The sequence below is a fragment of the Streptomyces sp. CB02959 genome (assembly GCF_002803155.1).
GTDB lineage: Bacteria > Actinomycetota > Actinomycetes > Streptomycetales > Streptomycetaceae > Streptomyces.
The window spans coordinates 1-57,671 of sequence record NZ_NNBP01000012.1 but is presented as its reverse complement, the minus strand read 5'-3'; the positions used below and the strand labels follow the sequence as shown (position 1 = coordinate 57,671).

The 57,671-nt window shown below is 71.6% G+C and carries 46 protein-coding genes, 2 tRNA genes and 1 pseudogene; 34 read left to right on the top strand and 15 right to left on the bottom strand.

Translation table 11 applies throughout. The annotated features are described in order from the left end of the window. The first annotated feature begins 24 nt into the window (after positions 1 to 24). The 7 genes from CG747_RS20320 (at position 25) to alc (ending at position 7,403) form a co-directional block, all read left to right on the top strand. The gene (locus CG747_RS20320) at positions 25 to 285 is read left to right on the top strand and encodes a hypothetical protein (RefSeq protein ID WP_100603202.1); all 261 of its coding nucleotides are present in this window, start codon (positions 25 to 27) and stop codon (positions 283 to 285) included. A gap of 6 nt (positions 286 to 291) precedes the next feature. Next, positions 292 to 2,457 carry a 4-alpha-glucanotransferase gene (gene malQ / locus CG747_RS20315; RefSeq protein WP_100603201.1) on the top strand — a complete coding sequence of 722 codons (2,166 nt, stop codon included), beginning with the start codon at positions 292 to 294 and terminating at the stop codon, positions 2,455 to 2,457. Positions 2,458 to 2,572: 115 nt separating this feature from the next. Continuing rightward, on the top strand, positions 2,573 to 2,821 hold the full coding sequence (locus tag CG747_RS20310) for a hypothetical protein (RefSeq protein WP_100603200.1): 249 nt from the start codon (positions 2,573 to 2,575) through the stop codon (positions 2,819 to 2,821). Positions 2,822 to 3,086: 265 nt separating this feature from the next. Then, complete coding sequence (locus CG747_RS20305; protein WP_100603199.1) at positions 3,087 to 4,061, top strand: acyl-ACP desaturase; 975 nt, start codon at positions 3,087 to 3,089, stop codon at positions 4,059 to 4,061. A gap of 118 nt (positions 4,062 to 4,179) precedes the next feature. After that, entirely contained in the window at positions 4,180 to 5,118 is a 939-nt protein-coding gene (locus CG747_RS20300) for a DMT family transporter (protein WP_257980562.1), read from the top strand. Positions 5,119 to 5,153: 35 nt separating this feature from the next. Further along, on the top strand, positions 5,154 to 6,101 hold the full coding sequence (locus tag CG747_RS20295; protein ID WP_100603197.1) for a LysR family transcriptional regulator: 948 nt from the start codon (positions 5,154 to 5,156) through the stop codon (positions 6,099 to 6,101). 156 nt (positions 6,102 to 6,257) lie between these two features. Beyond that, positions 6,258 to 7,403, top strand: coding sequence for an allantoicase (alc, locus tag CG747_RS20290; RefSeq protein ID WP_100603196.1), 1,146 nt, complete (start codon positions 6,258 to 6,260; stop codon positions 7,401 to 7,403). A gap of 222 nt (positions 7,404 to 7,625) precedes the next feature. On the opposite strand, the gene pepN (CG747_RS20285) is transcribed toward alc, so the two are convergent. Continuing rightward, positions 7,626 to 10,211, bottom strand: a complete 2,586-nt coding sequence (pepN, locus tag CG747_RS20285; protein ID WP_100603195.1) for an aminopeptidase N — start codon at positions 10,209 to 10,211, stop codon at positions 7,626 to 7,628. A gap of 128 nt (positions 10,212 to 10,339) precedes the next feature. On the opposite strand from pepN (CG747_RS20285), the gene CG747_RS20280 reads away from it, so the two are divergent. Continuing rightward, positions 10,340 to 10,861, top strand: a complete 522-nt coding sequence (locus tag CG747_RS20280) for a DUF1203 domain-containing protein (protein ID WP_100603194.1) — start codon at positions 10,340 to 10,342, stop codon at positions 10,859 to 10,861. A gap of 91 nt (positions 10,862 to 10,952) precedes the next feature. On the opposite strand, the gene CG747_RS20275 is transcribed toward CG747_RS20280, so the two are convergent. The 3 genes from CG747_RS20275 to pepN (CG747_RS20265) all read right to left on the bottom strand — a co-directional run bounded on the left by CG747_RS20275 (position 10,953) and on the right by pepN (CG747_RS20265) (position 15,953). Beyond that, positions 10,953 to 11,984 (bottom strand): aspartate-semialdehyde dehydrogenase, encoded by a 1,032-nt coding sequence (locus CG747_RS20275; protein WP_100603193.1) that lies wholly within the window; start codon positions 11,982 to 11,984, stop codon positions 10,953 to 10,955. A 203-nt stretch (positions 11,985 to 12,187) separates the two neighbouring features. Continuing rightward, entirely contained in the window at positions 12,188 to 13,213 is a 1,026-nt protein-coding gene (locus CG747_RS20270) for a hypothetical protein (RefSeq protein WP_100603192.1), read from the bottom strand. 124 nt (positions 13,214 to 13,337) lie between these two features. Further along, complete coding sequence (gene pepN, locus CG747_RS20265; protein ID WP_100603191.1) at positions 13,338 to 15,953, bottom strand: aminopeptidase N; 2,616 nt, start codon at positions 15,951 to 15,953, stop codon at positions 13,338 to 13,340. 93 nt (positions 15,954 to 16,046) lie between these two features. On the opposite strand from pepN (CG747_RS20265), the gene CG747_RS20260 reads away from it, so the two are divergent. After that, complete coding sequence (locus CG747_RS20260; protein ID WP_100603190.1) at positions 16,047 to 16,763, top strand: disulfide bond formation protein DsbA; 717 nt, start codon at positions 16,047 to 16,049, stop codon at positions 16,761 to 16,763. Between the two features lie 139 nt (positions 16,764 to 16,902). Here the strand turns inward: CG747_RS20260 and CG747_RS20255 are convergent, their stop codons facing one another. The 3 genes from CG747_RS20255 to CG747_RS20245 all read right to left on the bottom strand — a co-directional run bounded on the left by CG747_RS20255 (position 16,903) and on the right by CG747_RS20245 (position 20,819). Further along, positions 16,903 to 17,544, bottom strand: a complete 642-nt coding sequence (locus CG747_RS20255) for a superoxide dismutase (protein WP_100603189.1) — start codon at positions 17,542 to 17,544, stop codon at positions 16,903 to 16,905. A 176-nt stretch (positions 17,545 to 17,720) separates the two neighbouring features. Next, positions 17,721 to 19,142: an amino acid permease gene (locus CG747_RS20250; RefSeq protein ID WP_100603188.1), complete on the bottom strand. Its 1,422-nt coding sequence runs from the start codon at positions 19,140 to 19,142 to the stop codon at positions 17,721 to 17,723. 294 nt (positions 19,143 to 19,436) lie between these two features. After that, positions 19,437 to 20,819, bottom strand: coding sequence for an amino acid permease (locus CG747_RS20245; RefSeq protein ID WP_100603187.1), 1,383 nt, complete (start codon positions 20,817 to 20,819; stop codon positions 19,437 to 19,439). Between the two features lie 344 nt (positions 20,820 to 21,163). On the opposite strand from CG747_RS20245, the gene CG747_RS20240 reads away from it, so the two are divergent. Beyond that, a complete protein-coding gene (locus CG747_RS20240) occupies positions 21,164 to 21,799 on the top strand; it encodes a biotin transporter BioY (protein ID WP_257980560.1) in 636 nt (211 codons plus the stop codon). Between the two features lie 69 nt (positions 21,800 to 21,868). On the opposite strand, the gene CG747_RS20235 is transcribed toward CG747_RS20240, so the two are convergent. Beyond that, positions 21,869 to 23,326: an amino acid permease gene (locus CG747_RS20235; RefSeq protein ID WP_100603186.1), complete on the bottom strand. Its 1,458-nt coding sequence runs from the start codon at positions 23,324 to 23,326 to the stop codon at positions 21,869 to 21,871. Between the two features lie 187 nt (positions 23,327 to 23,513). Between CG747_RS20235 and CG747_RS20230 the strand changes: the two genes are divergently transcribed. Both CG747_RS20230 and CG747_RS20225 read left to right on the top strand, forming a co-directional pair. Further along, positions 23,514 to 24,002 (top strand): ribose-5-phosphate isomerase, encoded by a 489-nt coding sequence (locus tag CG747_RS20230; protein ID WP_100603352.1) that lies wholly within the window; start codon positions 23,514 to 23,516, stop codon positions 24,000 to 24,002. A gap of 75 nt (positions 24,003 to 24,077) precedes the next feature. Then, positions 24,078 to 24,899 carry an Fpg/Nei family DNA glycosylase gene (locus tag CG747_RS20225; RefSeq protein WP_100603185.1) on the top strand — a complete coding sequence of 274 codons (822 nt, stop codon included), beginning with the start codon at positions 24,078 to 24,080 and terminating at the stop codon, positions 24,897 to 24,899. Positions 24,900 to 24,927: 28 nt separating this feature from the next. On the opposite strand, the gene CG747_RS20220 is transcribed toward CG747_RS20225, so the two are convergent. Continuing rightward, on the bottom strand, positions 24,928 to 26,157 hold the full coding sequence (locus CG747_RS20220) for a GNAT family N-acetyltransferase (protein WP_100603184.1): 1,230 nt from the start codon (positions 26,155 to 26,157) through the stop codon (positions 24,928 to 24,930). A gap of 166 nt (positions 26,158 to 26,323) precedes the next feature. Here CG747_RS20220 and CG747_RS20215 point away from each other — a divergent pair, with 166 nt between their 5' ends. Next, positions 26,324 to 27,430: a PP2C family protein-serine/threonine phosphatase gene (locus CG747_RS20215; protein WP_257980559.1), complete on the top strand. Its 1,107-nt coding sequence runs from the start codon at positions 26,324 to 26,326 to the stop codon at positions 27,428 to 27,430. Here CG747_RS20215 and CG747_RS20210 read toward each other — a convergent pair. Next, positions 27,387 to 28,598 carry a cation:proton antiporter gene (locus CG747_RS20210; RefSeq protein ID WP_100603182.1) on the bottom strand — a complete coding sequence of 404 codons (1,212 nt, stop codon included), beginning with the start codon at positions 28,596 to 28,598 and terminating at the stop codon, positions 27,387 to 27,389. The genes CG747_RS20215 and CG747_RS20210 overlap by 44 nt on opposite strands. A gap of 381 nt (positions 28,599 to 28,979) precedes the next feature. On the opposite strand from CG747_RS20210, the gene CG747_RS20205 reads away from it, so the two are divergent. After that, positions 28,980 to 29,174, top strand: coding sequence for a hypothetical protein (locus tag CG747_RS20205; protein WP_037635111.1), 195 nt, complete (start codon positions 28,980 to 28,982; stop codon positions 29,172 to 29,174). 39 nt (positions 29,175 to 29,213) lie between these two features. On the opposite strand, the gene CG747_RS20200 is transcribed toward CG747_RS20205, so the two are convergent. Both CG747_RS20200 and CG747_RS20195 read right to left on the bottom strand, forming a co-directional pair. Next, the gene (locus CG747_RS20200; protein WP_100603351.1) at positions 29,214 to 29,594 is read right to left on the bottom strand and encodes an arsenate reductase family protein; all 381 of its coding nucleotides are present in this window, start codon (positions 29,592 to 29,594) and stop codon (positions 29,214 to 29,216) included. Between the two features lie 106 nt (positions 29,595 to 29,700). Beyond that, positions 29,701 to 29,771, bottom strand: a tRNA-Gly gene (locus CG747_RS20195). A gap of 136 nt (positions 29,772 to 29,907) precedes the next feature. Between CG747_RS20195 and CG747_RS20190 the strand changes: the two genes are divergently transcribed. The 5 genes from CG747_RS20190 (at position 29,908) to clpX (ending at position 34,646) form a co-directional block, all read left to right on the top strand. Then, positions 29,908 to 29,984 (top strand) — tRNA-Pro (locus CG747_RS20190). A gap of 201 nt (positions 29,985 to 30,185) precedes the next feature. Beyond that, positions 30,186 to 31,574: a trigger factor gene (tig, locus tag CG747_RS20185; protein WP_100603181.1), complete on the top strand. Its 1,389-nt coding sequence runs from the start codon at positions 30,186 to 30,188 to the stop codon at positions 31,572 to 31,574. A gap of 284 nt (positions 31,575 to 31,858) precedes the next feature. After that, the gene (locus CG747_RS20180) at positions 31,859 to 32,461 is read left to right on the top strand and encodes an ATP-dependent Clp protease proteolytic subunit (RefSeq protein WP_180985629.1); all 603 of its coding nucleotides are present in this window, start codon (positions 31,859 to 31,861) and stop codon (positions 32,459 to 32,461) included. 65 nt (positions 32,462 to 32,526) lie between these two features. Then, a complete protein-coding gene (locus CG747_RS20175) occupies positions 32,527 to 33,201 on the top strand; it encodes an ATP-dependent Clp protease proteolytic subunit (RefSeq protein WP_100603350.1) in 675 nt (224 codons plus the stop codon). 161 nt (positions 33,202 to 33,362) lie between these two features. Further along, positions 33,363 to 34,646 carry an ATP-dependent Clp protease ATP-binding subunit ClpX gene (gene clpX, locus CG747_RS20170; protein WP_100603179.1) on the top strand — a complete coding sequence of 428 codons (1,284 nt, stop codon included), beginning with the start codon at positions 33,363 to 33,365 and terminating at the stop codon, positions 34,644 to 34,646. Positions 34,647 to 34,891: 245 nt separating this feature from the next. Here the strand turns inward: clpX and CG747_RS20165 are convergent, their stop codons facing one another. Further along, positions 34,892 to 35,845 carry a hypothetical protein gene (locus CG747_RS20165; protein WP_100603178.1) on the bottom strand — a complete coding sequence of 318 codons (954 nt, stop codon included), beginning with the start codon at positions 35,843 to 35,845 and terminating at the stop codon, positions 34,892 to 34,894. 162 nt (positions 35,846 to 36,007) lie between these two features. Here CG747_RS20165 and CG747_RS20160 point away from each other — a divergent pair, with 162 nt between their 5' ends. Beyond that, positions 36,008 to 38,629 (top strand): valine--tRNA ligase, encoded by a 2,622-nt coding sequence (locus CG747_RS20160; RefSeq protein ID WP_100603349.1) that lies wholly within the window; start codon positions 36,008 to 36,010, stop codon positions 38,627 to 38,629. On the opposite strand, the gene CG747_RS20155 is transcribed toward CG747_RS20160, so the two are convergent. Continuing rightward, the gene (locus CG747_RS20155; RefSeq protein ID WP_100603177.1) at positions 38,595 to 39,803 is read right to left on the bottom strand and encodes a hypothetical protein; all 1,209 of its coding nucleotides are present in this window, start codon (positions 39,801 to 39,803) and stop codon (positions 38,595 to 38,597) included. The two genes, CG747_RS20160 and CG747_RS20155, sit on opposite strands and share 35 nt — an antisense overlap. A gap of 279 nt (positions 39,804 to 40,082) precedes the next feature. Here CG747_RS20155 and CG747_RS20150 point away from each other — a divergent pair, with 279 nt between their 5' ends. The 9 genes from CG747_RS20150 (at position 40,083) to CG747_RS20110 (ending at position 50,709) form a co-directional block, all read left to right on the top strand. Then, positions 40,083 to 41,531 (top strand): penicillin-binding protein 2, encoded by a 1,449-nt coding sequence (locus CG747_RS20150; protein ID WP_100603176.1) that lies wholly within the window; start codon positions 40,083 to 40,085, stop codon positions 41,529 to 41,531. Between the two features lie 102 nt (positions 41,532 to 41,633). Then, positions 41,634 to 43,160 carry a folylpolyglutamate synthase/dihydrofolate synthase family protein gene (locus CG747_RS20145; protein ID WP_100603175.1) on the top strand — a complete coding sequence of 509 codons (1,527 nt, stop codon included), beginning with the start codon at positions 41,634 to 41,636 and terminating at the stop codon, positions 43,158 to 43,160. 2 nt (positions 43,161 to 43,162) lie between these two features. Beyond that, positions 43,163 to 43,513: a DUF4233 domain-containing protein gene (locus CG747_RS20140; RefSeq protein ID WP_100603174.1), complete on the top strand. Its 351-nt coding sequence runs from the start codon at positions 43,163 to 43,165 to the stop codon at positions 43,511 to 43,513. Between the two features lie 245 nt (positions 43,514 to 43,758). Further along, complete coding sequence (ndk, locus tag CG747_RS20135; protein WP_100603173.1) at positions 43,759 to 44,172, top strand: nucleoside-diphosphate kinase; 414 nt, start codon at positions 43,759 to 43,761, stop codon at positions 44,170 to 44,172. Between the two features lie 296 nt (positions 44,173 to 44,468). Next, a complete protein-coding gene (locus CG747_RS20130; protein ID WP_003985182.1) occupies positions 44,469 to 45,488 on the top strand; it encodes a rod shape-determining protein in 1,020 nt (339 codons plus the stop codon). Positions 45,489 to 45,728: 240 nt separating this feature from the next. After that, entirely contained in the window at positions 45,729 to 46,658 is a 930-nt protein-coding gene (gene mreC, locus CG747_RS20125; RefSeq protein ID WP_100603172.1) for a rod shape-determining protein MreC, read from the top strand. Positions 46,659 to 46,661: 3 nt separating this feature from the next. Next, positions 46,662 to 47,360 carry a rod shape-determining protein MreD gene (mreD, locus tag CG747_RS20120; RefSeq protein WP_100603171.1) on the top strand — a complete coding sequence of 233 codons (699 nt, stop codon included), beginning with the start codon at positions 46,662 to 46,664 and terminating at the stop codon, positions 47,358 to 47,360. Then, the gene (mrdA, locus tag CG747_RS20115) at positions 47,357 to 49,498 is read left to right on the top strand and encodes a penicillin-binding protein 2 (RefSeq protein WP_100603170.1); all 2,142 of its coding nucleotides are present in this window, start codon (positions 47,357 to 47,359) and stop codon (positions 49,496 to 49,498) included. The genes mreD and mrdA overlap by 4 nt, the downstream gene beginning before the upstream one ends. Then, entirely contained in the window at positions 49,495 to 50,709 is a 1,215-nt protein-coding gene (locus CG747_RS20110; RefSeq protein ID WP_100603169.1) for an FtsW/RodA/SpoVE family cell cycle protein, read from the top strand. Before mrdA ends, CG747_RS20110 begins: the two co-directional genes overlap by 4 nt. A gap of 22 nt (positions 50,710 to 50,731) precedes the next feature. Here CG747_RS20110 and CG747_RS20105 read toward each other — a convergent pair whose 3' ends face one another. After that, positions 50,732 to 51,175 (bottom strand): ATP-binding protein, encoded by a 444-nt coding sequence (locus CG747_RS20105; RefSeq protein ID WP_100603168.1) that lies wholly within the window; start codon positions 51,173 to 51,175, stop codon positions 50,732 to 50,734. 156 nt (positions 51,176 to 51,331) lie between these two features. On the opposite strand from CG747_RS20105, the gene CG747_RS20100 reads away from it, so the two are divergent. From CG747_RS20100 to CG747_RS20080, 5 genes and pseudogenes are all read left to right on the top strand, one after another. Continuing rightward, the gene (locus CG747_RS20100; RefSeq protein ID WP_100603167.1) at positions 51,332 to 52,933 is read left to right on the top strand and encodes a CYTH and CHAD domain-containing protein; all 1,602 of its coding nucleotides are present in this window, start codon (positions 51,332 to 51,334) and stop codon (positions 52,931 to 52,933) included. 90 nt (positions 52,934 to 53,023) lie between these two features. Then, positions 53,024 to 54,946: a TIGR03960 family B12-binding radical SAM protein gene (locus CG747_RS20095; RefSeq protein WP_100603166.1), complete on the top strand. Its 1,923-nt coding sequence runs from the start codon at positions 53,024 to 53,026 to the stop codon at positions 54,944 to 54,946. Positions 54,947 to 55,039: 93 nt separating this feature from the next. Continuing rightward, positions 55,040 to 55,573 (top strand): GNAT family N-acetyltransferase, encoded by a 534-nt coding sequence (locus CG747_RS20090; RefSeq protein WP_100603165.1) that lies wholly within the window; start codon positions 55,040 to 55,042, stop codon positions 55,571 to 55,573. Positions 55,574 to 55,831: 258 nt separating this feature from the next. Continuing rightward, complete coding sequence (locus CG747_RS20085; RefSeq protein ID WP_100603348.1) at positions 55,832 to 56,629, top strand: TIGR03936 family radical SAM-associated protein; 798 nt, start codon at positions 55,832 to 55,834, stop codon at positions 56,627 to 56,629. 215 nt (positions 56,630 to 56,844) lie between these two features. Next, positions 56,845 to 57,671: pseudogene (locus tag CG747_RS20080) on the top strand (ribonuclease E/G); the annotation flags it as partial.

Below are 57,671 nucleotides of genomic sequence, written 5' to 3'. Positions count from 1 at the left end.
CTACCGATGAACGGGAGGCCCGTCGTGGCCGCATCCGCTCAACTCCTCCTCGACGCGCTCGCCGCGAAACCCTGCGGCGAGCCCGGGCTCTTCGACGGGGTGTCCGGCCCCGACTCCGGCCTGGAGGGCTCCGGCTCGTTCAGCTTCACCGAGCCGCCGCTCACCAGCGAGCCCCCGCTCGCCGACAGCGCCCCGCTCACCAGCGAGGTCCCCATCGCCGCCGAACTCCCGCTGACCAGCGAACCGACGGCCGCCGGACTGGGCACGGAGTCGATGGAGGTCTGAGCGGCCATGGGCCGCGCCCGGCTCGCCCGGCTCCACGGCATCGCCACGTCCTACGAGCCCGCACCGGGCCGCACCGTCCACATCGCCGAGGAGACCGCCGTCGCGGTGCTTGCCGCACTCGGCGTCGACGCCTCCACCCCGCAGGCCGTCCGCACCGCCCTGGCCGCCCACGAGCAGACCGCCGGCCGCGCCCTGCTGCCGCCGACCGTCACCGCCCGCACCGGCCGGCCCCCGCGCCTCCCGGACCTCCCCGACGGCACCGTCCTGAGCGTCCGCACCGAAGACGGCACGCTCATCGGCGCGGAAGTACGCGACGGCACCCCGCACGGCGGCACCCAGCACCCCGCGGCGCTCGCCGGGCTCCCGCTCGGCGTGCACGACCTCCGGGCCGACGCCCCCGACGGCCGCACCGCCCGCGCCCACCTGGTCGTCGCCCCCGACGCGGTGCCCGCCCCGTCCGGCCGCACCCACGGTTTCCTCGTCCAGCTCTACTCCCTGCTCTCCCGGCGCTCCTGGGGCATGGGCGACCTCGGCGACCTCGCCGACCTCGCCGCCTGGTCCGGACGCGCCCTGGGCACCGGCTTCGTCCAGCTCAACCCGCTGCACGCGGCGGTCCCCGGGCCCCCCACCGACCCGTCCCCCTACCGCCCCTCCTCCCGCCGCTTCCCCGACCCCGTCCACCTGCGCATCGAGCAGATCCCCGAGTACGCCCAGCTGGCCGGCGACGCGCGGGCCCGCGCCGACGAACTGGCCGCCCGGGCAGGGGAGTTGCGCGCCGATGTCCTCGACCGCGGCGCACTGATCGACCGGGACGCCGTCTGGGCCCTCAAGCGGGAGGCCCTGGAACTCCTCGGCACCGTCCCGCTCAGCCCCGGCCGGCGCGCCGCGTACTGCGACTTCCTCGCCGACCAGGGCAGCGCCCTGGACGACCACGCCACCTGGTGCGCGCTCGCCGAGCGGCACGGCCCCGACTGGCGCGGCTGGCCGGCCGGCCTGCGCGACCCCCGCTCACCGCAGACCGCCCGGATCCGCCACCGCCTGCTGGACCGGATCGACTTCCACTGCCGGCTCGCGTGGTTCACCGACCAGCAGCTGGCCGCCGCCCAACGGGCCGCCCGGGAGGCCGGCATGGCCGTCGGGCTCGTCCACGACCTCGCCGTCGGCGTCCACCCCTCCGGCGCGGACACCTGGGCCCAGCAGGACGCGTTCGCCGGCGGAATGTCGGTCGGGGCGCCACCGGACGCCTTCAACTCCCGCGGCCAGGACTGGGGTCTGCCGCCCTGGCGCCCGGACGCCCTGGCCGCCGCCGGCTACGCGCCCTACCGCGCCCTGCTGCGCGGCCTGCTCCGGCACGCGGGCGCGCTCCGCATCGACCACGTGATGGGCCTGTTCCGCCTGTGGTGGGTGCCCCAGGGCCGGCCGCCGACCGAGGGCGCCTACGTCCGCTACGACGGCGAGGCGATGCTCTCCGTGCTGGCCCTGGAGGCCCACCGGGCCGGCGCCGCGGTGATCGGCGAGGACCTGGGCACCGTCGAGCCGGGCGTCCGCGAGGCGCTCGCCGAGCGGGGCGTCCTGGGCACCTCCGTCCTGTGGTTCGAACGGTCCTACGCCGCCACCGCCACCGCCGCCGACGGCTCCCCACTCGACGGGGACGACCCGGCACCGGCATCGACACCGGAACCGGCCGCCGCCCCGGCCCGGATCCTGGCCCCCGGCGAATGGCGGGCCGGCTGCCTGGCCACCGTCACCACCCACGACCTGCCGCCCACCGCCGCCCGCCTCACCGGCGCCGACGTCGCCCTGCGCGAACGCCTCGGCCTGCTCGCCGGGCCGCCCGAGCAGGAACGCTCCCGGGCCGCCCACGAACTGCGCGAATGGCTCGGCGCGCTCACCCGCCACGGCCTGCTGCCCAAGGGCGTCCGCGACGAGGAGGCGGTGGTCCGGGCCGTCCACGGCTTCCTGCTGCGCACCCCGGCGCGGATGGTCGGCATCTGGCTCCCGGACGCGGTGGGCGACCGCCGCCCGCAGAACCTCCCCGGTACCTGGGACGAGTACCCCAACTGGCGCCTGCCCATCGCCGGCCCCGACGGCCGCCCGCACACCCTCGAAGAGCTGGCCGCCTCGCCCCGGCTGCACGCGCTGATGCGGGAGCTGTCGTCCTTCGCGGGCTGACCGCGACGGCCGCGGGCCCGGCCGGGGGCGCCGCGCCGGGCCGTCCCGCCTGCCGGGATGTCGCTTGCCCCACCCCGGACGCGCGGGGTGCAGTGCCGTCCGCTACGTTGAACGGGTGAGCAACAAGGTCAAGAACACCGCCCTGCGCGCCGGAACCATCACCGCCGGCACCGCGCTGATGCTGCTGATGTCGTCCCCCGCGTTTGCGCTCACCCGCGACGACGGTGACGACCCGGGTCCGGGCCTGAGCGTGATCCAGACGCTCGGCCTCTACGTGGTTGCCCCCATCGTGCTCTTCCTGATCATCGCCGGGCTGGTCATCGCGACCGACAAGTCCCGCAAGCAGGCCAAGTCCAAGGGCTGATCCGAGCCCCGCGCGGGCCGTCCGCCCGCGCCCATGACGCCTTCACAGGGGCGCCCACCGGTCCTTCCCGGACCGGTGGGCGCCCCTTTTCGCACACCAGGGTCGGTGATCACGAAAAACCCGACATAGGGCGTCAGTTGGGCAGCTTTGCGGGCGATTCGCCCTTGGGGAGGTGTTTAACCGGGGCGTACCTACGATGACGTAACCTACGGGGCCGTAAGTGCAAACCTACGGAGCCGTAGGTCCGTCGTCCCCAGGAGTTCCCGTGACCATCGCCCCCGACCGCCTCGACGGAGCGCGCGGCCAGGCCGCCTGGACCGACACCCGGCTGCTGTACGCCCTGGAGGAGGTCGTCGAGAAGGAGCTCAACCGGCATCTGGCGATCGCCAAGGAGTGGATGCCGCACGAGTACGTGCCGTGGAGCGACGGGCGGAACTTCGACGGGGTGATGGACGGCGAGCCCTGGGCCCTCGAGCAGTCCAAGGTCACCGCCATCGGCCGCACCGCGCTGGTGGTCAACCTCCTCACCGAGGACAACCTCCCCAGCTACCACCACGAGATCGCCACCCTCTTCGGCCGGGACGGCGCCTGGGGCACCTGGGTCCACCGTTGGACCGCGGAGGAGGGCCGGCACGGCATCGTGATGCGCGACTACCTCCTCACCAGCCGCGCCGTGGACCCGGTCGAGCTGGAGCGGTTCCGGATGGCCCACATGTCCGAGGGCTTCGAGTCCGACAACGCGCACAGCATGCTGCACTCGGTGGCGTACGTCGCCTTCCAGGAGCTGGCCACCCGGATCTCGCACCGCAACACCGGCCGGCACTCCGGCGACCCGGTGTGCGACCGGATGCTGGCCCGGATCGCCACCGACGAGAACCTCCACATGGTCTTCTACCGCAACCTCCTGGGTGCCTCCTTCGAGCTGGCCCCCGACCGGACGATGTGCGCCGTGCGGGACGTGGTCACCGGCTTCCGGATGCCCGGCCACGGCATGCCCGGCTTCGAGCGGGCCGCCGCCCGGATGGCCCTCGGTGGGATCTACAACCTGCGCATCCACCACGACGACGTGCTCCAGCCCGTGCTGCGCTACCTGAAGGTGCTGGAGATCGGCGGGCTGGGCCCGGAGGGGCTCGCCGCACAGGAGGAGCTGGGCGTGTTCCTGGACGGCCTGGACGGGCAGGCGCGCCGCTTCGACGAGCGGCAGGCCGCGATCCTGGCCCGCCGGGCGGCCCGAGGCTGACCCAGGCAGGTGATTCCTTTCACGTTTACTGAAAGGAATCGTCCGAAGTATTCGATGGACCTGATGGGTGATGGGCTGCCACGGTGGATTCGTATCCACTATCGAGGGAGAGGAAACCGTGGCAGTCCTGGAGCGGGCCCGCGCACGCCGCACACCGTCCACACAGGCCGTGGGGCTGACCCTGGCCCTGACGGCGACCGTCGTCTGGTCCGGCAACTTCGTCATCGCCCGCGCCCTGCACGAGACCGTGCCACCCGTCCAGACCGCGTTCTGGCGCTGGATCATCGCGCTGCTGGCGGTCGCCCCGTTCGCCCTGGGGCAGGTCCGCCGGGAGTGGGCGGTGATCCGCCGGCACCTCGGATTCCTGGCGCTGGCCGCCCTGTTGGGCGTCACCCTCTTCAACACCCTGATCTACACGGCCGGCAAGAGCACCTCGGCCACCAACATGGCGATGATCGCGGCCGCTTCGCCGATGATGATCGCCCTCTTCGACCTGGTCGGCGGCCGGCGCGGCGACCGTGAGCCGCTGGGCGCCCGCCGCACCGCGGGCATGGCGATCGCGCTGCTGGGCGTGCTCACGCTGGTCGGCAAGGGATCGCCGACCGCGGTGCTGCACCTGGACTTCGCCGTCGGCGACCTGTGGATGCTGGCCGCCACCGCCACCTTCGCCGGCTACAGCGCGCTGCTGCGCCGCCGCCCCGAAGGGATCGGCGGGCTGTCGTTCCTGTTCATGACCTTCGCGCTGGGCGCCGCGATGCTGGTGCCCGCCTACGCCGTCAGCCTCGGCGTCGAGGGCGGCTTCCCGCTCACCACCGGGACGGTCGGACCGCTGCTCTACATCGGGGTGTGCTCCTCCGCCGTCGCCTTCTTCACCTGGAACAAGGCGATCGCCCTGGTCGGCGCCGCCCGCGCCGGGGCGGTCTACTACCTCCAGCCGGTCTGCGTGGCGCTGCTCTCGCTGGTCGTCCTGGGCGAGGGCATCGGCGCGGTGCAGGTGCTCTGCATGGCGCTGATCGTCGCCGGGGTGGCCCTGGGGGCGGCGGGCAGCCCGCGGTGACCGGGCCGGCCGCGTCGGGTGCGTACGCTGCCCGCATGGCCGACTGGGACATCAAGAAGCTGCGTATCCTGCGCACCCTCCAGGAAGTGGGCACGGTCACCGCGACCGCCGAGGCGCTGCACATGACGCCCTCGGCGGTTTCGCAGCAGCTGACCGGGCTCGCCAAGTCCCTCGGGGTGACGCTCCTGGAGGCGCACGGCCGGCGGGTCCGGCTCACCGGTGCCGCCCAACTGGTGCTGCGGCACGCCGAGGCGGTCTTCGCGCAGCTGGAGCGGGCCGACGCGGACCTCCTCGGCTACCTCCAGGGGGAGGCCGGCACGGTGCGGGTCGGGGCCTTCTCCACCGCCATCCCGGCGCTGGTGGTCCCCGCCGTCCAGGAGCTGCGCCGCACCCACCCGGGCCTGGCCGTGACCGTGCGGGAGGCGGAGGCGGAGGCCGCGTACGAGCTGCTGGCCGAGGGCAGCGTCGATCTGGCGCTGTCGCTGGCCGCGCACGCGCCCACCCCGCGCGACCCCAAGTTCAGTCGGGTCTCGCTGCTCGCCGACCCGTTGGACGTGGCGCTGCCGGCCGGCCATCCGCTGGCCGCCGAGCCGGGGTTGCGGCTGGCCGACCTGGCCGGCGAACCGTGGATCTTCGGCAGCAGCGGCCCGTGGTCCCAGATCACCACCACCGCCTGCGAGAACGCCGGGTTCGTCCCGGAGCAGGCGCACTCCGCCGCCGACTGGAGCGCGATCTGGGCGATGGTCGCCGCCGGGATGGGCGTGGCGCTGGTGCCCCGGATGGCGATGGCGGGCGGCCTGCGGGCCCCCGGGCACGGCAGCGGGGTCGCGCTGCGGGTGCTCCACGCCGACCAGCCGCGCCGCCATGTGGTCGCCGCCGCCCGGCGCGGTTCCGAGGGGGCGCCGGGGCTCGCCCGGGTGCTGGCCGCGCTCCGCCAGGCGGCCGCCGCCCAGGCGACCGTGGGGCGCACCGGCGGCGAGTGAGTCCGGCGCCGTGCGCGGACCGCGGGCGTCCGCGCACCCGCCACCATTCAGCCCGGCTGAAGATATTCCTCACGAACTTTCGATGGACCTGTCGGGTGTTCTGCTGCGACGGTGGACCGGTCCCCAGCACCGCACACAGGAGCAGAAGGGAAACGCATGTCCGCCACCCCGGCCGCCGATTCCACCGATCCGCACGCCAACGACGCCCAGCCGTACGCCGGCGGCGACCCGTACGCCGACTACCGCGGCGGTGACTTCTCCTTCACCTCGCTCGTCGACCTGGCCGACCGCCGCTTCGGCGCCGGTGTGATCGCCGCCAACGACGAGTTCTTCGCCGAGCGGGAGAACCTGCTGAAGTCGAACCCGGCGGTCTTCGACCCCGAGCACTTCGGCCACAAGGGCAAGATCATGGACGGCTGGGAGACCCGGCGCCGCCGGGGCGCCGACGGCGACCATCCCTTCCCCACCGAGGACGAGCACGACTGGGCGCTGATCCGCCTCGCCGCCCCCGGCGTGATCCGCGGCGTCATCGTCGACACCGCCCACTTCCGCGGCAACTACCCGCAGCAGGTCACCGTCGAGGCCACCGCGCTGCCCGGCAGCCCCAGCCCCGAGGCCCTGCTCGCCGACGACGTGAAGTGGGAGGAGCTGGTCCCCCGCACCCCCGTACGCGGCCACGCCGCCAACGGCTTCGAGGTCACCGCCGAGCGCCGCTTCACCCACCTCCGCCTCAAGCAGCACCCCGACGGCGGCATAGCCCGCCTCCGGGTCTACGGCGAGGTGGTCCCCGACCCGGAGTGGCTGGACGTCCTGGGCACCCTCGACCTGGCCTCGGTGATGCACGGCGGCACCGTCGAGGACGCCTCGGACCGCTTCTACTCCTCGCCCACCCAGATCATCCAGCCCGACCTGTCGCGCAAGATGGACGACGGCTGGGAGAACCGCCGCCGCCGGGTGCGGGGCACCAACGACTGGGTGCGGTTCAAGCTCGCCGCGCAGGGCGAGGTCCGCGCCGTCGAGATCGACACCGCCTACCTCAAGGGCAACTCGGCCGGCTGGGCCCGGCTCTCGGGCTGCGACGGGAACCCGGACGACGCGTCCTCGTGGTTCGAGATCCTGCCCAAGACCAAGCTCCAGCCCGACACCCCGCACCGCTTCGTGCTGCCCCGCCGGGTCACCGCCACCCACGTCCGCCTGGACGTCTACCCCGACGGCGGCCTGGCCCGGATGCGGGTGCACGGCGACCTCACCGAGGCCGGCCGGGCCGAACTGGTCCGCCGCTTCGACGAGTTGAGCGGCTGACCCACCGGTCCCGCCGGGCCCCGTAGGAGGGGGACGGGGCCCGGCTGCGCTCCCGCAGGCTCGTGCAGAGCGGGGAGCCCCACGACCCGCCCGGCGGACGGCCACGCTCCTGACGCCCCGTCCGCCGGGCGACTCCACCCCGCGTCCGCACCCGCGGAACGGGGCGTGCCCCGGAACCGATTCGGTTCCGGGGCACGCCCGTGTCCGTACCGCGCGAGCCGGTCAGGCCTCGGCGGCCGCGTCCGCCGCGCGGGCCTTCAGGGCCCGCTCGACGCCGGCCCGGGACTCCGTCACCAGGCGGCGCAGGGCCGGGCTCGGGTCGGCCTGCGCCAGCCAGGCGTCGGTGGCGTCCAGGGTCTCCTGGGAGACCTGGAGGGCCGGGTAGTGGCCCACCACGACCTGCTGTGCCATCTCGTGGCTGCGGTTGTCCCAGACGTCCTTGACCGCCTCGAAGTACTTCGCGGTGTAGGGCGCCAGCAGCTCCCGCTGGTCGGGCTGGACGAAGCCGCCGATGACGGCCTCCTGCACGGCGTTGGGGAGCTCGTCGGACTCCACGACCGAGGCCCACGCCTCGGCCTTCGCCGCCGCGGTGGGCCGCGCCGCGCGTGCCGTCGCCGCGTGCCGCTCGCCCGCCGAGGTCGCGTCCCGCTTCAGCTCGGCGGCGATCGCCGGCTCGTCCGCCCGGCCGGTGGCCGCCAGCCGCTCCAGCAGCGCCCAGCGCAGCTCGGTGTCGACCGCCAGCCCGGGGATCTCCTCGGTGCCGTCCAGCAGGCCCTGGAGCAGGTCCAGCTGGTCGCCGGTGCGGGCCGAAGCGGCGAACGCCCGGGCCCACGCCAGCTGGTGGTCGCTGCCCGGCGCGGCCGCCCGCAGGTGCGCCAGCGCCGCCTCGGTCCAGGTGGCCAGGCCGCGTCCGCGCCACTCCGGCGCCGCGTACAGGTCCAGCGCCAGCTTCACCTGGCGGTGCAGCGACTGGACCACGCCGATGTCGGTCTCCTTGCCGATGCCGGAGAGCACCAGCGCGAGGTAGTCGCGGGCGGGCAGTTCGCCGTCCCGGGTCATGTCCCAGGCCGAGGCCCACGACAGCGCCCGCGGCAGCGACTCGGTGAAGTCCCCGAGGTGCTCGGTGACGACCTTCAGCGACTGCTCGTCCAGCCGCACCTTGGCGTACGACAGGTCGCCGTCGTTGAGCAGGATCACGTCCGGCCGGCGGAAGCCCGCCGGGAACGGCACCTCGGTCCGCTCGCCGTCCACGTCCAGTTCGACGCCGCCGGTGCGGACCAGCTTGCCGTCCTTCAGGTCGTAGTAGCCGATGCCGATCCGGTGCGGCCGCAGGACGGGCTCACCGGTCGCCCCGGCCGGCAGCGCCGGCGCTTCCTGGCGCACCGCGAACGCGGTGACGGTGCCGTCCTCCGCCACCTCGATCTCCGGCCGCAGGATGTTGATGCCGGCCGTCTGCAGCCACTTCTTCGACCAGGTCGCGAGGTCCCGGCCGCTGGTCTCCTCCAGCGCCCCGAGCAGGTCGCTCAGCCGGGTGTTGCCGAACGCGTGCGCCTTGAAGTACGCCTGCACGCCCTTGAAGAACTCGTCCATGCCGACGTACGCCACCAGCTGCTTGAGGACGCTGGCGCCCTTGGCGTAGGTGATGCCGTCGAAGTTGACCAGGACGTCGTCCAGGTCGCGGATCTCCGCCATGATCGGGTGGGTGGACGGCAGCTGGTCCTGCCGGTAGGCCCAGGTCTTCATGGAGTTGGCGAACGTGGTCCAGGAGTGCGGCCACTTGCTGCCCGGCGCGTACGCCTGGCAGGCGATCGAGGTGTAGGTCGCGAACGACTCGTTCAGCCAGAGGTCGTTCCACCACTCCATGGTGACCAGGTCGCCGAACCACATGTGCGCCAGCTCGTGCAGGATCGTCTCGGCACGCACCTCGTAGGCCGCGTCCGTCACCTTCGAGCGGAAGACGTACTGGTCGCGGATGGTGACCGCGCCGGCGTTCTCCATCGCCCCGGCGTTGAACTCCGGCACGAAGAGCTGGTCGTACTTGGCGAACGGGTAGGCGTAGTCGAACTTCTCCTGGAACCAGTCGAAGCCCTGCCGGGTGACCTCGAAGATCTCCTCGGCGTCCAGGTGCTCGGCCAGCGACGGCCGGCAGTAGATCCCCAGCGGCACCGACCGGCCGTCGGCGCCGTCCCAGGTGCTGTGCACGCTGTGGTACGGGCCGGCGATCAGCGCCGTGATGTACGTGGAGATCCGCGGCGTGGGCGCGAACTCCCACACCGTGCCGTCCGCGCCGCCCGGCTCCGGCGTCGGCGAGTTCGAGATCACCGTCCAGCCCCGGGGCGCCGTCACGGTGAACCGGAACGTGGCCTTCAGGTCCGGCTGCTCGAAACTGGCGAACACCCGCCGGGCGTCCGGCACCTCGAACTGCGTGTAGAGATAAGCCTGCTGGTCCACCGGGTCGACGAACCGGTGCAGCCCCTCGCCGCTGTTGGTGTACCCGCAGTCGGCTACCACCCGCAGCTCGTTGCGGCCCTGACGCAGCCCGGCCAGCGCGATCCGCGAGTCCTGGAACACCGCCGCCGCGTCGAGCGCCGTGCCGTTGAGCACCACCTCGTGCACGGTCGGCGCGACCAGGTCGATGAACGACTCCGCGCCGTCCTCGCCGGCGACGTCGAACCGGACCGTCGTCACCGACCGGAACGTGCCTCCGTCCTGCGCCCCGCTCAGGTCCAGCTCGATGTCGTACGCGTCCACGGTCAGCAGTCGCGCCCGCTCCTGGGCCTCTTCCCGGGTCAGATTCGTACCAGGCACCCGTCGCTCTCCTTATCCATCACAATCCGTCAGCGCATCGTCCGACCATCCTTCCACGGCACCGCCGCGCGCAGGACGACGTCCGGATCCCGCCAGCGGACCGGCCGCGGATCGCCCAGGCTGGCCGCATGACCACGTACGCACCGCTTCCCATTCCGGCCGCCACTCTCGAAGAGCTGCGCGGCACCGACGACGCCGGCCGGCCGATGGAGCCGTACCCCGCCCGCGCGGACGGAATACCGGTGGACTGCGTCGGCAGCCCGCTGCGCTGCTGCCTGCGGGCCATCGAGGAGGGCGAGCGGGTGGCCCTGGTGTCCTACGCGCCGCTGCGCCGCTGGGCGGCGGAGGCCGGCGCCGCCCCCGGGGCCTACGACGAGCAGGGGCCGGTGTTCATCCACGCCGACGCGTGCCCGGGACCGGACCCGGCGGCCGACGGCTACCCCCACGACCGCGCCGGGGCGCTGCGGACCCTGCGGCGCTACGACCGGCAGGGCCGGATCGCCGGCGGGCGGTGCTTCGAGATCCCCGAGGGCGCCACGGCCGGCTTCGAGGCGGCCTTCGACGAGGCGTTCGCCGACCCGGAGGTGGCGCTCGTCCACGTCCGGGCGGTGGAGTACGGCTGCTTCCTGTACGAGGTGCGGCGCCCCTGACGGGGGAAGGGGCGCCGAAAGCGCGCGGCCGGTGCCGGTACGGAGCGGATCCGTACCGGCACCGGCCGCGCTGCGCCGGGTGCGGGGCGGGTCAGCCGCGCAGCTCGGCGGCGACCAGCTCGGCGATCTGGACGGCGTTGAGCGCCGCGCCCTTGCGGAGGTTGTCGTTGGAGACGAACAGCGCCAGGCCGTTGTCGGCGGTCTCGTCGCGGCGGATCCGGCCCACGAAGGAGGCGTCCTGGCCGGCGGCCTGGAGCGGGGTGGGGACGTCGGAGAGCGCGACGCCGGGGGCGCCGGCCAGCAGCTCCTGGGCGCGCTCGGGGGAGAGGGGACGCGCGAAGCGGGCGTTGACCTGGAGGGAGTGGCCGGTGAAGACCGGGACGCGGACGCAGGTGCCGGACACCTTCAGCTCCGGGATGTCCAGGATCTTGCGGCTCTCGTTGCGGAGCTTCTGCTCCTCGTCGGTCTCGTTCAGCCCGTCGTCGACGATCGAGCCGGCCATCGGCAGGACGTTGAAGGCGATCGGGCGGACGTAGGTCTCCGGGTTCGGGAACTCCACCGCCGCGCCGTCGTGCGTCAGCTTGGTGGCGTCCTGCTCGATGACCTTGCGGGCCTGTCCGTCCAGCTCGGCGACGCCGGCCAGGCCGCTGCCGGATACCGCCTGGTAGGTGGCGACGACCAGGGAGACCAGTCCGGCCTCCTCGTGCAGCGGGCGCAGCACCGGCATGGCGGCCATGGTCGTGCAGTTCGGGTTGGCGATGATGCCCTTGGGCCGTTCGGTGATGGCCTGCGGGTTGACCTCGGCGACCACCAGCGGGACCTGCGGGTCACGGCGCCAGGCCGAGGAGTTGTCGATCACGACCGGGCCGGCGGCGGCGACCTTCTCCGCCAGCGCCTTGGAGGTGGCGCCACCGGCCGAGAAGAGCACGATGTCCAGACCGGAGTAGTCCGCGGTGGCCGCGTCCTCGATCGTGATCTCGGTGTCCTGCCAGGGCAGCGTCCGTCCGGCGGACCGGGCCGAAGCGAACAGCCGCAGCTGCTCGACCGGGAAGTTGCGCTCGGCGAGAATGCGCCGCATCACGCTGCCGACCTGTCCGGTCGCTCCGACGATACCGATCCTCATGGGACTCCTTCTTTCTGACCTGGCCCGCTGGCCCGGCTCCGGGTGTCTGCTGGAACACCTGCTCAGTGGCGCTCCCATCATGTGTGTGAGACCCGTCGCCTTGTCCAATCCATTCCAATAGATGGAGGTGCGGGCCGCATGGTTGCCCACGGAGCGTGTCCGCTGGTCGCGGACCGTCACGCCCGGTGCCGATACCGGTGCGGTCAGTGCGGGAGGATCACCACGTAGTGCGTCGGCTCCCGGTCCGCCGCCGCCATCAGCGCCGTCCGCACCACCGTGGCCTGCTGCTCCGGGGCCTCCCGCAGGGTCCGCGGCCGGCACCGGACGAGGGTGATGCCGAGCCGCTCCAGGTGCTCCCGGTGCTCGTCCCGGGGCGCGTCGGCACGGCCGTGGTCGGACGGGCGCGGGGTGCGGGTGTCGATCTCCACGGCCACGCCGTACTCCGGCCAGTACGCGTCCACCCCGCCCAGGTACGGGCCGCCCGGCAGCCGCAGGTCGACGTTCCACAGCGGGTCGGGCAGCCCGTAGGCGCGCACCATGTCGTAGAGCCGCTGCTCGGCCAGGGCTCGGCCCTCGGCCATCAGGGCGTCGACCGCGTCCACCACGTGCGGTCGGGTCAGCAGCCGGGCCCGGCTCAGCTCCCGCACCACCGCGGCCGCCTCGCAGTGCCCGCCGCGCACCGCCTCGGTCAGCAGCCGGCGCACCAGGGTCCCGTCCGTGAGGCCGGCCACCGCGTCCGCCAGTGCCCGCGGGACGGGGGCGGTGGGCACCCCGGTGACGTCCTGCGGGGCCGGCAGGTCGGCGCCCCGGACGATCCCCGCGAAGCCCGCCGGGCGCAGCCGCCGGGTGCGCGCCACCAGTACGTCGATGCGGTCCAGGGAGAGCAGCGGGGGAGCGGCGACGAAGCCGTGCAGGGCGAGCGCCGCCAGTCCGGTGACCATCGGTTCCCGGCCGGCTTCCGCGGTCCGGGGCTGGGTCGGCACGGCCGGACCGCGGTGGCGGGCGTAGAGCAGCGCGGCGTGCAGCCGCTCCTCGCTGGTGGGCGGCCCCTGGTGGAGCAGGTGGACGCCGGGCAGCAGCTGCTGCCAGGGGCCGCCCGGCCGGCAGCGCTCGGTGACCTCGGCGGGCGGCACACCGTACGCCCGCAGTTGATGGGTCGTCAGCACCGGGCACCGGCCGTCGGCGAGGTGGTGGAGGGGGAGCGGGGAGAGCGGGGTGTCGTGGTTCATGCCCGGCAGATTCCCGGCCCCGCTCCGCCCCCTAACCGCTGTTACCCGCCTGTGTCACAAGCGGGACAATCCCGCCCTCAAGTACGGGCGTTCGACGGCCGATGACTACTGGTCGCGGGCCGGGTTACGGCCTGGCGCCGGCCGCCTCGTCACAAGCCTGTGCGCGCAGCGCCCGCGCCAGGTCGTCCCGCTCCTCCCGCACCAGCCGGCGCAGTGCGGGCGCGGCCTCCGGGCGCTCCGCCAGCCAGGCGTCCGCCGCCTCCAGCGAGGCCCGGTCCACCTGCCAGGACGGGAACAGCCCGCGCACCACGGACATCCCGATCTCGATGGACCGCTCCCGCCAGATCCGCTCGATCACGGCGAAGTAGCGCGGCGCGTACGGCACCAGCAGCTCCCGCTGCGAGGGTTGCGCGAAGCCGCTGAGGGTCGCCTCGACCAGGGCGTTGGAGAGCGCGTCGGAGTCCACCACGTCCGCCCAGGCGGCCGCCTTGACCTCGGCCGAGGGGCGGGCGGCCAGGCAGCGCACCTGGTGGCGCTTGCCGGACGCGGTGTCGTCGCGGGCCAGTTCGGCGCCGATCGCCGCCTCGTCGGCGGCCCCGTGCGCGGCCAGCGGCAGCAGGAACGCCCAGCGCAGCTCCTGGTCCACCGCCAGCCCGTCGATCTTCGCGGTGCCGTCCAGCAGCCCCCGGAGCAGCTGGAGGTCGGCCGGGGTGGTGGCCACCGCCGCGAAGTGCCGGGCCCAGCTCAGCTGGTGGCCGCTGCCCGGCTCGGCCAGCCGCAGTTCGCGCAGCGCGCCCTCGGACAGCTCGCGGGTGGCCCGCTCGCGGTACTCCGGCGCGACGTAGTGCTCCAGCGCCGCCTCGGCCTGGCCGAGCACCGACTGGAGCACCCCGACGACGGTCTCCGCGCCGGCGAACCGCCGCACCAGCTCCAGGAAGTCGCGGGCCGGCATCAGCCCGTCCCGGGTCAGCCCCCACACCGCGGCCCAGCACAGCGCCCGCGCCATCGGGTCGGTCAGGTCGCCGAGCCGGGCCCGCAGGGTGGCCAGCGATCCCTCGTCGAACCGGGTCTTGCAGTACGTCAGGTCCTCGTCGTTGACCAGGATCAGCTCCGGCCGCTCGATCCCGGCCAGCTCCGGCACCGCGGTCCGCGGCCCGGCCACGTCCACCTCGGCGCGGGCGTAGCGGACCAGCGCCGAGTCGGCGTCCAGCCGGCGGTAGAGGCCCACCGCGACCCGGTGCGGCCGCAGCTCCGGCGTGCCCGTCGGCGGAGCCGGCTGATGAACGGGGAGCGCCGCCTCCTGGAGGATGCTCAGCTCGGTGATCCGGTCCTGCGCGTCATAGGTGACCTGCGGCGTGAGGGAGTTGACGCCGGCCGTCTCCAGCCAGGCGCGCGACCAGGCCGCCAGGTCCCGCCCCGAGGTCTCCTCCAGCACCGTCAGCAGGTCCGCCAGCCGGGTGTTGCCGTAGGCGTGCCGCTTGAAGTAGCGCCGGGCGCCCTCCAGGAACGCGTCCTGGCCGACGTACGCCACCAGCTGCTTGAGGACGCTGGCGCCCTTGGCGTAGGTGATGCCGTCGAAGTTGAGCTTGGCGTCCTCCAGGTCCCGGATGTCGGCGGTGATCGGGTGGGTGGAGGGCAGCTGGTCGGCGCGGTACGCCCAGGACTTGCGGCGGTTGGCGAAGGTGATCCAGCCGTCCGTGAAGCGGGTCGCGCCCACCTGCGCGAAGCTGCCCATGAAGTCCGCGTAGGACTCCTTCAGCCACAGGTCGTCCCACCAGTGCATGGTGACCAGGTCGCCGAACCACATGTGCGCCATCTCGTGCAGGATGACGTTGGCCCGGCGCTCGTAGGACGCCTCGGTGACCTTGCCGCGGAAGATGAACTCCTCGCGGAAGGTGACGCAGCCGGGGTTCTCCATCGCGCCGAGGTTGTACTCCGGCACGAACGCCTGGTCGTACTTCCCGAACGGGTACGGGAAGTCGAAGTGGTCGTGGAAGAAGTCCAGGCCCTGCTTGGTGACGGTGAAGACGTCGTCCGCGTCGAAGTGCCGGGCCAGCCCCTTGCGGCAGAGCGCGCCGAGGGGGACCGTCAGCTCGGTGCCGTCCTCGAAGGTGCGGCGGTAGGTGTCGGTGACGTAGTGGTACGGCCCGGCGACCACGGCGGTGATGTACGTCGAGATCGGCTTGGTGGTCGCGAAGCGGTGCCGGCCCGCCTCGGCGGGGCCCTCCTGGGCGCCGTTGCCGAGCACCAGCCAGCCCTCGGGCGCGGTCACCTCGAAGGTGAACGGGGCCTTCAGGTCCGGCTGTTCGAAGTTGGCGAAGACCCGGCGCGCGTCGGCGGGCTCGTACTGGGTGTAGAGGTAGACCGCGCCGTCCTCGGGGTCGACGAAGCGGTGCAGGCCCTCGCCGGTGCGGCTGTAGGCGCACTGCGCGTCGACGACCAGGGTGTTCTCGGCGGCCAGGTCGGCCAGCGCGATCCGGGTGCCGTCGAAGACCTCGGCCGGGTCCAGCTCCCGGCCGTTGAGGGTGACCGTGCCGACCGAGGGCGCCAGGAGGTCCGCGAAACTCGCCGCGCCGGGCTCGGCGCACCGGAAGCGGATCGTCGTCCGGGAGCGGAAGGTGGCCGCGTCCGCGCCCCGGGCGACCGCTGAGCGGACGTCCAGCGCCACGTCATAGCCGTCGACCGTCAGCAGTTGCCCCCGCTCACGTGCCTCTTCCCGGGACAGATTCTCACCTGGCACGGTGTGCCTCCCTCACCCTCGTCTCGGATATCGAACACGGGGAATCATGGCACGGGCGACGTCGGTTGAAGCGTGCACGGAACAACGCCGTTGATGCTCTCAAGAGGAGACCCCGTGTCCGAGACCGCGAAGACCCCGGCAGACTTCTGGTTCGACCCGCTCTGCCCTTGGGCGTGGCTGACCTCCCGCTGGATGCTGGAGGTGGAGAAGCTCCGCCCCGTCCAGGTCCGCTGGCACGTCATGAGCCTGGCCGTGCTGAACGAGGACAAGCTCGACGAACTGCCCGCCCAGTACGCGGAGAACATGCGCCCCGGCGGCAAGGCGTGGGGCCCGGTCCGCGTGGTGATCGCCGCCCAGCAGCTCTACGGCGACGAGGTCGTCGGCAAGCTCTACACCGCCCTCGGCAACCGCTTCCACACCGCCGGAGAGGGCATCAGCCGCGACTCCCTCGCGGCCGGCATCGCCGACGCCGGCCTGCCCGCCGACCTGATCGACTACGCCGACAAGGACACCTACGACGCCGAACTGCGCGCCTCCCACAAGGAGGGCATCGACCTGGTCGGCCAGGAGGTCGGCACTCCGGTGATCGCGGTGCCCGGGCCGGATTACGACAGCGCGAGCGAAGCGAGCTCTTCCGGGGGCGGAGGCCGGGCGACGGGTGGGCAGATCGCCTTCTTCGGTCCGGTCGTCACGCCTGCCCCCAAGGGCGAGCAGGCGGCCAGGCTGTGGGACGGCACGCTGCTGGTGGCGTCCACCCCCGGCTTCTTCGAGATCAAGCGGACCCGCACCCAGGCGCCGTCCTTCGAGTGAGCGGCGCCGCGCCGCCGTCCCTTCCGCACGCACGAAGCCCCCGCGAGTCACGTCCTCGCGGGGGCTTCGCTCTGTTCCGCCTGCCAAGTGAAAGGTGAGAAGACGATCACGAGGCAGGACGCCTCGGCCGGCTACCGGGTCACGGCGCCAGCAGCAGGTTGTTCGCGCGCTCCTTGGCGGAGGCGTACCGCTTGGCCACGTCCTGCCAGTTCACGACGTTCCACATGGCCTCGATGAAGTCGACCTTCTGGTTCTTGTACTGCAGGTAGAAGGCGTGCTCCCAGGCGTCGAAGACCAGGATCGGCACCGAGCCCTGGCCGACGTTGCCCTGGTGGTCGTAGATCTGCTCGACGATGAGGCGGCCGGTCACCGGCTCGTAGGCGAGCACGCCCCAGCCGGAGCCCTGCGTGGTCGCCGACGCCTTGGACAGCTGCGCCTTGAACTTGGCGAACGAGCCGAAGCTCTCGGAGATGGCGTCGGCGAGCTCGCCCACGCCGTCCTTGTCCAGCGGTTCGCCGCCGCCTTCGCCGGTCATGTTGTGCCAGTAGATGCTGTGCAGGATGTGGCCGGAGAGGTGGAACGCGAGGTTCTTCTCCAGGCCGTTGATGTTGCCCCACTGGTCCTTGTCGCGCGCCTCGGCGAGCTGCTCAAGGGTGTCGTTGGCGCCCTTCACGTACGCCGCGTGGTGCTTGTCGTGGTGCAGCTCGATGATCTCGGGGCTGATGACCGGTGCCAGCGCCGAGTAGTCGTAGGGGAGTTCCGGAAGTGTGTAGGTCGCCATGCCGACCCCGCCTCCAAGCTGCGTAAACGCCGTAGTTGCAAATGATGTGCAAGAGCACGCTATCAGCAGGCATGATCGCGAGCCCGTCATGGCGGGCGTCCTGGTTCCAAAGACGGAGGCGGGGCGGGACCTCGGAAGGAGGTCCCGCCCCGCCTGAAAGGGGTCCGGAAGGAGAACTACCGGTTGCTCAGCGCCCGCTGCCGGACGAGTCCGACCACCGCCAGCACCACACCGAAGCCACCGGTGAACAGCAGCTGGATCCGTTGGTTGTCGTCGCGCACCATCAGCACCAGCACCGCCACGATCCCGACCAGCGCCACCCACGTCAGGAACGGGAAGGCCCACATCCGCACGATCAGCTTCTCGGGCGCCTCGCGCTCCAACTGTCGCCGGGTGCGCAGCTGGGCGACGGCGATGAAGCCCCAGACCACCAGGACGGCGGCGCCGACCATGTTCAGCAGCCACTGGAAGACCGTGGTCGGCCACACGAAGCTCAGCAGCACCGCGACGAACCCGAACGCGGCGCACAGCAGCACCGTCCGGCGCGGCACCCCGCCGCTCACCTTGCCGAGGAAGGCCGGGCCCTGGCCGCGGGCGATCAGCGAGTAGGCCATCCGCGACGAGCCGTAGATGTTGGCGTTCACCGCGGAGAGCAGCGCGATCAGGATGACCACGTTCATGATCTGGCCGGCCGCCGGGATCTTGAGGTAGTCCAGCACCGCCACGTACGGGCCGCTCTTGGCGATCGACGGCGCGCTCCACGGGATGACGGTGACGATGATCGCCATCGAGCCGACGTAGAACAGCGCGATCCGCCACATCGCGGTGCGCACCGCGCGGGCCACGCCGCGGGCCGGGTCCTTCGACTCGGCCGCCGCGATGGTCACCGTCTCCAGGCCGCCGTACGCGAACACCGAGGCCAGCAGACCGACCATCAACCCGTCCACGCCCTTGGGCAGGAAGCCGCCGTCGCCGGTCAGGTGGGCGGTGCCGGGAGCCGAAGTGCCGGGCAGCAGGCCGAAGATGGCCAGCACGCCCAATATCAGGAAGAGGGCGATCGCCGCGACCTTCAGGGCGGCGAACCAGAACTCGAACTCACCGAAGTTGGCGACCGCGGTCAGGTTGGTCGCGGTGAAGACCACCATGATCAGCAGGACCCACATCCACGGCTCGGTGGAGGGGAACCACTGGTGCAGCACGTCCGCGGCGCCCAGCGCCTCGGCCGCCACCGCCACGCACAGCAGCGCGGTGAACATCCAGCCCACGGTGAAGCCGGCCCAGGACCCGATGGACCGCTCGGCGTGCACCGAGAAGGAACCGGAGGAGGGGTGGGCCGCGGACATCTCGCCGAGCATCCGCATGACCAGCATGACCAGCGCGCCGGAGACGGCGTACGCCAGCACGATCGACGGGCCGGCCGCCGCGATGCCCTCGCGGGAGCCGACGAACAGGCCCGCGCCGATCACCCCGCCGAGGGCGATCATCGAGAGGTGGCGCTGCTTGAGGCCGTGCGACAGTGCGCCGTCGTCCTGGCCGGTGCCCGGGGCCGCGGCGTTCCGCGCACCGGCGGACGCGGCGGACGAGGGTGTCCGATTCATGTCGTACCTGTCCCAGTAGGTGAGATGCGGGCGGGGCGATACTGCGTTCTCCCGGGGCCGCGGACGGCTCATCTCCGGGGTCCTCGGCAAAGCTGGCTCAGTCTGAGTGTCCGTGTCCGCTCAGGGCAACAGGCGTGCAGCGATTGTTCGGTATTCAGACGCGATCGTGACCGAGCGTGTCTGATACATCGTCGAATGCGATGAAGTGTGAGGTACATCTCAAATGTGGACCAGGCGCCCCGGCACCGCCCCGGCGCACCGGACCGCGCCCGCCCCTCCGGGCGGCAGCGGCCCTCAGCCCCGCACCCGGCGCGCCCGCAACTCCCGCAGCCCCGCGACCGCCAGCACCGCGGCGGTCGCACCGGCCGACCACAGCAACTGCGGCCGGGCCGTGTCGTCGGTCAGCATCAGCACGATCACCACGCCCATCGCCACCAGCGCCACCCACGTCAGATAGGGGAACGCCCACATCCGCAGCACCAGCCGCTCCGGCGCCTCCCGTTCGATCCGGGGCCGCAGCCGCAACTCGGAGACCGCGATCAGCCCCCAGACGAACAGCAGCACCGCGCCGACCGCGTTGAGCAGATAGAGGAAGACCGAATCCGGCCACTTCAGATTCAGCAGCACCGAGACGAAACCGAACGCCACCGACGCCAGCACCGCCCGCCGCGGCACCCCGCCGCCCGACACCTTCAGCAGGCCGCGCGGCGCCTCCCCGCGCTCGGCCAGTGAGAACACCATCCGTGACGAGCCGTAGAGATTGGCGTTCAGCGCCGACAGCAGCGCCACGAACACCACGATGTTCATGATCTGCCCGGCGCCCGGCACCCCGATGTGGTCCAGCACCATCACGTACGGACTCTTGCCCGGCTGCATCGCCGACCACGGCAGCACGGTGACGATGACCACCATCGAGCCCACGTAGAAGAGCAGGATCCGCCACACCGCGCTGCGCACCGCCCGGCCCACCGCCCGCGCCGGATCGTCCGACTCGGCCGCCGCGATGGTGACCACCTCCAGGCCACCGAAGGCGAACACCACGGCCAGCACCCCGGAGACCACCCCGGACCAGCCGTGCGGCAGCAGCCCGCCGTGTCCGGTGAGATTGGCCAGCCCCATCGGCGAGGTGTCCGGCAGCACCCCGAAGACCGCCAGCAGGCTCAACGCCAGGAACAGCACGATCGCGGTGACCTTCAGCGCCGCGAACCAGAACTCGAACTCGCCGAAGTTCTTCACCGCGGCCAGGTTGGCGACGGTGAACACGACCATGAAGAGCAGCACCCACCCCCACTGCGGCACCGCCGGCACCCAGCCGTGCGCGATCTGCGCCGCCCCGGTGGCCTCCACCGCCAGCACCACCACCAGCAGGAACCAGTACAGCCAGCCCACGCTGAACCCGGCCCAGCGCCCCAGCGCCCGCTCCGCGTGCACCGAGAACGCCCCCGACGCCGGCATCGCCGCCGACATCTCCCCGAGCATCCGCATGATCAGCATCGCCAGCGCCCCGGCGATCAGATAGGACAGCACGATCCCCGGCCCGGCCACCGCGATCCCCGCGCCGGAGCCCACGAACAGCCCGGCCCCGATCACCCCGCCCAGCCCCAGCATCGTCAGATGGCGCTGCTTGAGTCCCGCGGACAGCGGTTCTTTCTCTATCAGGGGCGGTGCGTCGTGCATCGGTTCGTACTCTCGCAAGGGGCGCAAGGGCGGGATCGCCGCCCGATTTGGGGGAACTCCACAGGTGGCCGCGGAGCCGTCCCAGTGTCCCCGCCCGCCCCTGGCTAGCACAAAACCGGCACCACGCCACCGTCCCGCCCGTGACGAGCATCACGTGACCTGCGAAGACGCCCCGCGCGCCGAGGGGCTCCGGCATTCTGGCGGTTGTCCGGATCTCCCCAAGCGGGCCGGTACGGCTTTGTCACCGCTCGCACATGATCGCCGCCGCCCCGCTGAACTAACGTCATCACGTCCCGCCGGACCGTCCATCCCGGACGGTCCCCTCACACCCGCGGAGTCCCCTGATGAGCACAGCCTCTCCCACCCTCCTCCCCCAGTCTCGACTCCGTTCGACCGGGGGGACCCCCATCGGAGCGGTCCTCGCCGACCTGCTGCCGGCCGCCACCGCCACCCGCGCCCGCGTCCGCGACGCCGCGCTGGTCGCCGGCGGCGCCGTGATCACCGGCATCGCGGCCCAGATCGCGATCCCGGTCCCCGGCTCCCCGGTCCCGGTCACCGGCCAGACCTTCGCCGCCCTCCTCGTGGGCGCCTCGCTCGGCGCCCGCCGCGGGCTGCTGTCGCTGGTGGTCTACGCACTGGCCGGCATGGCCGGCGTGCCGTGGTTCGCGGGCGGCGCCTCGGGCGCCGGCGGGGCCACCTTCGGCTACGTCCTCGGCATGCTGCTCGCCGCCACCGCCGTGGGCGCGCTGGCTCGCCGCGGCGGCGACCGCGGGGTGCTCCGCACCGCCGCCACGATGGCCGCCGGCAACGCCCTGATCTACGCGGTCGGCGTCCCCTACCTCGCGCTCAGCACGGGCATGTCCTTCGGCCAGGCCGTCGCCGTCGGCATGGTGCCGTTCCTGATCGGCGACGCCCTCAAGGTCGCCCTCGCGATGGGCGCGCTGCCCACCGCCTGGAAGCTGGCCGGCCGCCGCGGCTGAGCACCCGGAGGAACGCCGACGGGGCCCGCACCCTGGGAGGGTGCGGGCCCCGTCGGCGTTCCTGAGCGGTTACGCGTTCTCCGGCGCCTCCGCGGCCGCCGCCGGCACCTCACGGGGCCGCCGCTTCTGCAGGACCAGCCCGGCGACCAGCACGACCACGGCCGCCACCACCGACAGCACCATCTGCTCCCGGCCGTCCTTGTCGTAGAACATGTAGCCCACGACGAAGACGATCAGCGCGATGGTGGCGTAGGTCAGCCACGGGTACAGCCACATCCGCACCGTCAGCCGCTCCGGCGTCTCCCGCTCGATGATCCGGCGCATCCGCAGCTGCGAGACGCAGATCACCAGCCAGACGAAGAGCGCCACCGCGCCCGAGGAGTTCAGCAGGAACTGGAAGATGGTGTCCTTCGAGGTGTAGCTGAAGATCGTCGCGACGAAGCCGAAGGCCACCGACGCCCAGATCGCCACCGCCGGGACGCCGCCCTTGTTGACGGTCGCGAACGCCTTCGGCGCGTCGCCGCGCTCACCGAGCGAGAACGCCATCCGGGACGCCGTGTAGAGCCCGGAGTTCAGACAGGACAGCACCGCGGTCAGCACGACCACGTCCATCACGATGTCCGCGTACGGGATGTTCAGCGACTTCAGCACCGCCACGTACGGGCTCTTGGCCACCGCCGGGTCGTCCCACGGCAGCAGGGTCACGATCACCGCGATCGACCCGATGTAGAAGAGCGCGATCCGCCAGATCACGCTGTTCACGGCCTTGCGGACGGCCGTCACCGGGTTCGGCGACTCGCTCGCCGCCAGCGTGACGATCTCGCTGCCCATGAAGGAGAAGACCACCAGCAGCATCCCGGAGAGGATCGCGCCCGGTCCCTGCGGTAGGAATCCGCCGTGGTCCAACAGGTTCGCGGTGCCCACCGCGTGGTGCCCCGGCGGCAGTCCGAAGATCGCCAGCGCGCCGACCACGATGAAGATCACGATCGCCACGACCTTGATCCCGGCGAACCAGAACTCGAACTCGCCGAACGAGCCCACCGACACCAGGTTGGTACCGGTCAGCACGATCATCACCAGCAGCGCCCAGGCCCACTGCGGCACCGCCGGTATCCACCCGGTCAGGATCGACGCCGCCGCGGTCGCCTCGACCGCCAGCACCACCGACCAGAAGAACCAGTACAGCCAGCCGATGGTGAAGCCGGCCCAGCGGCCCAGGGCCCGGTCCGCGTACGCGGAGAACGAACCGGACGTGGGGGAGGCCGCGGCCATCTCGCCCAGCATCCGCATCACCAGCACGACCAGCAGACCGGTCAGCGCGTACGAGAGGAGGATCCCCGGGCCGGCGGCTTTGATGCCGGCCCCGGATCCGACGAAGAGGCCGGCGCCGATGACCCCGCCGATGGCGATCATGGACAGATGGCGGTTCTTGAGGCCGGCCTGGAGCCCGTCAGGCGACCGGTTCGCGGTGCCGCTGCCGGGTTCGGCAGCGGGGACCGCGGGGGAGGTAGGCGGGTGCGCGCCCATGTGCACCGTCCTTCGGTGGTTCTAGTGTCGAACCCAGGCATTAGAACGTTGTTAACGAGCGTTTGGAAGAGCCGAATCCGGATCGTGTCGTTACTGGCGAGTTGCCTGGAGTTGCGGGGCGCGGCCGGCGGACGGGCCGCTGCCCCGATGGCGTATTCCCCGGGAACGGCATGCCACACTCATGACCATGCGCGTGTACATCGGCTCCGACCATGCCGGCTTCGACCTCAAGAACCACCTCGTCGACTGGCTCAAGGCCAACGGCCACGAGCCCGTCGACTGCGGTCCGCACATCTACGACGCCCAGGACGACTACCCCCCGTTCTGCCTGCGCGCCGCGGAGAAGACCGCCGCCGACCCGGAGGGCCTGGGCATCGTGATCGGCGGCTCCGGCAACGGTGAGCAGATCGCCGCCAACAAGGTCAAGGGCGTCCGCGCCGCGCTGGCGTGGAGCGAGGAGACCGCCAAGCTCGGCCGCGAGCACAACAACGCCAACGTCGTCTCCGTCGGCGGCCGGATGCACACCGTCGAGGAGGCCACCCGCTTCGTCGAGGTCTTCCTCGCCACCCCGTACTCGGGTGAGGAGCGGCACACCCGCCGGATCGAGATGCTCTCCGCCTACGAGACCGCCGGTGAGCTCCCCCCGATCCCGGCCCACCACCCGCAGCAGGGCTGACCCCCTCGCACCCCGCCGTCGCCCGTTTCCCCGGTGGCCACCGGGGGAGCGGGCGCGCCCACTGGAGGACACCCGATGCCCGAGGGGCACACGATCCACCGCCTGGCCGCGGACCACCGCGACCGGTTCCAGGGGCGGAAGGTCCGGGTGACCAGCCCGCAGGGCAAGTTCGCCGAGGGCGCGGCGCTCATCGACGGCCAGGTCATGGAGACCGCCGAGGCCCACGGCAAGCACCTCTTCCTCGGCTTCGGCCTGGACCGCTGGGTCCACGTCCACCTCGGCCTCTTCGGCAAGCTCGGCTTCGGCACCGCCCCGGCCCCGCCGCCCACCGACACCGTCCGGCTGCGGCTGGTCGGCGCCGGCCACCACGCCGACCTGCGCGGCCCCACCGCCTGCGCGCTGATCACCGACGCCGAGAAGCAGGCGATACACGACCGGCTGGGCCCCGACCCGCTGCGGCCGGACGACGACGGCGACCGCGCCTGGCAGCGGATCGCCCGCAGCCGCACCACCCTCGCGGCGCTGCTGCTCGACCAGAAGGTGATCGCCGGCGTCGGCAACGTCTACCGCGCCGAGGTCCTCTTCCGGCACGGCATCGACCCCTACCTCCCGGGCCGCGCCCTCCGCCGGGACCAGTGGGACGCCGTCTGGGCCGACCTGGCCGCCCTGATGCGGGAGGGCGTGCGGAACAACCGGATCGACACCGTCCGCCCCGAGCACACCCCGGAGGCCATGGGCCGCCCGCCCCGGGTCGACGACCACGGCGGCGAGGTCTACGTCTACCGCCGCACCGGCGCCGCCTGCCACATCTGCGGCAGCGAGGTCCGCACCGCCGACCTCGCCGCCCGCAACCTCTTCTGGTGCCCCGGCTGCCAGCCCGCCGCCGCCCGCCCCTGAAGGACGCGGCGGGCCGTGCCCGCAACCGTCAGAAGCCGTGCGGCAGCCACGGCGCCGCGTCCGACCCGAACGCCACCGACGCCGCGGCCAGCGCCCCCGTCCGCAGCTCCCGCACCCGCCCGGCACCGGCCAGCGCCGACAGCGTGAACCCGCCCAGATAGGCCGAGCCCAACTCCCGTACGGACAGCGCGAGTTCGGCAGGATCGGTGGTCCGCTCGCAACTCGCGCCCTTCGCGTCGCCGGACAGCCGCCAGCGCCCCGCGTTCCACGGGCAGAAGTCGTCGGCGACCTCCAGCACCACGTCCACCGGCGCCTGGTACGTCCGGGCCGCCAGCGCCGCCCCGACGTCCACCGGCCGGACGAACAGCGACTCCCGCACCCCGATGTCGCACCGCCGCTGGTCGGCCACCAGGTGCAGCAGCGGGTCGTCCACCGGCCGGCCGCGCACCGCCACCGACGCCGTCAGGTCGATCCCGAACAGATAGCGCCACAGGGCGGCGTAGGCCACCGGGTCCAGCGCGTCGATATGGCGCACCAGCACCGTCCCGCGCGGCCCGGTGTGATCCCACTCGGGCTTGACGGCGTACCGCGCGTACCCCCGCACCTCGCCGTCCACCTCGGCCAGTACGCACTGCAGCGCACCGGCGCCGTTCCGCTCGCCCTCCGGGTCGAGCACCCCGCCCCGCCCCCAGTGCGGGCGGCGCGCCAGCATCCCGGGCCGGGTCGGCACCAGCCGCGCGTAGACCCGCTCGCACTCCTCCAGCGCGGCCGCCGGATCCACCAGCCGCAGCCGGACGTCGTCCACGCCCGGCAGGTCCGGGGCGGCCAGCCGCAGCGTGTCCACGGTCATCCGGAGCTCCTGGGTGGCCGGGCCGTACCCGAACCGCCCGTAGATCGCCGGCTCCGTGGCGGTCAGCACCGCCAGTGCCTCCCCGCGTTCGTGCACGTCCGTCAGCTGGTGCCGCATCATCGAGCGCAGCACCCCGCGCCGCCGGTGGGTCGGCTGCACGCTGATCAGGGTGACCCCGGCCACGGCCAGTTCCGCGCCGCCGGGCACCGTTAGTCCGAACGAGAACGATCCGCCGGTGCCGACGATCTCGTCACCGTCCCGGACCGCGAACGCCCGCTCGACCTCGGTGATCGCCCGCCACCACGCGCGCCTCTCCGGCCCGTCCGGGATCCCGCCGAACGCCACGTCCAGCTTGTCGTACCAGGCATCCCAGTCGGCATCCCGCAACGGCCGCAACTCTGTTGTCATGGGCCATCCCTAGCAGCCCGCCCTCCGGCCGCGCGACCGCATTTCGAACGCGAATTCCCCGCAATTCCCCGGGGTGACGTGCGGCGAATCGACGCGCCGCCGAACGGGTGGATAAGGTCCCAGAACAATGACACGCGGCGCGGGAGCGGAAAGCCTGAGGGCCCGGATGCGCAAACGGCTGCACCGGGCCCGGATCGGCATGCGCAAGGCCGGTGTCGACTACTTCCGCGGCGACGGCTCCGACTGGGTCGCGCTGGCCGCCCTGCTCGCCGCCGTCCCGGCCATCGCCGGCGGCACCCTCTGGCACCCGGAGTGGATCGCGCCGACCGCGCTCGTCCTCCCGATCATCGCCGGCGGCCTGCTGCTGCGGCCGGCCAACCTCCTCGCCCTGTACGCGGCCTCCGCCGCCGCACTGATCGTCGAGGCGGCCCTGTTCGGCCCGTACGACGAGGGCCGCGACCGGATCACCCCGGGCACCGTCCTGGTGGTCGCCGCGGTCGGCCTCTCCGGGCTGCTGGTCGCCCAGTTCCGCAGCCGGGTCGGCGTGCCCTGGCGGCGCGGCGGCACCATGCTCTTCGACCTGCGCGAACGGATCCGCGTCCAGAGCAAACTCCCCAAGCTCCCCAAGGGCTGGCACCACGAGATGGCGCTCCGCCCGGCCGGCGGCCAGTCCTTCTCCGGCGACTTCGTGGTGGCCTCCTGCACCCAGGGCGGCAACATCCTGGAGGTCGTGCTCACCGACGTCTCCGGCAAGGGCATGGACGCCGCGTCCCGGTCGCTGCTCCTCTCCGGCGCCTTCGGCGGCCTGCTCGGCTCCCTCCCGCCGCACGCCTTCCTGCCGGCCGCCAACGGCTACTTGCTGCGCCAGGACTGGGACGAGGGCTTCGCCACCTCCGTCCACCTCGTCCTCGACCTGGAGTCCGGCGACTACGAACTCTTCTCCGCGGGCCACCTCCCCGCCCTCCAGCTCAGCGCGGGCACCGGCCGCTGGGAGGAGAAGGCGGGGGAGGGGCCGCTGCTCGGGGTCTACGACGGCGCCCAGTTCGACCCGGTCAAGGGGACGCTGCGCCCCGGCGACGTCCTGATGCTGTTCACCGACGGCCTGGTGGAGGCCGCCGACCGCGACATCGCCGAGGGCATCGACCGCCTGACCGGCGAGGCCGAGCGCTATGTGCACGGCGGCTTGGCCGGCGCCGCCTGGCACCTGATCGAGGCCGTCGCCAAGGACGTCAACGACGACCGGGCACTGCTGCTGATCTGTCGGGACGGCTGACCGCCGCGGCGGGCTCGGCCGCCCGCCCCGCGCCACCACCCGGCAGCACCCGCGCCAGCAGCCCGGAGCGGCCGGCCGCCAGCGGTCCGAGGACCGCCAGGATCAGCACGTAACCGGCGATGAACGGGGCCAGCCGGTCGTCGAGTCCGGCCCCCGCCGCCATCGTCGCGAGGATCAGCGCGAACTCGCCGCGGGCCAGCAGCGCGGTGGCGATGTTCGCGGCCGGCCCGGGACCGAAGCCGTGGATCCGGGCCGCGGCCAGCCCCGCGAGGACGTTCATCGCCAGCGTCAGCGCCACCGCGATCAGCACCGGCCACACCACCGTCGGCAGGTCACCGGGGTCGATGGAGAGCCCGAACGCGAAGAAGAAGATCGCCCCGAACGCGTCCCGCAGCGGATGCACCAGCTTCCGGATCCGCGGCCCGGAACTCGTCCCGCCGAGCATCAGCCCCACCATGAACGCCCCGATGGCGTCGGCGACCCCGAACCACTCGGAGACCCCGGCGACCAGGACCGCGGCGCCGAGGAAGGAGATCACCAGCAGTTCGCTGTCCTTGGTGGCGATCAGCCGGCCGATGAGCCGGGTGCCCCAACGGGCCGCCGCGGCGAGCAGCAGCAGGAAGCCGAACGCCTTCCCCGCGGCCGGCGCCGCCGCCGCGAGCGAGTCGGCCCCGGAGAGCACCGGTTGCAGCGCGGCCAGGTAGAGGGCCAGGAAGATGTCCTCGACGACGATGATGCCGAGGATCGGCTTGGTCTCCGGATTTCCCAGCCGCCCGGTGTCGACCAGGACCTTGGTGACGATCGCGGACGACGAGATGCCGAGCACCCCGGCGAGCACCAGCGCCTCGGAGGCGCCCCAGCCGAGCGCGAAGCCGAAGCCGAGCCCGGCACCGACGTTCAGCGTCAGGTACGCGCCGCCGGCCAGCGCCATCCGCCGACCGCCCGCCTTGAGGTCGTCGACGTGGAATTCCAGGCCCAGGTAGAAGAGCAGCAGCACCAGGCCGAGGAGGGAGAGCATTTCCAGGTCGTGCGGATCGGCGACCAGCACGATGCCGGGCGTGTGCGGGCCGAGCAGGATTCCGGCCAGGATGAACAGCGGGATGGTGGGGAGTCCGATGCGGCCGCCGAGGCGGGCCAGGACGGCGGCGGCAAGAAAGGCGCCGCCCATGGCGATCAGGGTGTCTGCGTGTCCGATGGGCCCGTTCCTCCTGGTCGTCAGTGCGCCGTCGATGTGAGTCCGGGCACGTGCCGGTCGCACACGAGGTCAAGACAGCGTCAAGAACTAGTCAATACTTAGATTACCAAAGCATTAACCAGTGACCGTTGTGAGGCGGTGCGGGAGCTTTTGGGGGTCGGTCCGGCGGGGCAAGAGGGCCCGCCGGACCGACCGGAAGCGGCACGGGATGAACGATCGGGAACGAGCAAAGCGTTGGCCGATGATTCGTCACCCGCCTGCAATGGGCAGGGAGTTGATGGCACGATGGGTGCCGGGGTGTGCGCGGCATGCCCCAGGGCCGGTGAGGCGTTCCGACCGAGGGTGTGATCAGTTGTGGCTCTGTCGCTATCAGTTGTCCTGATGTTGGGAATCATCCTGGTCGTACTGATCAGACAGAAGGCGATCAAGGCCGGACCGGCGTTCGTCGCCATACTTTTCGGCTTCTTCCTTGCCTCCACGGGCATGGCGCCGTCGATCAACAGATTCTTGAACTCCATCGCGCAGACCATCAACCACATCACGTTCTAGGACGGGTTCCTGGAACGGGTCACGGTCCGCAGGCCGGGCTCAGGGGGTCCGTCCGCCCCCGGTCCGGGTCAGCGCGTCACGTACGGCATCCTCGCTGCGCCCCACCAGCGCCGATCCGTCGTCGGCGGTGATGATCGGCCGCTGGATCAACTTGGGGTGCGCCGCCAGCGCCTCGATCCATCGGTCCCGCTCGGCGTCGGTGCGCCCCCATGCCCCGACGCCCAGTTCCTTCGCCTCGGCCTCCTGGGTCCGGGTGATGTCCCAGGGCTCCAGGCCCAGGCGGTCCAGTACGGCGCGCAGCTCGCCGGCGGTCGGCGGCTCCTCCAGATACTTCCGTACGGTGTACTCGGCGCCCTCGGCGTCCAGAATCTCCACCGCTGCACGGCACTTCGAGCACGCGGGATTCAGCCAGATCTCCATGCCGGCCACCCTAGGGACTCCCGTTGCGGGAGAGAAGCAGGGGTGCACAGAAGCCCCGGGAACGCGGAAAGCCCCGGACCGAAGGGTCCGGGGCTTTCCTCTTGCGAGCGGGCGACGGGAATCGAACCCGCGTAGCCAGTTTGGAAGACTGGGGCTCTACCATTGAGCTACGCCCGCGAGCGCCGACGGTCGGTGAGACCTCGGCACGCAGAGCATCGTAGCGGGTGAAGGCGGTCGCGCGCACACCGCATCGCGCTCCCGAATAACGGGCAGCCACACCGTCCGCGGCCATGTACCCTACGTGTCGCACCGACGGGGTGTGGCGCAGCTTGGTAGCGCGTCCGCTTTGGGAGCGGAAGGTCGTCGGTTCGAATCCGGCCACCCCGACCAGTAGGTACGCGGCCCGCGTGACGGAAAGCGGGCATAAGCGACCGTTGAAGATCGCGTTGTGGGTGCCCTCCTCCTTGCGGTTACTATGCAAGCTGCGTGCCCGTATGTCTCTGTACCGGGCGCGATCGGCCGGGCCGGGACATGCCGGACGCCGGCTGATCTCAGGCAAAACCCCCGAAGTCAGCCCAAGGAGACCGAACCGTGAAGAGCGCCGTGGAGACCCTGAACCCGACCCGGGTTCGGCTCACTGTCGAGGTGCCCTTCGAGGAGCTCAAGGACAGCCTCGACGCGGCGTACAAGAAGATCAACCAGCAGGTCACGGTGAAGGGCTTCCGTCGCGGCAAGATCCCGGCTCGCGTCATCGACCAGCGGTTCGGTCGCGGCGCCGTGCTGGAAGAGGCCGTCAACGACGCGCTCCCGAAGTTCTACACCAGCGCGGTCAACGAGGCCGAGCTCAACGTCCTCGGCCAGCCCGAGGTCGACATCACCGAGCTCAAGGACAACGAGCTGCTGGCCTTCACCGCCGAGGTCGACATCCGCCCCGCCCTGGAGATCCCGGACTACTCCGGCATCGAGGTCGAGGTCGACGCCGTCGAGGTGTCGGACGAGGACGTCGACAAGTCCGTCGAGCAGCTGCGTGAGCGCTTCGCCTCGACCAGCGTGGTCGAGCGCGCCGCCCAGGACGGCGACGTGGTGACCGTGGACCTGGAGGCCAAGGTCGATGGCGAGGTGCTGGCCGACGGCATCGCCAACGGCGTCAGCTACACCATCGGCTCCGGTGAGCTCCTCGACGGCATCGACGAGGCCGTCAAGGGCCTGGAGGCCGGCGGCAGCGCCACCTTCACCTCCGAGCTCAAGGGCGGCTCCGCCCAGGGCAAGGAGGCCGAGGTCAAGGTCGACGTCACCGAGGTCAAGGCCCGCGAACTCCCCGAGCTGGACGACGAGTTCGCCCAGATGGCGAGCGAGTTCGACACCCTCGACGAGCTCAAGGCGGACAGCCGCAAGCGCCTGGAGCGGATGAAGAAGTTCGACCAGGCCACCCAGGCCCAGGAGAAGGTCCTGGAGGCGCTGCTCGGGCTGATCGAGGTCCCGATCCCCGAGAAGCTGCTCGAGGACGAGATCCGCACCCGCAAGCACAACCTGGAGCACCACCAGCTCGGCCAGATGGGCCTCGACCTCGCGAAGTACCTGGAGATCCAGGGCAAGACCGAGGAAGAGTTCGACGCCGAGACCAAGGAGCAGGCCGAGAAGGGCATCAAGACCCAGTTCGTCCTCGACGAGCTGGTCAACAAGGAGAAGCTGAACGTCAGCCAGGAGGAGCTCACCGAGCACCTCATGCGGCGTGCCCAGTCCTCCGGCATGAGCCCCGACCAGTTCGCCCAGGCCGTCGTCGAAGGCGGCCAGGTGCCGATGCTGGTGGGCGAGGTCGCCCGCGGCAAGGCCCTCGCTGTGGTCGTCGAGGCCGCCACGGTCAAGGACACCAAGGGCGAGGTCGTCGACCTTGAGGACGAGGACGAGACGGAGGCCGCCGAGGCCGTCGTCGCCGAGGCCGAGGGTGCCGACGAGCAGGCGGAGAAGTCCGAGGGCTGAGCCCCGGTCGCACCGCTGACCGACTGATCACGGGCCCGAACGCGCACGTCCGCGTGTTCGGGCCCGTGTGTCGTCCCGGTCCGTGAGCCTGCGCTCACAGCGAACAGTTCTCGGTCTGGGATGGCGTTGTCCGACCTGCGCGTTAGGGTCCGTAGATACGAGGGCAGGGGAGTCGCTGTAAGTGCGCCGGGCGCACCACACGGCGCGGTCCCCGGCCCCTGAAGACGACGCTGAGACGGCCCCTGGCCGTCCGACAACGAGCAGGTGGACACGTGACGATCCCGATGCCTTCCGCCGCCGCTGAGCCGACCTTCGGTGGCCTCGGCGACCAGGTCTACAACCGGCTGCTCGGCGAGCGGATCATCTTCCTCGGCCAGCCGGTCGACGACGACATCGCCAACAAGATCACGGCGCAGCTGCTTCTCCTGGCCGCTGATCCGGACAAGGACATCTACCTCTACATCAACTCTCCGGGTGGCTCGGTCACGGCGGGCATGGCGATCTACGACACCATGCAGTACATCAAGAACGACGTGGTCACCATCGCCATGGGCCTCGCCGCCTCGATGGGCCAGTTCCTGCTGAGCGCCGGCACCCCGGGCAAGCGCTTCGCGCTGCCGAACGCGGAGATCCTCATCCACCAGCCGTCCGCGGGCCTGGCCGGCTCGGCCTCGGACATCAAGATCCACGCCGAGCAGCTGCTGCGCACGAAGAAGCGTCTGGGTGAGCTCTCCGCCATGCACACCGGCCAGACGCTGGAGCAGTGGACCAAGGACGCCGACCGCGACCGCTGGTTCGGCGCCGAGGAGGCCAAGGCGTACGGCCTCATCGACGACGTCATGCCCTCCGCCGCCGGCGTTCCGGGCGGGGGCGGCACCGGGGCCTGAGCCCCGGCCCACGTCCCGCAGTCGACCCCCAGCCCCATTTCGCCACCAGGACGGTGAACCTCCAGATGAACAACTTCCCCGGAAGCGGTATCTACGAGCGCCCGCAGGCCGAGTTCTCCGGCATGTCCGCGGAGTCCCGCTACATCGTTCCGCGCTTCGTCGAGCGCACTTCGCAGGGTGTGCGCGAGTACGACCCGTACGCGAAGCTCTTCGAGGAGCGGGTGATCTTCCTCGGGGTGCAGATCGACGACGCCTCCGCCAACGACGTCATGGCGCAGCTGCTGTGCCTGGAGTCGATGGACCCGGACCGCGACATCTCGGTCTACATCAACAGCCCCGGTGGCTCCTTCACGGCGCTGACGGCGATCTACGACACGATGCAGTTCGTCAAGCCCGACATCCAGACGGTCTGCATGGGCCAGGCGGCCTCCGCCGCGGCCGTGCTGCTGGCTGCCGGCACCCCGGGCAAGCGCATGGCGCTTCCCAACGCCCGGGTCCTGATCCACCAGCCCTTCAGCGAGACCGGCCGCGGCCAGGTCTCCGACCTGGAGATCGCCGCCCGCGAGATCCAGCGGATGCGCACGCAGCTGGAGGAGATGCTGGCCAAGCACTCGTCCACGCCGATCGAGAAGATCCGCGAGGACATCGAGCGTGACAAGATCCTGACCGCCGAGGAGTCCCTGGCGTACGGTCTGGTCGACCAGATCGTCTCGACGCGGAAGAGCTCCGTCTCGGTCTGATCGCGATCTTCGCGAATTGCGCCGGAGTGTTGCCCCCTTGGACCGAGTGAACCGAGTCGGTCCAAGGGGGGCCCGTACGGGGGGCCCGGCAAGGTACCGTCGATAGGCAAGCACCCGGGTCCGCGGAGCAATGCGGATCCCAGGCGAAGGGGATTCACCTCGTGGCACGCATCGGTGACGGCGGCGACCTGCTCAAGTGCTCGTTCTGCGGAAAGAGCCAGAAGCAGGTGAAGAAGCTCATCGCGGGACCTGGTGTGTACATCTGCGACGAGTGCATCGATCTCTGCAACGAGATCATCGAGGAAGAGCTCGCCGAGACCTCCGAGGTGCGCTGGGAGGAACTCCCCAAGCCCCGCGAGATCTGCGAGTTCCTCAACGGCTACGTCGTCGGCCAGGAGCCCGCCAAGAAGGCGCTCTCCGTGGCCGTGTACAACCACTACAAGCGCGTCCAGGCGGGCGAGAACGGCCCGGGCCGCGGCGACGAGGGCATCGAGTTGGCCAAGTCCAACATCCTGCTGCTCGGCCCCACCGGCTCCGGCAAGACGCTGCTCGCGCAGACCCTCGCCCGGATGCTCAACGTCCCCTTCGCCTTTGCCGATGCGACGGCGCTGACCGAGGCCGGCTATGTCGGTGAGGACGTCGAGAACATCCTCCTCAAGCTGATCCAGGCCGCGGACTTCGACATCAAGAAGGCCGAGACCGGGATCATCTACATCGACGAGATCGACAAGGTCGCCCGGAAGAGCGAAAACCCGTCGATCACCCGGGACGTCTCCGGTGAGGGCGTCCAGCAGGCGCTGCTGAAGATCCTGGAGGGCACCACCGCCTCGGTCCCGCCGCAGGGCGGCCGCAAGCACCCGCACCAGGAATTCATCCAGATCGACACCACCAACGTGCTGTTCATCGTCGGCGGTGCCTTCGCCGGCCTGGAGAAGATCATCGAGGCCCGCTCCGGCGCCAAGGGCATCGGCTTCGGCGCCACGATCCGCTCCAAGCGCGAGATCGAGTCCAAGGACCAGCTCCAGGACGTGATGCCGGAGGACCTGGTGAAGTTCGGGATGATCCCGGAGTTCATCGGCCGCCTCCCCGTCCTCACCTCGGTCCACAACCTCGACCGCGAGGCGCTCCTCCAGATCCTGGTCGAGCCGCGCAACGCCCTGGTCAAGCAGTACCAGCGGCTCTTCGAACTCGACGGCGTGGAGCTGGACTTCGACCGCCCGGCCCTGGAGGCCATCGCCGACCAGGCGATCCTCCGCGGCACCGGCGCCCGCGGCCTGCGCGCCATCATGGAGGAGGTCCTCCAGGCGGTGATGTACGAGATCCCGTCCCGCAAGGACGTCGCGCGTGTCGTGATCACCGCGGACGTGGTCCACTCCAACGTCAACCCGACCCTGGTCCCGCGCACCCGCGGCGACTCGGGCGAACCCCAGGAGAAGAGCGCGTAGCCGCTCACGGTCTTCCGACGGAACCGCCCGGCAGCAACTCCGCTGCCGGGCGGTTCCGTTGGTGGTGGGGCCCGGTGTGCCGTCGCGGCCGGGCAGCGTACTGCTCGGTGCGCGGCGACTCCCTCGGCCCGGTCAACGGGCGGTGGCGGGGCGTCAGTTCGCCGAAGGGCGCGCCACGGGCAGACGAAAGGCGCTCCGGGAAGGATCCTTGTCGAGCGCCTGCGCCTTCGGGTGCCGGGGTGCCGCTACTTCTCCTTGCGGACCTCGTTGCGGACCTTGGCGGCCTTCTCCGCCAGGTCCTTGGCGCTCGGCGTGGTGGCGGAGCCGCCGCTCGCGCTGGGCTTGGCGACCATCGAGACGATGCCGAGGGCGCTGTTGTCGCCCCACATGCAGATCGAGGCGGTGACGGGCACGGTGATCCCGCCCTGCGAGAAAGTGATCTTCTGGGTCTCGCACTTCATGACGTCGCCGTCGAAGTCGCTGGGCGAGTACTCGGTGACCGGGGTGACTTCCTCGATCTTGGAGCCCTTGGAGCCCTCCTTGACGCCTTCGTTGTACTTGGCGAACCCCTGGGTCACGGCACCCTGCGGGTCGGCGACGTTCCCGTAGACGCCGTTCACGGACATCCGCAGCCCGGAGGCGTCCTGGTACGTACCGGCGACGCCCTTGGCGCTGGAGATGCCGAGGGCCTTGGCGTCCTTGTCGTTGGAGAAGTCCTCGGCACCGCCGGCGCCGCCAGGGGTCTGGACCTTCTCGAACTGCCCGCTCAGCAGCTTGTCCGGCAGCGCGATGGTGTACGGCTTGACCTTGCTGCCGGAGCCGAAGGCGAAGTACGCGCCGGCGCCGATCGCCGCGACCACCACGACCGCGCCGATGATCAGGCCGATCTTCTTGCCGTTGCCGCCGCCGGACTCCGGCTCCTGCGGGATCATCCCGTAGGGCGTCTGCTGGCCGCCGAAGGGGGGCTGCTGGCCGTAGTTGGGCTGCTGCGGCTGGCCGTAGGGCGGCGGGGCCTGCTGCGGGAATTGCTGCTGCGGGGCCTGCTGCGGGTAGCCGTAGCCCTGCTGGGGAGGCACCTGGCCGCCCTGCTGCGGGTAGCCGTAGCCGGGCTGCGGGGCGGGCGGCTGCGGCTGGCCGTACGGGCCCGGCTGCTGGGGCTGCTGCCCGTACGGACCCGGAGGCGGCTGGTTGTAGCTCATGGAGCGGTTCCCCTCGTGACTGCTGGACGCCGGGATGCCGCGGGTGACATCCGAGCGCGTGTCGATGCGCTTCCGACATCCTGTATGACGCCGCTGACAGCCGGTGCCCCGGGGGCGAAACCGATTCGAAGCTGCTACATGGGCGCCCGTACACTGTCCGTCGTGACCGAGAACACTCAGCAGCCCAAGAACAGCGTCCCCGAACTGCCGACTCAGTACACGCCGGCCGATGTAGAGGGGCCGCTGTACGAGCGCTGGGTAGAGCGGGGCTACTTCGAGGCGGACGAGAAGAGCGAGAAGCCGCCGTACACCGTCGTCATCCCCCCGCCGAACGTCACCGGCTCGCTGCACCTGGGCCACGCCTTCGAGCACACGCTGATCGACGCCCTCACCCGCCGCAAGCGGATGCAGGGGTTCGAGACGCTCTGGCAGCCGGGCATGGACCACGCGGGCATCGCCACCCAGAACGTCGTCGAGCGCGAACTCGCCAAGGAGGGCGTGTCGCGGCACGACCTGGGGCGCGAGGCGTTCGTCGAGCGCGTCTGGCAGTGGAAGGGCGAGTCCGGCGGCCAGATCTCCGGGCAGATGCGGCGGCTGGGCGACGGCGTCGCCTGGTCCCGTGAGCGCTTCACGATGGACGAGGGCCTCTCCAAGGCCGTCCAGACGATCTTCAAGCGGCTCTACGACGACGAGCTGATCTACCGCGCCGAGCGCATCATCAACTGGTGCCCGCGCTGCCTGACCGCCATCTCCGACATCGAGGTGGAGTACCAGGACGACGACGGCGAGCTGGTCTCGATCCGCTACGGCGAGGGGGACTCCTCGATCGTCGTCGCCACCACCCGCGCGGAGACGATGCTCGGCGACACCGCCGTCGCCGTCCACCCCGAGGACGAGCGGTACGCCCACCTCGTCGGCACCGAGATCGAGCTGCCGCTGACCGGCCGCCGGATCCCGGTCGTCGCGGACGAGCACGTCGACCCGGAGTTCGGCACGGGTGCGGTCAAGGTCACCCCGGCGCACGACCCGAACGACTTCGAGATCGGCCGCCGCCACGGGCTGGCGAACCTGGCCGTCCTCGACGAGCGCGGCGTGATCACCGCGCACGGCCCGTTCCAGGGGCTGGACCGCTTCGAGGCCCGTTCGGCGATCGTCGGCGCACTGCGCGCCGAGGGCCGGATCGTCGCCGAGAAGCGCCCGTACACCCACTCCGTCGGGCACTGCTCGCGGTGCAAGACCACCATCGAGCCGCGCCTGTCGATGCAGTGGTGGGTCAAGGTCGGCCCGCTGGCCAAGGCCGCCGGTGACGCGGTCCGCGACGGCAAGGTCGCGATCCACCCCAAGGAGATGGAGTCCCGGTACTTCGGCTGGGTCGACAACCTCCACGACTGGTGCATCTCGCGGCAGCTGTGGTGGGGCCACCGCATCCCGGTCTGGTACGGGCCGAACGGCGAGGTCGTCTGCGTCGGACCCGACGACGAGGCGCCCACCGGCGAGGGCTGGCACCAGGACACCGACGTCCTCGACACGTGGTTCTCGTCCGGCCTGTGGCCGTTCTCCACGCTGGGCTGGCCCGAGCAGACCCCGAGCGTCGAGAAGTTCTATCCGAACTCCGTCCTGGTCACCGGCTACGACATCCTCTTCTTCTGGGTCGCCCGGATGATGATGTTCGGGCTGTACGCGATGGACGGCACCCCGCCGTTCCACACCATCGCGCTGCACGGCATGGTCCGCGACCAGTTCGGCAAGAAGATGTCCAAGTCCTTCGGCAACGCGGTCAACCCGCTGGACTGGATGGACACCTACGGCTCGGACGCGGTCCGCTTCACCCTCGCCCGCGGCGCCAACCCGGGCGTCGACGTGCCGATCGGCGAGGACTGGGTCCAGGGCTCCCGCAACTTCGCCAACAAGATCTGGAACGCCACCCGCTTCGCGCTGATGAACGGCGCGACGGTGGAGGGCGAACTGCCGCCCGCGGAAGAGCTGTCGGCGACCGACCGGTGGATCCTCTCCCGGCTCAACTCGGTCGTCGCCGAGGTCGACGCGTACTACGACGACTACCAGTTCGCCAAGCTGTCGGACACCCTCTTCCACTTCGCCTGGGACGAGGTCTTCGACTGGTACGTGGAGCTGTCCAAGACGACGTTCATGGCGGGCGGCCCGGCCGCCGACGCCTCCCGCCGGGTGCTCGGCGAGGTCCTGGACGTCACCCTGCGGCTGCTGCACCCGGTCGTGCCGTTCGTGACCGAGACGCTGTGGACGACGCTGACCGGCGGTGAGTCGGTCGTCATCGCCGAGTGGCCCGCCGACTCGGGCTTCCGGGACGCGGCGGCCGAGCGGAAGATCGAGACCGTTCAGCAGATCGTCACCGAGGTCCGCCGGTTCCGCTCCGACCAGGGCCTCCAGCCGGGCCAGAAGGTCCCCGCGCAGCTGGACCTGACCGGTACGGCGCTGGCGCCGCACGAGTCCGCGATGCGTTCGCTGCTGCGCCTTCAGCCGGCCGGCGAGGACTTCACCGCCACCGCCTCGCTGCCCGTCGCCGGCGCGACGGTCGCCCTGGACCTGTCCGGTGCGATCGACGTCGAGGCGGAGCGCAAGCGGCTGACGAAGGACCTGTCGGCGGCCGAGAAGGAGCTGGCGCAGACCACCGCCAAGCTCGGCAACGAGGCGTTCCTCGCCAAGGCCCCCGAGCAGGTCAAGGAGAAGATCCGGACCCGCAAGGCGGCCGCCGAGGCCGACATCGAGCGGATCACCGCGCAGCTGGCGGCCCTGCCCACGGCGTAGTCGGCGGCGCCGGCCACGCGCCGGGCCCCGCAGCCTCCTCCGCAGGCCCCTCGTCCGTACGGGCGGGGGGCCTGCGCTGTCCCCGCCGCCCACCGCGGTCGCCGCGCTCGCGGACCGGCCACAGCAGGACGTACGCCGTGGAGACCGCCACGAACGCCAGCCGGATCAGGCCCCGTGCCGAATCGTCCGGGACGGCGAAGACACTGCCGTAGAGGACGAGCAGCGCCAGCCAGCTCCACCAGGGCACCAGGCGGCGCTGCCCGATGACGTCCCACAGGAGCGTGCCGAGCAGCACCGACGCGGTGTAGTACGTGTAGACGCTGGGGTCCAGGACGATCCGGGCGTTGGCGCCGAGCAGCACCACCGCCGCCCAGCGGCCCCGCCAGACCGCGAGCCCGCCCAGCACCAGCCCGAGGCCGAACTGCGCGGGACGGACCCAGCCGGGCGTCTCGGGGTCGTCGGCGCCCAGCCAGCGCAGCGCGGACGCCGGCTGGTTGGGGATGGCGAACTTGGCGGCGGCGAAGGACTGGGCGTCGCCGAGGAAGAAGGGCAGCCAGGCGACGGCGACCAGCCCCGCGCACCACAGGCCGGCCTTGAGCCACCTGTCCCGGGGGAGCGCCAGCAGCAGCGGGACGAAGGCCAGCGCGGTCGGCTTGGAGTCCATCGCCAGCGCCAGGAACGCCCCGGTCAGGGCGGCGTTGCCGCTGGTGACGGCGCGGACCGCGAGGGCGGTGAAGAACAGCGCCAGGACGTCGTCGAGGTGCCCGAAGCGGACCGCGACCTCGATCCACATGGGGATGAAGGCCAGCCCGGCTATCAGCACCCGCTGCCGCAGCCGCTGGTGGTTGGTGCCGGTGCCCAGGAAGTGGTGGGCCGCGCTGCGGCCCGCCAGCACCAGGATGACCAGGCCCAGCGCGGACATCAGGGCCGCGGCGAGGAACTGGCCGGTGGCCTCCGGGAACGGGTTGAACAGCCCGGCCGTCAGGAAGCTGATCGGCCCCATCTGGAGCTCGGGGTGGTGCGCGTAGAGGTTGAGGCCGCCGGTGCCGTCACCGGAGCCGCCCTGGTAGATCAGTTCGCCGCCTGCGCGGAGATAGTGCCAGGAGAAGCCGCCGTGCGGTTCCACGATCATGAACCACAGCACGGTCCAAGCGGTGAGCAGCACCAAATGCATCCGCTGACTGATTGCCGGCACGCCTCTTCAGCTCCTGCTTTCCCGACTCTGTGCGATGACCGCGATGGTCGCGGTCCGGGGGGTATTCCAGACCCCGCCGTGCAAGAGGGCACCGTACGACGGAAAGGTTGTCCCGTCCGACGGTCCGATCGCTCACATCCTGGTGGTACGCGGTTCTCATGACGCTCTCATGAAGGCGAGGCACCGTGGACCGGAATGCCGGAGTTCCGGCGGAAACGCATGTCCGGTCCCGCCCCCAGCACCGAGGAGCCGCGCCCTATGAACAGACCCCTGCGACGGATCTCGGTCTTCTGCCTCGCGCTGATCCTGGCGCTGATGGGCTGGGCCACGTGGATCCAGGGAGCCAAGGCCAGCGACTACCGGGAGGACCCGCACAACCCGCGGGTGAACATCGCCAAGTACTCCGCGCCCCTGGGCAACATCCTCGTCGATGGCCAGCCGGTCACCGGCTCCGCCGCCACCTCCTCCTCCCTGAGGTACAAGCGGACCTACAAGGACGGCCCGCTCTACGCCCCGGTCACCGGCTTCTCCTCGCAGATCTTCGGCAGCACCCAGCTGGAGAGCCTCTACGGCGACCTGCTCGGCGGCAGCGACAGCCGGCTCCAGAACCCCTCCGACACCCTGCTGCACGAGCGCCCCAAGGGCGGCGACGTGGCCACCACCATCGACGCCAAGGTGCAGAAGGCCGGTTACGAGGCGCTCGGCGGCAAGACCGGCGCGGCCATCGCGCTGGACCCGGCGACCGGCCGGATCCTGGGCATGGTCAGCACCCCGTCGTACGACCCGGGGAAGTTCGCCGGGTCCTCCACCGCCGACCAGAAGGCGTGGCAGGCCCTGACGAACGACGCCGCCCAGCCGAACCTCAACCGCGCGCTGCGCCAGCCGCTGCCGCCCGGCTCCACCTTCAAGCTGGTGGTCGCCGCCGCCGCGCTGGAGAACGGCCTGTACTCCTCGGTGGACCAGCCCACCGACAGCCCCGACCCGTACACCCTCCCCAACACCCGCACCCAGCTGACCAACGAGAGCGCCTCGGCGCCCTGCAAGAACGCCACCATCCGCACCGCGCTCCAGTACTCCTGCAACACCGTCTTCGCGAAGATCGCCGTCGACCTGGGCAAGGACAAGGTCGCGGCGCAGGCCGAGAAGTTCGGCTTCAACGACGCCAAGGTGGACGTCCCGGTGCGCGCCGCCAAGAGCGTCTACCCCAAGGACATGGACCAGGCGCAGACCGCGCTCTCCGGCATCGGCCAGTTCGACGACCAGGCCACCCCGCTCCAGATGGCGATGGTCGCCTCGGCGATCGCGGGCGGCGGCGACCTGAAGACCCCGCAGCTGGTCGACAAGCTCACCGACGGCAGCGGCAACACCGTCCAGCAGAACGGTCCGAAGACCTACCGCAAGGTGATGTCGAGCCGGACCGCCGCCCAGCTGCGCTCGGCGATGCAGACGGTCGTGGAGCAGGGCACCGGTTCCAACGCGAAGATCGACGGAGTGACCGTCGGCGGCAAGACCGGCACCGCCCAGCACGGCGTCGACAACAGCGGCACCCCGTATGCCTGGTTCGTCTCGTATGCGGACGACGGCAAGGGGCACCGGGTCGCGGTCGCCGTGATGGTCGAGGACGGGCACGCGGCCCGCAACGAGGTCTCCGGCAACGGCCTGGCGGCCCCGATCGCCAAGGCGATGATGCAGGCGGCGCTGTCCTGACCGGGGCGGAGGGGACGGGACGGGATCGGGGCCGGCGCGGGGGAGCGGCGGCGCGGGGGCGGCGCCGGTCCGTTGTCGGTGGCGCCTCGTAGACTTGTCGTCGTGAGCGAGCGCCCCCAGAACGACGATCCCGACCCGACTCCCGACCCGACCGACGCCTTCGAGGAGATGGTCGAGGCCGAGACGCAACGTGACCCCGATCTCGCGGTGATCGAGGCCGGCAGCCGGACCCTGCGCACGCAGGCCGGACCGCCGCAGGGGGACCAGGTCCCGGCCCGGCCCGCCGACCCGGAGGTCGACCGCGCGCTGCGTGCGGTGGAGGAGGAGCTGGGGGGCCGCTGGGGCGAGACCACGCTCGACCCGTCGACCGAGCGCATCGCCGCGCTCATGGACGTCCTGGGCTCGCCGCAGCGCGCCTATCCGTCCATCCACATCACGGGCACGAACGGCAAGACCAGCACGGCCCGCATGATCGAGGCCCTGCTCGGCGGCTTCGAGCTGCGCACCGGCCGGTACACCAGCCCCCACGTCCAGTCCGTCACCGAGCGGATCAGCCTGGACGGCAGCCCCATCTCCGCCGAGCGCTTCATCGAGACCTACCGCGACATCGCGCCGTACGTGGAGATGGTCGACGGGCAGCAGGAACACCGCCTCTCGTTCTTCGAGGTGCTCACCGCGATGGCGTACGCCGCGTTCGCCGACGCCCCGGTGGACGTCGCGGTCGTCGAGGTCGGCATGGGCGGCACCTGGGACGCGACCAACGTCATCGACGGCGACGTCGCCGTGATCACCCCGATCTCGCTGGACCACACCGACCGGCTGGGCGAGACGCCCGAGCAGATCGCCGGGGAGAAGTCCGGGGTCATCAAGAAGGACGCCACCGTCGTCCTGGCCCAGCAGCCGGTGGACGCGGCCGCGGTGATGCTCAAGCGTGCCGTCGAGGTGGACGCCACGGTCGCCCGCGAGGGCATGGAGTTCGGCGTGCTCTCCCGCGAGGTGGCGGTCGGCGGCCAGATGCTGACCCTGCGTGGGCTGGGCGGCGAGTACCCGGAGGTCTTCCTCCCGCTGCACGGCGCCCACCAGGCGCACAACGCCGCCGTCGCGCTCGCCGCCGTCGAGGCGTTCTTCGGCGTCGGCGCGGGCCACGCCCGCACCCTCGACATCGACACCATCCGCTCCGCGTTCGCCTCGGTCAGCTCGCCCGGTCGCATGGAGGTGGTCCGGAGCAGCCCCACGGTGGTGCTGGACGCCGCGCACAATCCGGGCGGCGCGCGGGCGGCGGCCGAGACGGTCACCGAGGCGTTCGGCTTCAGCCGGCTGATCGGGGTCGTCGGCGCCAGCGACGGCAAGGACGTCCGGGGTGTCCTGGAGGCGTTCGAGCCGATCTTCGCCGAGGTCGTGGTGACGCGTAATTCCAGCCAGCGTGCGATGGATCCGGACGAGCTGGCCGCCATCGCCGTGGAGATCTTCGGCGCCGAGCGGGTCCAGGTCGAGCCGCGGCTGGACGACGCCCTGGAGGCGGCAATCACCCTCGCCGAGGAAGAGGGCGAGTTCGCCGGCGCCGGTGTCCTGGTGACCGGTTCGGTGATCACGGTCGGCGAGGCCCGGCTGCTCCTGGGAAGGAAGTGACGATGCGCACGCTGTGTGCCAGCACCCTGATAGGCGAGTTCTTCGTGATCGGCTTCGCCGGCCTGGTCGCGATGCAGCTCACCGACATCTCCCGGGCCACCATCTGGATCGTCAGCGGCATCGCGATGCTGCTGACCCTCCTGCTGTGCGGCATGCTGTCCCGGCCCGGCGGGGTCCAGTTGGGCTGGGCGCTGCAGATCGCGCTGATCGCCAGTGGCCTGGTCGTCCCCATGATGTTCTTCCTCGGCGCGGTCTTCGCCGCCCTGTGGTGGGCCTCGGTCCACTTCGGCCGCAAGGTCGACGAGGCCAAGGCCCGCTTCGCGGCCGAGGCCGAGCCGGCGGCGGCCGGCTGACCCCGCGGCCCTGCCCTTCCCTGCCCACAACGGGCGGGACGGGGCTGCCGGACGGGGCGTGCCGGACGTGAGCGCAGCGGTCCGGCACCCCCCGGCAGCCCCGGCACCGCGGTCGAACCGCTCGGCGCGGCGGCTCTCCACCGGCCGCGGGCGGCAGGCACGGCGTCGCACCCGGCACCGTCCGCCCCGCGTCCAGGCGATAGCCTGGCGCCGCTGACCGTCGTTCATATACAGGGAGTCCCTCCGTGAGCCAGCGCACCCTCGTCCTCCTCAAGCCCGACGCCGTCAAGCGCGGTCTGATCGGCGAGATCGTCCGCCGTATCGAGCGCAAGGCCAACTGGACGATCACCGCGCTGGAGCTGCGCACCCTCGACCGCGAGGTGCTGGAGCAGCACTACGCCGAGCACGTCGGCAAGCCCTTCTACGAGCCGCTGGTGGAGTTCATGTCCTCCGGACCGGTCGTCTCGCTCGTCGTCGAGGGCGAGCGGGTCATCGAGGGCGTCCGCGCGCTGGCCGGTCCGACTGACCCGATTGCCGCGCCGAGTGGGTCCATTCGTGGGGACTTCGGAACGATCACCCGAGAAAATCTCATCCACGCCTCGGATTCCGAAGAGTCCGCCGAGCGCGAGATCAAGATTTTCTTCCCTGGCATTTCCTGATCCGAAGTCAGCAGCCAACCCCCTTGTGACCAGGGGCGACCGATGAAATCATCGGTCGCCCCTCGGTGTATCCGCCGCGAGCGGGGGAACGCGTTCCCGCGACACGACGTCACCATTAAGGGGGGCGGGTGCGTGTACGGCTGACAATGGCGGAACGGCCTCCCGCCGTGTTCGTGTGGGAACACAACGAACTACGATGGAGGCTTCCGCGCGTCACAGCGCATCACCTCCTGCCGACCTCAAAGTAAGCATTCGCTCCAGTTGGGAAGGCCAGACGTATCCTCATGGGGAACAACATGTCGTTCATCGGCCGTGACATGGCTGTCGACCTCGGGACCGCCAACACGCTGGTGTACGTCAGGGGCCGCGGCATCGTCCTCAACGAACCGTCGGTCGTGGCCATCAACACCAACACCGGCGGCATCCTCGCCGTCGGCGCCGAGGCGAAGAAGATGATCGGCCGGACCCCCGGCAACATCGTCGCCGTGCGGCCCCTGAAGGACGGTGTGATCGCCGACTTCGAGATCACCGAGCGGATGCTCCGCTACTTCATCCTCAAGATCCACAAGCGGCGCTACCTGGCCCGCCCGCGGGTGGTGGTCTGCGTTCCCTCCGGCATCACGGGAGTTGAGCGCCGCGCGGTCATCGAGGCGTCGACCCAGGCCGGCGCCCGCCAGGTGCACATCATCGAGGAGCCGATGGCCGCCGCGATCGGCTCGGGCCTGCCGGTCCACGAGGCCACCGGCAACATGGTCGTGGACATCGGCGGCGGCACCACCGAGGTCGCGGTCATCTCGCTCGGCGGCATCGTCACCGCCCAGTCCATCCGGGTCGCCGGCGACGAGCTGGACAACGCGATCATCCAGCACATCAAGAAGGAGTACAGCCTCCTGCTGGGCGAGCGCACCGCCGAGTCCATCAAGATCACCATCGGTTCGGCGTACGACCTCGAACAGGACGAGCACACCGAGATCCGCGGCCGCGACCTGGTCTCCGGTCTGCCCAAGACTGTCGTCATCTCGGCCGCCGAGGTCCGCAAGGCCATCGAGGAGCCGGTCAACTCCATTGTCGACGCGGTCAAGACGACCCTCGACAAGTGCCCGCCGGAGCTGTCCGGTGACGTCATGGACCGCGGCATCGTTCTCACCGGTGGCGGTGCTCTGCTCCGCGGCCTCGACGAGCGGCTGCGCCGCGAGACCGGAATGCCCATCCACATCGCCGAGGACCCGCTCGACTCCGTCGCGCTCGGTTCCGGCAAGTGCGTCGAGGAGTTCGAGGCGCTCCAGCAGGTCCTGGACTCCCAGCCGCGCCGCTGACCCACCCGGTCCCGACCCGTCGCGCGGGCGTCACACGGCGTTCGCGCGGGTCGGGCACCCTGGACAAGCAGGCGATCCGTCCGGCGGATCGACCGACCCATACCGCAACGCCCCCACAGACACGGCGTACTGACGCTTCACCACCGCGCCGTCACAGCAAGGCACAACGCTCAACCCCCGAACGAGACCGGCGGGGCCCGCAGCCGGCCGGTCCTACGAGGAAGGACACGGCCGCCGCACGTGAGGGACACACGAGAGAGCCGGCTGCTGCTGGTGCTGCTGGTCGCGATCGCGTTCGCGCTGATCACGGTCGATATCCGCGGCGGTGAACAGTCCCCGCTCGACGGTGCCCGGCAAGTCGCCGCCTCCGCCTTCGGCCCGGTGGAGCGCGGCGTCGCCCGCGTCGTCAACCCGGTCGGCAACGCCGTCAGCGCCGTACGGGACGCAGACCAGCGCCACAGTCGCATCCGCCAGCTGGAACACGAGAACGCCGCCCTGAAGCTCAAGCTCGGCTCCCCCGACCGCAACCGCAACCGCGCCGCCGAACTCGACAAGATCCTCCGGACCGCGGCCACCGGCCAGTACGCGATCAAGGGCGCCGAGGTCATCGCCATCGGGTCCGCGCAGGGCTTCTCCTGGACCGTCACCATCGACGCCGGCAGCCGCGACGGCATCGCCCGCGACATGACCGTCCTCAACGGCGACGGCCTGGTCGGCCGGATCACCACCGTCACCCCGCACACCTCCACCGTGCTGCTCGCCGCCGACCCGGAGTTCACCGTCGGCACCCGTATGGAGAAGACCAACGAGATCGGCTTCGCCAACGGCCAGGGCGTGCGCTCGCTCCGCGTCCAGCTGCTCAACGGCCGGGCCGACGTCAAGAAGGGCGACCGGCTGGTCACCTTCGGCTCCAGCAAGGACAAGCCGTTCGTGCCCGGTGTGCCGGTCGGCTCGGTGGTCAAGGTCGAGCCGCTCAACGGCGATCTGACCCGCACCCTCCAGGTCCGGCCGTTCGTTTCCTTCTCGTCGCTCGACGTCGTCGGCATCGTCGTCCAGCCGCCCCGCAAGGACCCGCGGGACACCGTCCTGCCGCCCCCGGTCAAGCCCACGCCGACGCCGACGGTCACCGTCACGGCCACCCCCTCCGCGAGCGCTTCACCCAGGAGCTGACCGATGCGCATCAACCGGATCCTGCTCGCCGTCCCGCTGGTGGTGGTCGCCCTGATCATCCAGGTCGGCATCCTCGCCAGACTCCAACTGCCGGGCGCCGTACCGGACCTGCTCATGCTGGTCGTGGTCGGCCTGGCCCTGGTCTACGGCCACGTCGGCGGCTCGCTCATCGGGTTCGGCGCGGGACTGCTCGCCGACCTCGCCCCGCCCGCCGACCACGCCATCGGCCGCTACGCCCTGGTCCTGTGCGTCATCGGCTACGTCGCCGGCCTGACCAAGCCGGACAACGGCCAGCACCGCTCGGCGACCCTGCCGCTGGTGGTCGTCATCGGCGCCGCCATCGGCTCGACCCTGATGTACGCCGGGGTCGGCTCGCTGGTCGGCGACACCGCGGCCCGGCACGTCGGCCTGGTCGGGCTGCTGCTCAGCGCCACCCTCTACGACCTGCTGCTCGCCCCCTTCACCGTCCCGCTGGTGATGGCGCTGGCGCGCAGAACCGAACACGATCCGCTGGCCAGCGATGCCGCCGGCAGCCGCGTCGGCGGAGCCGGCCCGTTGACCGGGGGCTGGCTCACCACCGGCACCGGCCTCAAGGCCAGCCGCAACGCGATGAAGGCGATCCGCACCGGCCGGGTGCCCAAACCGGCCCGGGGCGGACGCACCAAGGGGGTCAAGGGCATCAAGGGGGTCAAGCGCCTGTGAGCAACATTCCTGAGACGGGGAAGACCTCCCGGGTCACCATCCGGCTGGTCGCCCTCCAGATCCTGGTCTTCTCACTGCTGGCGACGCTCGGCGGCCGGCTATGGTACCTCCAGATCCGCAACGGCCAGGAGTACGCCGCCAAGGCCAGGTCCAACCACGTCCAGCAGGTCATCGACCCGGCCACCCGCGGCTCCATCCTCGACGCCCGCGGGGTGCCGCTGGCCGACAACCAGACCCGGCTGGTGGTCTCCGCCAGCCGCACCGACCTGCTGAAGATGAAGGACGACGGCAAGGCCGTGTTGGCCCGGCTGGCCAAGGTGCTCGGCATGTCGGCGCAGGAGATCCGCAACAAGGTCCGGCTCTGCGACGCCAAGACCCCGCAGCCCTGCTGGAACGGCTCGCCGTACCAGCCGATCCCGATCACCGACAAGGCCACCACCCAGCAGGCCCTGCAGATCCGCGAGCGCTCCGAGGACTTCCCCGGCATCAGCGCCCAGCCCACCGCCGTCCGCCGCTACCCGGCCCTCGGCAAGGCCAACACCGCCCAGGTCCTCGGCTACCTCTCACCGGTCACCGACGAGGAGATCAAGAAGGCCAAGGACGGCCCCTCGCCGCTGCTGCGCTCCGACCAGGTCGGCCGGTCGGGGCTGGAGCGGCAGTACGACGACTACCTGCGCGGCAAGGCCGCCGTCACCCGCTACGAGGTCGACAACCTCGGCCGGGTCATCGGCCAGGCCAACAGCGACAAGGGACAGGCCGGTTCGACCCTGGTCACCAGCATCGACGCCCGCGTACAGGCCATAGCGGAGAAGCAGCTCGACCAGGCCATGAAGGACGCCCGCACCCAGATGGACCGGAACACCGGCACCAACTACAAGGCGGACTCCGGCGCCGTGGTCGTCATGGAGGCGAAGACCGGCCGGGTGGTCGCGATGGCCTCCAACCCCACCTACGACCCCAACGCCTGGGTCGGCGGGATCTCCGGCAAGGACTACGCCAAGCTCACCGGCAAGGACTCCAACTACCCGCTGCTCAACCGCGCGATCCAGGGACAGGCCGCCCCCGGCTCGATCTTCAAGGTCGTCTCGACCTCGGCCGCGGTCAACGCCGGCTACCCCTTCGACGGCCACTACCCCTGCACCAGCTCGTACAGCATCGGCGGCCAGGTCTTCCGGAACTTCGAGGGCGAATCGCAGGGCGACATCAGCCTGGGCCGGGCGCTGGAGGTCTCCTGCGACACCGTCTTCTACCGGATCGGGCACGACGAGTGGAAGAAGGACGGCGGGGACAAGCCGGTCAAGAGCCCCAACGACTGGTTCTACAAGACCGCCCACCAGTTCGGTCTCGGCAAGGAGACCGGCATCGACCTGCCCAACGAGGTGACCGGCCGGGTCCCCGACCGCCAGTGGAAGAACGCCTTCTGGAAGGCGAACAAGGACAGCTGGTGCGCGCACCCCAAGGACGCCAATGACTACGTGTCCAAGCTCGCGCGGGAGAACTGCCTCGAAGGCATGAAGCTGCACGCCTACGACTCCATCAACTACGCCATCGGCCAGGGCGACACCCTCGTCACCCCGATCCAGATGGCGACCATCTACGGGGCCCTCTCCAACGGCGGCACCCTCTACAACCCCACCGTCGGCAAGGCCGTCGTCAGCCCCGACGGCAAGTCGGTGCAGACGATCAAGCCCACGTCGCACGGCCATCTGCCGGACACCCCGGGGACCCTCAAGCAGATCGACGCCGCGCTCCAGGGCGTGACCGAGCGGGGCACCGCCGCCTGGCGCTTCCAGGGCTGGCCGCAGGACAAGATCCCGATGCACGCCAAGACCGGTACCGCCGAGGTCTACGGCAAGCAGACCACCTCGTGGTTCGCGACGTACACCAAGGACTACACGATCGTGATGACCATCTCCCAGGGTGGTACCGGCTCCGGCGCCTCCGGCCCGGCCGTCCGCAACATCTACAACGCGCTCTACGGCGTCAACGACAAGGGCGAGATCGACGAGAAGGCCGCGCTGCTCCCGAAGCCGGAGGGCGGCCTGCCCAAGATCGAGAGTGACGGCACCATCATCGCCCCGCCCATCAAGCCGCCGGCCGACCCGTCGCCGTCCCCCTCGGGGAGCCCACAGCAGTGACCACGCCCCCCTTCTCCCGGACCTTCTCCGTCCGCCGCTACGGCCCCGACCTCGGCGTCTGGGGTCGGCTGACGGCCCGCGACTCCGTGGTGCGCAGGCTGGACTGGATACTGCTGCTGTCCTGCATGGTGCTCTCCCTGATGGGCGCGGTGCTGGTCTTCTCCGCCACCCGCAACCGCACCGAACTCAACAAGGGCGACGAGTACTTCTTCTTCGTCCACCACCTGCTGAACACCGCGATCGGCGTGGCCCTGGCGGCCGGCACCATCTGGCTCGGCCACCGCACCCTGCGCGGCGCCGTCCCGATCCTCTTCGGCATCTCCGTGGTGCTGGCGATGCTGGTGCTGACGCCGTTGGGCGCCACCATCAACGGCTCGCGCTCCTGGCTGGCGATCCCCGGCGGCTTCTCGCTCCAGCCCGCCGAATTCACCAAGATCACCATCACCCTGGGCATGGCGATGATCCTGGCGGCCCGGGTCGACGCCGGCGACCGCCCGCACCCCGACCACCGCACCGTCTTCCAGGCGCTGGGCCTGGCCGCCATCCCGGTGGGCGTGATCCTGCTGATGCCCGACCTCGGCTCGGTGATGGTGCTCGGCGCCATCATCCTCGGCGTGCTGCTGTCCAGTGGCTGCTCCAACCGCTGGATCCTGGGCCTGCTGGGCACCGGCGTCGTCGGCTGCGTCGCCATCTGGCAGCTCGGACTGCTGGACGCCTACCAGATCGCCCGGTTCGCCGCGTTCGCCAACCCGAGCCTGGACCCGGCCGGCGTCGGCTACAACACCAACCAGGCCCGGATCGCCATCGGCGGCGGCGGACTGACCGGCTCCGGCCTCTTCCACGGCAGCCAGACCACCGGCCAGTTCGTCCCCGAACAGCAGACCGACTTCATCTTCACCGTCGCCGGCGAGGAACTGGGCTTCCTCGGCGCGGGCCTGATCATCCTCCTGCTCGGCGTGGTGCTGTGGCGGGCCTGTCGGATCGCCCGCGAGACCGGTGAGCTCTACGGCACGATCGTGGCGTCCGGCATCATCGCGTGGTTCGCCTTCCAGGCCTTCGAGAACATCGGGATGACCCTGGGCATCATGCCCGTCACCGGTCTGCCGCTGCCGTTCGTCTCCTACGGAGGCACCTCGATGTTCGCGGTGTGGATCGCCATCGGGCTGCTGCAGTCGATCCGCGTCCAGCGCCCGGTCTCCGCCTCCCGCTGACCCCCGCCGCCCCGCGCGGGGGTCAGCGCCCGGTGTGCAGCTCGAACCACAGGGACGTGGTGTGCGGCGGCCCCTCGAACGGGGTCGTCCCCCAGTCGTCCGCGAGCCGGCTGATCAGCAGCAGCCCGTGCGCGGGGTCCCGGTCGCCGAACCGGGCCGGGGCGGGGACGAGCTGCGCGCCCTCGTCGTGCACGCTGATCCGCAGGCCGTGCGCCGCGGTCACCACCCGCAGCAGGACGTCCGCGGAACCGGGCGTGCGCAGATGGGCCCGGGTGACCGCCTCCGAGGTGAGCAGGACGGCGGTGTCGCGCAGGGGGGCGAGCGGGCCGCGCCGCAGCACCGCCCGGACGAAGTCCCGGGCGGTCTTCGGGGCGGTGGGCCGGCTCGGCGCCGTGAGCACGTACGGGCGGGCGCCCGCGGCAACGCGGAGCGGGCTCCGGGCGAGGGCTGCGGTATCGGGGTGCACGTTTTCTCCCGGTGTCGATCGAGCGCCGAATGCCACGCTGCGTGGACGGCTTGTCACACACCGTAAGACACTGTGAGTCGGCGGTGCCACCCGTCTCGGCCGGGGATCCGCGCCGGACGGCTGGTCGGGCGCGTTGCGGCTGGCTAGATTCGATGCATGGCGGACACCGTGCGGGAAGTCGAGCGGAAATACGAGGCGGACGCGGCTGCCGGCATCGACCGCCTGCCCGACCTGACCCGCGTCGACCGGGTCGCGGCCGTGGTGGAACGCGGCACCGAGACCCTGGACGCCCTGTACTACGACACCGCCGACCAGCGCCTCGCCGCGGACGGCATCACCCTGCGGCGGCGCACCGGCGGCTCCGACGCGGGCTGGCACCTCAAACTCCCCGCAGCGCTCCCCGGTGTCACCGGCTCGGTCCGCGACGAGATCCGCGCCCCGCTCGCCGACACCCCGCCGCCCGACCTCACCGCGCTGGCCCGCTCCCGCACCCGGGACGCCGCGCTGGTCCCCCTCGTCCGGCTGCGGACCCGCCGCACGGTCCACGAGCTCCGGGACGCCGACGGCGCGCTGCTCGCCGAGGTAGCGGTGGACGACGTGGCGGCGCGGCGGCGGTACCCCGAGGGAGCGGCGGGACGGGCCCACTGGCGGGAGATCGAGGTCGAGTTGGCGCCCGGGGGCGGCGCCGGCCAGGAACTGCTGGACGCGGTGGAAGAGGCGCTGACCGGGGCCGGGGCGCGGCCCGCCGCGGCGCCGTCCAAACTGGCCCGCGCCCTGGCGGAGACCGCACCGGAGGGCACGCCCGAGGCCGCACCGGAGGGCGCCGCGCGGCCCGCGGGCGAGGACGCCGGCCGCGCCGGAGGGCGCCGTGGCCGCACCGCCGGGGAGGTCGTGCTCCGCTACGTCCGGGTACAGGTCCGAGCGATCGTCGAACTGGATCCGGCGGCCCGGCGCGACCTGCCCGACGCGGTGCACCAGATGCGGGTCGCCACCCGCCGGCTGCGCAGCGCCTTCCGCTCGTACGGCGCGGTCCTCGACCGGGCCGCGACCGACCCGCTCGGCGCCGAACTCAAGTGGCTGGCCGCGGAGTTGGGGGTCGGCCGGGACCAGGAGGTGCTCGCCGACCGGCTCACCACCGCATTGGCGGAGGTGCCCAGGACGCTGCGCCTGGGACCGGTGTCGGCCCGGCTGCGCACCTGGTCGGTCCGGCGCCATACAGGGGCCCGCGACCGCCTGCTCGACGCCCTCGACGGCCCGCGCTACCTCGCCCTCCTGGAGAACCTGCACGCCCTGCTCGGCGCCCCGCCGCTGCGCGGCCCCGCCGCCCGCCCCGCACCCAAGGTGGTCGCCGGCGCCGTACGCAAGGACTACCGGCGCCTGGCCCGCCGTATCGAGGACGCCCTCGGCACCCCCGCCGGACCGGCCCGCGACGAGGCCCTGCACAGCGCCCGCAAGGCCGCCAAGCGCACCCGGTACGCGGCGGAGGCGGCCGTTCCGGCGCTCGGCCGCCCCGCCGCGAAGTTCACCCGGCGCACCAAACAGGTCCAGCAGCTGCTCGGCGACCACCAGGACAGCGTGGTGGCCCGCGCCGCCCTCCGCGAGCTGGCCGCCCAGGCCCACCGGGCCGGTGAGAGCGGTTTCACCTTCGGCCTGCTCTACGGTCGCGAGGAGGCCCGCGCGGCCCACTGCGAACGGGAACTGCCGGCCCTGTGGGCCGAGGTCTCCCGCCGCAGGCACCGCGACGCGCTGCGGGTCTGACCGCCCTCCGTGCACCCGCGCCCGTCCGTAGGGGGGCGCCAACCGGGTTACGCTTGTGAGTCGCCCCCTGTCAGCCCACGAAGGTTCGAGATGTCCGAGTCGGTTTTCCCGCAGCTCGAAGCCCTGCTGCCACACGTGCAGAAGCCGATCCAGTACGTCGGCGGAGAGCTGAACTCCACGGTCAAGCCGTGGGAGTCGTGTGACGTCCGCTGGGCGCTCATGTACCCCGACGCCTACGAGGTCGGGCTGCCCAATCAGGGCGTCATGATCCTCTACGAGGTGCTCAACGAGCAGGAGGGCGTCCTCGCCGAGCGCACCTACAGCGTCTGGCCGGACCTCGAAGCGCTGATGCGCGAGCACGACGTGCCGCAGTTCACGGTCGACAGCCACCGCCCGGTCGGGGACTTCGACGTGTTCGGCCTGAGCTTCTCCACCGAGCTCGGCTACACCAACATGCTTACCGCCCTGGACCTGGCCGGCATCCCGCTGGAGGCCAAGGACCGCACCGAGGACCACCCGGTGGTCCTGGCCGGCGGCCACGCCGCCTTCAACCCCGAGCCGATCGCCGACTTCCTCGACTGCGCGGTCATCGGCGACGGCGAGCAGGCGGTCCTGGACATCACCAGGATCATCCGCGAGTGGAAGGCCGAAGGACGCCCCGGCGGCCGCGACGAGCTCCTGTTCCGGCTGGCCCGGACCGGCAACGTCTACGTCCCCAAGTTCTACGACGTCGAGTACCTCGCCGACGGCCGCATTGCGCGCGTCGTGCCGAACCGCTCCGGCGTCCCGTGGCGGGTCTCCAAGCACACCGTCATGGACCTCGACGAGTGGCCCTACCCCAAGCAGCCCCTCGTCCCCCTGGCCGAGACCGTCCACGAGCGGATGTCGGTCGAGATCTTCCGTGGCTGCACCCGCGGCTGCCGTTTCTGCCAGGCCGGCATGATCACGCGTCCCGTGCGGGAGCGAAGCATCACCGGCATCGGCGAGATGGTGGAGAAGGGGCTGAAGGCCACGGGATTCGAGGAGGTCGGCCTGCTGTCGCTGTCCTCCGCGGACCACACCGAGATCGGCGAAGTCGCCAAGGGCCTCGCCGACCGGTACGAGGAAGACAAGATCGGTCTGTCGCTGCCGTCGACCCGCGTCGACGCCTTCAACATCGATCTTGCCAACGAGCTGACCCGCAACGGGCGCCGCTCCGGCCTGACCTTCGCCCCCGAGGGCGGCAGCGAGCGGATCCGCAAGGTCATCAACAAGATGGTCTCCGAAGAGGACCTGATCCGGACCGTCGCCACCGCCTACGGCAACGGCTGGCGCCAGGTGAAGCTCTACTTCATGTGCGGTCTGCCGACCGAGACCGACGACGACGTGCTGCAGATCGCCGACATGGCGATCAACGTCATCGCCAAGGGCCGCGAGGTCTCGAAGTCCAACGACATCCGCTGCACCGTCTCCATCGGCGGGTTCGTCCCCAAGCCGCACACCCCCTTCCAGTGGGCCCCGCAGCTCTCCGCCGAGGAGACCGACGCCCGCCTGGCCAAGCTCCGCGACAAGATCCGCGGGGACAAGAAGTACGGCCGCTCCATCGGCTTCCGCTACCACGACGGCAAGCCGGGCATCGTCGAGGGCCTGCTCTCGCGCGGCGACCGCCGGATCGGCGCGGTCATCCGCGCGGTCTACGAGAGCGGCGGCCGCTTCGACGGCTGGCGCGAGCACTTCTCCTACGACCGCTGGATGGAGTGCGCCGAGAAGACGCTGCCCGACTTCGGCGTGGACGTCGACTGGTACACCACCCGTGAGCGCACCTACGAGGAGGTCCTGCCCTGGGACCACCTCGACTCCGGCCTCGACAAGGACTGGCTCTGGGAGGACTGGCAGGACGCCCTCGACGAGACCGAGGTCGAGGACTGCCGCTGGACCCCGTGCTTCGACTGCGGCGTCTGCCCGCAGATGGGCACCGAGATCCAGATCGGCCCGACGGGCAAGAAGCTGCTGCCGCTGACCGTGGTGAAGTAGCGCTCCGCGTACGCCTCCGGCCCGGTCCCCCTTGCGTGGGGGGCCGGGCCGGAGGCGTATGCACAGGCGCTGCCCCCGCGCAGAATGAGGGCCATGTCCCCACAGCTGAGCGCCCCGACCGTCCGGGCCCACGACTCCTTCCTCGCCGCCATGGCGGAATTCCGGGCAGAGGGCGTACACCGCTCACCGCACTCCGGCCTCGGCCGCGAACTGCGGACCTGGCACACCCGCTGGCCCTCGGCCGAGGGCTTCGCCGCGTACGTCCAGGAGGTCGGCGGGGTCTCGTCGGACGAGCGGGTCGACGGCCCGGTTCCCATGTCCACGTTCTGGTGGGTGGACGGCGATACGTACCTGGGCCGGATCACCGTCCGGCACCGGCTCACCCCGTCCCTGCGCGAATTCGGCGGCCACATCGGCTACGCGGTGCGTCCCACCGCCCGCCGCCAGGGGCACGCCACCGCGATGCTGCGCGCCGTGCTGCCCCACGCCCACCAACGGCTCGGCCTCGATCGGGTGCTGGTGACCTGCGACGACACCAACACCGGGTCGCGTCGCGTGATCGAGGAGTGCGGCGGGGTTTTCGAGGACCGCCGGCAGGAGAAGCTTCGTTATTGGATCTCCGCGTGAACGCGGTGTCCGGGCCGGCGGCGGCCCACTCGTCCGAATGGATTTCGCCGGGCGGACGGGGCGGCGGAACGCAGCCGGGACGCCCCGGCGGGAACCGCGCGGGGGAGCGGCACGTACTCTAGGTAAAGACGTCCGGGCACGATGTGTCCTCGCCCACGCGGGGACGAGCCGGACGGGGCGGCACCAGCCGCGCCCTGAAACCAAGGAGAAGTGACACTGGGCAAGCGACAGCCCGAAGGCCCGCCGCCCGCACCGGCGGTGCAGCGCATCCGACTGCGCTACACCAAGCGCGGCCGCCTCCGGTTCACCAGCCACCGCGACTTCCAGCGCGCTTTCGAGCGGGCGCTGCGCCGCGCCGAGGTCCCCATGGCCTATTCGGCGGGCTTCACCCCGCACCCCAAGGTGTCGTATGCCAACGCGGCGCCCACCGGCACCGGCAGTGAGGCCGAGTACCTGGAGATCCAGCTCACCGCGCACCGCGACCCGGAGACCGTCCGGACCCTGCTCGACGCGTCGCTGCCGGACGGCCTCGACGTGACCGACGCCGTGGAGGCGCACACCAGCGGCCTCGCCGACCGGCTCCAGGCGTCGGTGTGGGAGATCCGCCTCGACGGGGTCGCCGCCGAGGAGGCCGGGAGCGCCGTAGCGATGTTCCTCGCCGCCGAGGAGGTGCTGGTCGAGCGCCGCACCAAGAACGGCATGCGGAGCTTCGACGCCCGGGGCGCGGTGGCGCAGCTGGACGTCACCTCGATCCACAGCGATAGGCCCGACAGCAATGCCTGTGCGATACTGCGGCTGGTTGTTCGGCATCTGACACCTGCCGTTCGACCCGACGACGTCCTGTCCGGCCTCCGGGTTACGGCCGACCTGGCGCCGCCGGTCCCCGCAGCGGTGACCAGGCTGGCGCAGGGGCTGCTCGATGAGGAGACCGGCACGGTGACCGACCCGCTGGCGCCCGACCGCGACGCTGCCACGGCCGTGCCAACCACGGCTGCCAGTACCGCGACGGTGCAGAGCGGGGCCTCCCCGGCCACTTCCGGGGACGGCACTGCGTAGGACGCGTCGTCGCGTCGCCGATCAACCAGGGTGCCACCCCGGTCCGGCGGACGCACTGACCAGAAGACTTTCGCCGGTCCGGTCCACGGGCCCGGCGAGCGAGACGACAGCTCCCGTGCGGCGCCCGCGCCCCGGACTGCGGAACCGCGCCCAGCGCGCGGACCGCAGCCGGAATCAGGCGCGGCGCCCGGGAGCGTGACGGGAGAACCGCCCGCATGCTCGAATCTATTGAGCCCACCGAATCCACCCGGTCCGCGGACCGTGCGGATGACACCAACACCTCGCCCAGCGACACGCTGCCGCCGCGCCGCCGGCGCCGGGTGGCATCCCGGCCGGCCGGCCCGCCCGTCGGTGCCGCCGCCCAGACCGCGCTCGTGAGCAACGACGCCCCGGCCACCGGCAACGACCCCGCCGGAGCGGCGGACACCGCGCCCGCCGCCGCGCCGCAGCCCGCCGCCGACGAGGAGCGGCCGGCCCGCCCGCGCCGCCGCGCGACCCGCAAGGCCACCGCTCCGGCCGGCACCCCGCAAGCTACCGAAGCCGCCGAGGCGCCGGCCGCCGTCGTCGCGGAGGCCCCGGCCGCCGCCGCGGAGGAGGAGCCGCGTCCGGCCCGCACCCGTCGCCGGGCGACCCGTAAGGCGACCGCCCCCGCCGGCGCCCCGCAGCCTGCCGCCGAGGAGAGCGCCGCCGCCGAGGCCCCGGCCGCCCCTGTCGAGGAGGCTCCGGCCGCCGCTCCCGAGGAGGAGTCGCGTCCGGCCCGTACGCGTCGCCGGGCGACCCGTAAGGCGACGGCTCCGGCCGCCGCCTCGGAGCCGGTTGTCGAGGAGACCGCCGCCGAGGAAGCCGAAGAGGAAGAGGCCGAGGAAGCCGTGGAGGCGCCGGCCGCCGCCGTCGCGGAGGCTCCGGCCGCCGCTGCGGAGGAGGAGTCGCGTCCGGCCCGCGGCCGTCGTCGGGCGACCCGTAAGGCGACCGCTCCGGCCGGTGCCCCGCAGACCACCACCGAGGAAGCCGCCCCCGCCGCCGAGCAGCCGCCGGCCGCCGA

Excerpts from the sequence above, each read along its gene's own strand:
- mreD (WP_100603171.1), top strand. The coding sequence starts at position 46,662 with ATGCGCATCAACCGGATCCTGCTCGCCGTCCCGCTGGTGGTGGTCGCC.
- CG747_RS20180 (WP_180985629.1), top strand. The coding sequence starts at position 31,859 with ATGCCTTCCGCCGCCGCTGAGCCGACCTTCGGTGGCCTCGGCGACCAG.
- CG747_RS20255 (WP_100603189.1), bottom strand. The coding sequence starts at position 17,544 with ATGGCGACCTACACACTTCCGGAACTCCCCTACGACTACTCGGCGCTG.
- CG747_RS20220 (WP_100603184.1), bottom strand. The coding sequence starts at position 26,157 with ATGACAACAGAGTTGCGGCCGTTGCGGGATGCCGACTGGGATGCCTGG.
- CG747_RS20150 (WP_100603176.1), top strand. The coding sequence starts at position 40,083 with ATGAACAGACCCCTGCGACGGATCTCGGTCTTCTGCCTCGCGCTGATC.
- CG747_RS20225 (WP_100603185.1), top strand. The coding sequence starts at position 24,078 with ATGCCCGAGGGGCACACGATCCACCGCCTGGCCGCGGACCACCGCGAC.
- CG747_RS20295 (WP_100603197.1), top strand. The coding sequence starts at position 5,154 with ATGGCCGACTGGGACATCAAGAAGCTGCGTATCCTGCGCACCCTCCAG.
- CG747_RS20100 (WP_100603167.1), top strand. The coding sequence starts at position 51,332 with ATGGCGGACACCGTGCGGGAAGTCGAGCGGAAATACGAGGCGGACGCG.
- CG747_RS20270 (WP_100603192.1), bottom strand. The coding sequence starts at position 13,213 with ATGAACCACGACACCCCGCTCTCCCCGCTCCCCCTCCACCACCTCGCC.
- alc (WP_100603196.1), top strand. The coding sequence starts at position 6,258 with ATGTCCGCCACCCCGGCCGCCGATTCCACCGATCCGCACGCCAACGAC.
- CG747_RS20165 (WP_100603178.1), bottom strand. The coding sequence starts at position 35,845 with ATGAGCTACAACCAGCCGCCTCCGGGTCCGTACGGGCAGCAGCCCCAG.
- CG747_RS20090 (WP_100603165.1), top strand. The coding sequence starts at position 55,040 with ATGTCCCCACAGCTGAGCGCCCCGACCGTCCGGGCCCACGACTCCTTC.
- CG747_RS20155 (WP_100603177.1), bottom strand. The coding sequence starts at position 39,803 with ATGCATTTGGTGCTGCTCACCGCTTGGACCGTGCTGTGGTTCATGATC.
- CG747_RS20235 (WP_100603186.1), bottom strand. The coding sequence starts at position 23,326 with ATGGGCGCGCACCCGCCTACCTCCCCCGCGGTCCCCGCTGCCGAACCC.
- CG747_RS20200 (WP_100603351.1), bottom strand. The coding sequence starts at position 29,594 with ATGGAGATCTGGCTGAATCCCGCGTGCTCGAAGTGCCGTGCAGCGGTG.
- CG747_RS20260 (WP_100603190.1), top strand. The coding sequence starts at position 16,047 with ATGCTCTCAAGAGGAGACCCCGTGTCCGAGACCGCGAAGACCCCGGCA.
- CG747_RS20175 (WP_100603350.1), top strand. The coding sequence starts at position 32,527 with ATGAACAACTTCCCCGGAAGCGGTATCTACGAGCGCCCGCAGGCCGAG.
- CG747_RS20250 (WP_100603188.1), bottom strand. The coding sequence starts at position 19,142 with ATGAATCGGACACCCTCGTCCGCCGCGTCCGCCGGTGCGCGGAACGCC.
- CG747_RS20280 (WP_100603194.1), top strand. The coding sequence starts at position 10,340 with ATGACCACGTACGCACCGCTTCCCATTCCGGCCGCCACTCTCGAAGAG.
- CG747_RS20210 (WP_100603182.1), bottom strand. The coding sequence starts at position 28,598 with ATGGGCGGCGCCTTTCTTGCCGCCGCCGTCCTGGCCCGCCTCGGCGGC.
- CG747_RS20095 (WP_100603166.1), top strand. The coding sequence starts at position 53,024 with ATGTCCGAGTCGGTTTTCCCGCAGCTCGAAGCCCTGCTGCCACACGTG.
- CG747_RS20140 (WP_100603174.1), top strand. The coding sequence starts at position 43,163 with ATGCGCACGCTGTGTGCCAGCACCCTGATAGGCGAGTTCTTCGTGATC.
- CG747_RS20240 (WP_257980560.1), top strand. The coding sequence starts at position 21,164 with ATGAGCACAGCCTCTCCCACCCTCCTCCCCCAGTCTCGACTCCGTTCG.
- CG747_RS20275 (WP_100603193.1), bottom strand. The coding sequence starts at position 11,984 with ATGAGGATCGGTATCGTCGGAGCGACCGGACAGGTCGGCAGCGTGATG.
- CG747_RS20245 (WP_100603187.1), bottom strand. The coding sequence starts at position 20,819 with ATGCACGACGCACCGCCCCTGATAGAGAAAGAACCGCTGTCCGCGGGA.
- malQ (WP_100603201.1), top strand. The coding sequence starts at position 292 with ATGGGCCGCGCCCGGCTCGCCCGGCTCCACGGCATCGCCACGTCCTAC.
- CG747_RS20130 (WP_003985182.1), top strand. The coding sequence starts at position 44,469 with ATGTCGTTCATCGGCCGTGACATGGCTGTCGACCTCGGGACCGCCAAC.
- CG747_RS20230 (WP_100603352.1), top strand. The coding sequence starts at position 23,514 with ATGCGCGTGTACATCGGCTCCGACCATGCCGGCTTCGACCTCAAGAAC.
- CG747_RS20215 (WP_257980559.1), top strand. The coding sequence starts at position 26,324 with ATGCGCAAACGGCTGCACCGGGCCCGGATCGGCATGCGCAAGGCCGGT.